The following is a 57,671-nucleotide window of genomic DNA, read 5'->3' on the forward strand; positions in this document are numbered from 1 at the left end:
AAATTCCGCACCGCAATCCACGCGATGCATTGGCGCGGGGTAGAGCAGCCCGGTAGCTCGTCAGGCTCATAACCTGAAGGCCGCAGGTTCAAATCCTGCCCCCGCAACCATCGTTACTTGCCGCAAACGCCCGCCATTTCGGCGGGCGTCGGCATGTGCAGTATCCGGGTTTGCGCAGAGCGACAGGATAGCACCCAACTCCCCATAAAGATCGATCTCCTGTGCCTCCGGTCCTGGGTGGATCACAACCTTCTCGATCAGCCCGCGCAGAATCATCGCTGCCTCGGCGCGGGTGTCCTGGGCGTTCAGCGCCGTGCTCAGCGCCGCCACCTTCTTCTCGTAGATCGCGGCATGGCCAGGATGGATTTCCACGGGAGATGGATCGAGAGTTCGCTCGAGTGCTGCCTCGATCTCGGCGCGCTCGGCTTCGAGCGCGTCCATCTTCTCCTTCATGGATGAACTATACAATCCCTCGGTGATTGCGGTGATTATATTGTCGATGCTTTTCTTTACGCGGGCGTGGCGCCGCTCGAGATCGGCCCGTTCCGCCAAGGTGTCAAGTCGCCCCTGCCGCACCTCGCGTTGAAACTCATCTATAAACCGGCGCAGCAGGTCCGGCCTCATCAGTCGAGTTCTCAGGCCTGAGAGCACCCGCTCCTCAACCTCCTCACGAAGGATAGTGCGACGGTTGGTGCAGGTGCCCTTGTTGCGCGCCGTCGAGCAGCCCAACCTGCTCTTGCTAATCATAGAATACCCGCCCCCGCAGCATCCGCAGCGGATCAGGTCGGAGAGCAGATATCGGGGCCGGAGGCCCCGCTGAGTGCCCGGCGCGTCAGGATTCGCGGCTCGGGTCTCGAAGATCTCTTCGCGGGTTGCCTGTTGACGGACCTTTACACGCTCCCACAGAGCCTGGTCGACGATGGCTAACTGCGGCATCTCCTCGATGATCCAGTCCTCCGGTGGGTTCAACCGTGAGACCCGCTTTCCGGTGGAGGGATCTTTGCGATAGTGCAGGCGGTTCCACACAAGCTTGCCAACATAGAGTTCGTTGTTCAGGATCCCAGTGCCGCGCTTCCAATTGCCACCGATAGTGGAAAAGCTCCAAGTTCCACTGCTGCGACCGGATGCGGGCGAGGTGATCGATTCGGCGTTCAGTGCCATTGCTATGCTGCGGGCACTCTTACCGGCCGCATATTCTTGGAAGATCCGCCGCACGATCGCAGCTTCGGGCTGATGGATCACCCGATCGCCTGCGGTCATGCTGCCATCGGCGAGTGCTTGGCGATCGACTCTGTAACCGTAACCGATGCCGCCGGCCGACTTGCCGCTCCGCACTCGGCCCTCAAGTCCGCGGTGGGTCTTCTGGGCAAGATGCTTGATGTAGAGGGCCGCCATCGTGCCGCCCAAGCCTATATGCATCTCGTTGATCTCGCCCTCGGTCTTGGTAACGATGCGGATGCCCTGAAAACTCATCTGCTTGTGAAAGCCGGCGATATGTTCCTGATCCCTTGAAAAGCGGTCAAGTGCTTCGGCAACAACGATGTCGAACTGCCCCTTCGATGCCGATTGCCGAAGCCTCTGAAAATCGGCGCGCAAGTCCGAAGAACCACTGACGGCTCGGTCCTGAAATGTCTCAGTCACCAGCCAGCCGTTATCGTCGCACATTTTATGACAAAGCCGTATCTGATCTTCAAGTGAGGCTTCACGCTGCAGATCTGACGAGTAGCGGGCATAGATTGCCGCCCGCAATGGCCGTGATGCGCTCATCATTATGGGGTAGCGTCCTCTCGCGTGTCTGCTTGTTGCCGATGCTCTCGTGCTGCTTGGCGAGCCAAAAGCCGAACAAGAGCATCCAAGCTTGGATGATGGGTAGTCATCGATAGAGAATCAATATCGGTGCCAGCGCATCTTGGCAGTTCGAGTTCCGGGCTTGAGAAAGAAGGAGAAGACGTTGACGCGTTTCTGGACATTGCGATTGACCCTGAAGAAAAGGTCCGTGCAATCTGCGGTAGAGCGTCCAATCGACTTGGGAATCAAATCGGTTGTTTGATGACAAAGGGCTCTTAATGAATGGTGATCGTGAGTTCTCGTCTATGGTCGCGCAGGCCATGCTTGCCTATCGCGAAGCGTTGGACCGCGCCGTTGACCTGTCTGAAGTGCCTGTCGCGGAATTTGCGACCACGGTTATGCTGGTTGATGCCGATGCGCTCAGTAGGGACCCGTCGTTAATCCCTGAGGCTGTCACGCATCGGTTCAACCGACGACGATTCAAGGCGCGGCGCGAAATCAACATTGGGGAACTGCAGTCACTGACTGACGTCGAGCCGTGGCTCAAAAAGCAAGTTCGCGAAAGCGGATACGGGATTATGGCGATCCCGCTCGTGCAATTCGAGGGTAATAAACGGGGACGACGCCACCTCAGTTATACAGAAAGGCAGATCCGTGACGCTCTCCGCTTCTGGACTCATGCACTTCTCCCTGAAATTTCAAAAAACTTGCACTTGCTGAGTCAGCAGGATCGACGCGACCTTGCAGGTTTAGCAGATGACCCTTTAACCATCTATGATCTCCTCGCCATTTCTGCTCCGGATTTGGTGACATTGTCGCGCAGTTCTGTCGCCGGCCGCAAAAACGATGGCATGACGGGCGATGTTGGTGATCGTGCGGCACATGTCGATCTCGAAACCTATATTTACGCACTAGCCGACGAAGGTAGGAAACTGCGTGTCAGATTTCCAGGCGAGGAAAGCAGCCGATATGGGGAGTCTTCACGCGAAAAGGCTGCCGAAATTACCGCGAGCTTTGAGAGGCATCTTAACAAAGATGACCTGCGAATGCTGATGTTCGGCCGCGTCGGAGTGCTCCAGCAACTTGCGAAAGCTAGTCGTATCGCGGCGGAAACCACGTCAAAACAGAGGGAATCGATGGCGGCCTATGAAAGAAGCATGGGCCGTATCGAGCGCCCCGGCGCGCATCATATCCTCAGGAATCCAGACGATTACCAAAAGCGTGATTTAGCGGCTGCCCGTGAGATTCAGAGGGCTCAGTTCCAACCTGCATATGTCCAGCCCCCTGGTCTCGCCGACCAAAGTCGGCTGAGTTCCGGTGACATAGGTCTCGTAGCCTTGCTATGTGATGCGGACCCATACACCATCTGCGTTCAACATATGTTTTTGAGCGAAGACATCGAGATGATGCGAGGATTGGGGAAACTGCTTCGCGGGCAGAGTGTCGTCGAGCCAGCGCGAATAGAGGCATTTATGCACGAAATGAGGAATCTGCGAAGAAGTCTCGCCGCCGATGGCTTCTCCGTCGAAGGCGACATCTATCAGATTGCAGAGATTGCTGTGATCGTGCCAGAAATTCTGATGCTGGGTCGATGATCACGGGAAAATATCTGGAGGCGTGCCCTGACCGCCAACAAGATGGTGGGGCTGGACAAGACCCTGCCGCAGATCTTCAGTCGCAAGAGCGCCTCGGGTGGCAGGCACTTCACGCCGAATATCGGCGGACGGTTTGCGCAGAACTCTGAGGCGGTGCAGGACGCGGCAGATATCGATGGCACCGGCGATCTGTCAAAGCAGCTTAACATCAGCGAAAGCGAGGCGCTCGAGATCAGGAAAGGTATCGAGAATGGATATATGCAAAATCCGAAACTGCCCTGATAAACCAATCTTGCGCGTATGAGCACTACGAATTCCTGGACCAGTATCTCGACAACTACGGCTAGTGCGACGCGCCGGATGATATGAGCGTCTTCGACTATCGCCCAGGGGCGGACTATGCTGTCGGGCTCGACTACGCGCCGGACCCGAAGCTTGCGTTTCTCGGGATTGGTTTCGCTGGCCGCAATCCTTTCTTCAAGCGCGGCGCTCTATGCGTACGTGTCGGCGATGGCGGTCTTCTGGTCTTCCAACGACAGTTCCAGCTGCGCCGGGTCCAGCTCTCCCGATTCACGCCCGAATTTCGTATGCCGGTAATCCTGAACCTAACATGCCGATGTATCTGGCAGCGACCTTTTCCGTCCTATGCTGCGATTGACAAGCGACGAGCAAAATCAGGTCCGACATGATCGCCGCGCAGGCGTTTCCAGCATCGCCTTAGACGCATGTGAATTCCACTAATGGAACTTTGCTTCGTTCAGCGTCCCGCTGACATATAGTTTGATCAAGCCGCGGTGTCGAATGTCTCCGCCCGCCACGGATCACGCTACTGTATCCACCGTCATGCATTCGTAGTGGTTCTTGAAGTGATTGCTGATGACGGTGTCGATAGAGGCGTCACAAAGGCAGCCGCCGCGCTCTGGCGTTGCTACCTTCACGACGAATGCAGGCAGAAGCTGCGCCCGCTCGACTGGTTCTGATAACAGATCCAGCCTTCGTGGCTGTAGTCGAATGTGGCAGGATGGTCATTCAGGTAAAGTGCATCAGCGGTTTCCAGCGTGATCGTTCGCTGCCCGTCGGGCCAGACAAACACCGTGGCCGCGGCACCGGGACCATGGCCGCCCATGTCCCCGGTCAGATAGAACCGGAACACACGGCAGGTCTGGGGCGCCCGCATTACGTGATCATTGCCGATGGTTGTGCAGGTTGCGGGCCGGGTCGGATAGGCGCCTTTGCTCCAGCGGTCAAGAAGCGCACGCGAATCCGAGCAGGATGCCTGATAGCCGCCCTGATAGCCCCCTTTGCAGCCGATCTGCAAAGCAAGCGAGGCATAGGTCAGCGTCTCCATTTCGTCCATATCGCCATGGTCGAGCGCGGGTTGGCGCGCCGGATCCTTTGTGAGCGCGTCGTATTCGGCGACAACCAACTGTCCAAGCAGCATGCAGGCCTGCTCGTCGCGCAGCACTTCGGTCGGGTAAAAGCAGGCGTATTGATAAAGCTCGCGCGCAGACGCGAGATTGATATCCATGCCCTCACCTTGAGCCCGCATCAGGCCAAGAAACTTGCAGGCAAAAGGTTCGTCGAAGCGATAGCAGGCGGCGGCGAAATAACGCTCGGCGTTGGGATAATCCTGCAAAACGTTGCGTGCGTTTTTCGCGGCATCGTAGCAGATGCCGGAGGGATCGTTCCCCGAAGCGATCGCCGCATCGCAGCCCGTGCCGAATGCATCGCCCGCCGCAGCGTAGTCTTTGGCCACTTCACGGCTGCGGCCAAGTGCCGAGCAGCTTTCAATCCCTTCAAAACTGCCGTCGCAACCGATCTGCCAAGCGACCTGCGCCTTGTCCGGCGCAGGAACGGATCGAAAATCGCTACCATCCGCCAGGGTATAGGTTTTGCCCTCGTGATACCGGCCAAGCGGCGCGCAGCCCGTTACCTTGCCCCCTAGGCTACACGTCTCCTCCAGAAGCGCCAACGGTTTGGCCAGATCCTGATATGAGATACTGGTCAGATAGAAGTGGAACGCGTCCGTGCAGGGATTGTCTGTCTCGGTTGCCCGTGTGTCGCGGCAGAGCACGGCGAGTCTTTGATATTCGGCGTGAAGCGGGCCGCTAGCGGCGGGCAGATCGCTGGCCAGAACGTGCACCAGATCGGCGCAGATTGCCGCAGGATCCTCTTGGGCTGCACAGAGCGCCTGAGCCTTTTGCGCGGCGGCATCGCGGGATGCCTGATCAAACTGGGCCGAAAGCGTGCTTTGATAGGCGCAACCCTCGGGGCTGTCATTCGCACAGGCTTCGGCGATCATCCCGGCGGCACTGTCAGCGGCCAAAGGGTCCGTGCCCTCGTCTAATGCAAAGGTTCTGAGATAACGCACAGATAGCGCACAGCCCCAAGGCGCGGCTTTTTCGGAGGTGCAGTAGGGGAAAAGAATGCGCCCGATGCCCAGCTGATCAGACACCCAGCTTTTTCCCATGACCGGATGGTATTCGACCACTGCAGCGGAGAAGGGTTGACAATCGCCGCCCGCAAGACAGGCCTTGGCCGTGCCCTCCAGCAGGGTCATATACTCTTCAGCACTAATGTCGTGCTTAGCCATATATGGCCGCGCAAGTGCGTGGCAGGCGGGCACGACATTCCGGTCGCAAGCGGTGGCGGCAAGATCGGGCAGAATCAGACCCGCGCCATCTGCTGGCCGTTCAACCGCAGGAAGCATGGCCAGAATCGGGTCCATCGCATCGTCTTGCGGCACGAAAAGAGCATTGGTGCAGCTGTGCTCCTCGCCCAGCATGCAGCCATAAAGATCAAAGCGAAGGCGCGTAGCGGCGGCTTCAGCCGAAGTCTCGCTTGCTGCCCGCAATTCCCAAGCATAGCGATTGCATGAAACCGAGCTGCCCAAAAGGCAGGCCTGCGCAAGCGACATTGTGTCTGCGGTGTTTTCCCAGGCGGCCAGCAGCGCTCCTGCATCTGTCGCCTGCGTCGCCGTGTCCTGATCGCGCCACTGCCCGGGACCAAACCGCCCCAGACCCTCGGGCTTCAGCGCCGCTACAAAACGCACGCCGTCCGAGCAATAGGCGTCTTCGGGCAGACCCTCGCCAGCTGCCAGCACGATTTCCGCCATATCACTGCGCACAAGGCCCAGCGATACCGCATACCATCCGTTATCCGAGCTATAGGCCGAAATTTGTGCCGCAAAGGCCGGATAATCCGCCGCGACCGTGTTCACCTCTCCAATCGTGCGGCGGGAGGCCACAATCAGGTGGCAGCTGTTCGGGGGAGCCTTGAACCTGGGGGCACCCGCTTCACGTAGGGCAAACTCGCATGAGCGGGGCAGTGCCGCCGCCTCAGCCACGCCCATAGCCGCCCCGTAGTCGAATCCGTAAAAAAGCGTGCCGTCACCATCGAACCGCAGCGATTGACGCGCTACACGGTCGCCCGGGTTCAGCTGGCCGATCTGAGTTCCGCCGGGTGCGTCATAAACGGCAGTCGCCACGCAGACCTGCCGTAGATCGGGGGGCTGAAAATTGGGGACATCCTGGGCAAGAGCAGAAGGCACCATAAGCGTCGTTACAAAGCTGAAAATAGCAACCCGCACTGCAAGGCACCGAAGGAAGCAATTTTCAAGCATCATCAATCACCTTTACGCTCCTTCGTCGCTTCGAACAACGGTCTGAGCTGACATGAAAAACGCCAATACTCATAGCACCGACCTCGCATCTGATCATCAAGATTACAGTGCGACCAGTATCATCTACATTGATATTGACGGCGTGAGATGATCCGTCGACCCATAGACGCGCCGCGATGGCTCACGACAGTGGGGGCAGTTACTGTCGTCAAGGCAGATTCTCGCGCTTCGGCAAAATAGCCATGCTAAAGCGCGGCTGCGGCGTTTCCGCCCGCTTTCTTCGCGAAGAGCCGCAGTGAGGGGGCTGGAGGCGGTCGGGGGGACGGTGAGGAGTCTTCTTCCTGTGGGAAATTGCTGCCATTCGCAATCGCGCAGCATGATCGGATGATGGGGACTGCTAGGGGTGGAAAGCTGCCTGACGTCAATGCGGCAATGCACCAGCTGCATCGTGCCGGAGCGAACATTGTTTGGCACACCGTATCTGCCGCCGACATTGAGCAGGCTTAGATAATCGGCTCGATTACAGCCTGCGCATGCAACATCAAGGGCGATAACATGGGCCTGCTCGTTGCGGGACATGAACATGCCTTCGCCCGCATGGCCATTCAGCGGAAGCCCATCGATTCCGTCGGTTTCCAGCACGACGGAGAAATGCGACTGCTGGGCATCCGCATCAATGTGTCCGTCCGGGTTCAGCGAGCAGATTGTGGCTGCTTAGCTCCCGCCATTCATCGGAATCACACCTTCTCAGTCAGTTCCGGGACGGCGGTGAAGTGATCGCCCACAAGGCCGTAATCCCCGGCGGTTTTCTCATCGAGCGGCTTTTTCTTCGCCTTCATGATGTTGGGAAGCGAGGCATAGCGCGGCTCGTTCAGACGCAGATCGGCGGTGGCGATTGCGGGCAGCGTGACCTCGATGGTTTGCAAGCCGCCATCGACTTCGCGCGTCACCTTGGCCGCATCGCCTTCGATGTCCAGCTTCGAGGCGAAGGCAGCCTGGCTCCAGCCCAGCAGTGCCGACAGCATCTGGCCGGTGGCGTTCATGTCGTTGTCGATCGCCTGTTTGCCGGCGATGACCAGCTTGGGCTGTTCTTCCTCGACCACTTTGGCAAGGATTTTGGCGACGGCCGGCGGCTCGATATCGGTATGGACGTCATCGGCTGCGACCACCAAGATCGCCCGGTCCGCGCCCATCGCCAGCGCAGTGCGCAGCGTTTCGGCGGCCTGTTTGACGCCGATAGAGACCACGACGACCTCTTCCGCGGCACCTTTTTCCTTCAACCTGATCGCCTCTTCGACGGCGATCTCGTCGAACGGGTTCATCGACATCTTCACATTGGCCAGATCAACTCCCGATCCGTCCGCCTTCACGCGGGCCTTCACGTTGTAGTCGATTACCCGCTTCAGTGGCGCGAGAACCTTCATGTGGTGCCTCAGTGGATAATTTGTGACAGAAATTGACGAGCGCGGTCGGTGTGCGGATTACTGAAGAACGCGTCCGGGCGGCCTTGTTCCATGATGCTGCCGCGATCCATGAACACGACGCGGTCGGCTACCTCCCGTGCAAAGCCCATCTCATGTGTGACGCAGATCATCGTCATGCCTTCACCCGCCAAGGCTTTCATCGTTTCGAGAACTTCCTTGACCATTTCGGGGTCAAGTGCCGAGGTCGGTTCATCAAACAGCATGATCTTGGGCTGCATGCACAGCGACCTCGCGATGGCGGCGCGTTGCTGCTGACCGCCAGAAAGCTGACCGGGATACTTTCTGGCCTGATCGCCGATTCGCACCTTGCTCAGCAGTTCCATCGCCTGCGCCTCGGCTTTCGCGCGAGACAGTTTCAGCGTGCTACGGGGGGCAAGAGTGCAGTTTTCTAGAACTGTCATGTGCGGGAACAAGTTGAAGTTTTGAAAGACCATCCCTGTCACCGAGCGCACCTTAGCGACGCTGGCTGCGCTGCGATCCAGCCGGATGCCATTCACGGAAATTTCGCCGCCGTCATGCTGCTCGATATGGTTAATGCAGCGGATGAGTGTCGATTTGCCCGAGCCCGAAGGGCCGCAGATAACCACCTTCTCCCCTGCTGCGATGTCAAGATTGACATCGCTCAGCGCTGCGAAGTTGCCGAAGCGTTTCATCACGCCAGCCAGTTTGACGGCGGGAACGGTAGAGTTGGTCATGGCTAAATTCCTTGTCCCGATGGCTCAGCGGCGCAGAAAGCTCAGGCTCGTGGTGCTGGCGGTGGTGGCATTGACCGAGCGTCCGAAGCGGCGCTCCAGCCGGGCCTGAACCAAATCCCAAAGACTGGTAAGGATCAGGTAATAGATTGTCGCGGCGGCATATACCTCAAGCACCTGAAACTGTTCCTGCATTAGCAGATCGCTGCGGCGCATGATTTCTTCTACTGAGATGACCGAGGCCAGCGAGGTCGCTTTCAGCAGTCCGTTGATCGAGTTGCCCAGCGGCGGAACCATCAAGCGGAACGCCTGCGGCAGCGTGACCCGCCAAAAGATTGTGCGGCGGCTGAGGTTAAGTGACCAGCCTGCTTCGGTCTGGCCCTTGGGCACGGCCAGAAAACCGGTCCGGACGATTTCGGCCATATAGGAAGCTTCGTTTAAAATCAGGCCCAGCAGTGCCGATTGAAGCACGCTGAGCTTGACGCCGAACAGCGGCAGGCCGGCATAGATGACCACAAGCTGGATCAGCAGCGGCGTGCCCCGAAAGAACCAGATGTAAAAACGGGCCGGAAAGGCCAGCAGCGGTTTGCCGGACATGCGCATCAGCGCGATGATCATGCCCAGGCAAAGGCCGCCGATGACGGCCGCCACGGTCAGGCCGATAGTGACTCCGACGCCCCCAAGCAGGAAGCTATTGAAGAGATAATTTACGAAGGCGTCGAAGTTGAAAATGGTCATCTGCAGGGCTTTCGTTCAGAGGTTCCGCGCATTCGGCGTCAATTCGCCGGACCAGGGCCAGCGATTTCCAGCGGTTCGTCCTGCGCCAGTGGGGTCAGGCTGAATTTCTCAAACAGAGCGTCATAGCTGCCATCCTCACGCATCTCGTTCAGTGCGGTGACGATCGCATCGGCTACCGCTTTGTCGCGAAACGCCAGCGTGGCGCGGGTTTTGCCCAGTCCCGACAGCACCTCTTTGACCTGACCGCGCCCGACCAGATCGCGGGCCACGCTGTCGACCAGCACGGCATTGTCCACTTGACGTGCGCGCAGGGCAGCAACGACATTGCTTGCGGTCGGGAAGGAGCGAACGTCGATGGCGCTTTTGCCCTCGGCCGCGGCTGTTTCGCTGAACTTGTTCAGCCATGCCATCTGATAGCTGTTCACCTCGACCGCCGAGGATTTGCCAAGCAGATCCTGATCGCCCGCCATCTGCACATCGCTGTCCGGCAGCACCGCGACCGAGATCGACTGCTGGCTGTAGGGCACGGTATACATCAGCTTAGAACGTTCTTCGTTCCAGAACATGCCGGTGTTCAGCCCGTCGATCCTGCCGGCGTTCATCGCCGGGATCATGGCGGGGAAATCCATGCGCACCAGTTCGATCTGGATGCATAGCCGCTCGGCGACCTCGGCGGCCAGTTCGACGTTCAGGCCCTGCAACTGGCCCTTGTCGTCAACATATTGCTGCGGCGGGTTCGTCGGGTTGATCGAAAGCATCAACTTGCCCGGCTCGACGAGATGGTCATCAGAAATGGCCGGGGTGCAGGTCTGCGCGGCGACAGGCCCCACGACGGCGAGAAAAGTTGCGGCCAGCAAAGCGGTGCCAAGGGTTTGTTTCATCTTCATATCTCCATGTCGGGTCATGCGGCCGTTGTCCGGTCCGTCATTAGCTTTGGAAAACCTTGACGGTGCATCCGCCAAGGGGCAGCTCAAACAACCTCGTCGAATCTTTCCGAGATCGGACGAAGCTGGATCCGGGTGAAGTTCCTGACGTGCGGGGTAAAGGGGCCAAAGCCCTTTACCCTGTTGAACTCGGGCGTGTCGAAGGCCCATTCGCCGTCGACTTCGTAAAGTGCGGCATAGCGCGGCCCGTCACCGAGCGAAAGAAAGCGGCGGGCGCTGCGCCAACCGGGGCAGGCCAGCAAGTCGGGAAAATGCTGTTCGACATACCAGCGGCTGAAGGCGTCTTCGTGTTCGGGATCGATATCGACCCGGACAATATGCCAGAAGCTTTCATCATCGGCACCCATTGCTTATGCCTCCTGCCGCAGCAGACCGATCTGTTCCAAACCGGCAAGGATACGGGCCTCGACCTCGGGCAGGATCGGCATCAGCGGTGCGCGGGGGTGGTCATGCGCAATGATACCCATAGCTTTCAGCCCGGTCTTCATGCGGGTGTGCATGTCCATGACGGGCGCTTCGTGATAGATTGCGCGGACCACCGGATAAAGCCGGTCGTTGGCCCGCCGCAGCGCTGCCAGGTCGCCCGCGCGATGGGCCGCCCACAGATCGGCGAATAGGCCCGGAACAAGACTGATCAGCCCTGACAGGATGCCCTGACATCCGATTGCCAGTTGCGGCAGGAACCAGTTGTAATTCGAAGCCAGGACCGCGACATCTGGCGCAGCCTTGGCCAGCGCACGGCAGTTTTCGTCATAGGCCAGAATTGTGTCGCTGCCTTCCTTTACTGCGATGACCTGCGGGATGGTTGCCAGTTCGGCCAGAACCTCGGTGCCATAGCCGAGCCCGGACGTAACCGGGTATTGGAACAGCGAAACCGGGATCGAGATTGCCTCGGCAATCGCCCGGATATAGGCACCCGGCGCGCGTGCCGTCAGCGAGGCACCACCGCCAAGCGGGATCGGGGGAAAGATCACGGCGCAATCCGCGCCCTCGGCCTCGGCCAGCTTGGCCTGCGCAATGGCATCGGTGGTGCTATGGGCGATGACGCCTGCCAGCAGGGGCTTGGCACGAATGCGGGCGCGGGTGCGGCGGATGACCTCGCGCCGTTCGTCGTCGCTCAGCGCGCCGCCTTCGCCCGCATGGCCGTTTACCAAAACTGCCGCGATGCTGCCGGGGATGGCGCAGTAATCCAGCACGGCATCATATCCCTCCCAGTCGATGGAAAGATCGGCGTGAAACGGCAGCACGGTCGCGACCGTCAGCCCGTGCAGATCCTTGCCCATCAATTTCGTCATTGGCTGTTCCTTTCAGGCTGCTGCAGGTTTGCGGCGGGGGAATTTCAGGGTGGCGCGCGCCTTCAGCACCTCGGTGCCCTGTTCGTTCGCCGCGCTGGCTTCCCAGATGATGGTGCGGTTTTCCTCGATCTTTTCGGCGATCCAGACCGAGAAGCTGATCGTGTCACCGTAAAAGACCGGGCCGGTGAACCAAAAGCGGTCCTCGATGGATACGCCGATGGTGCCCACCAATTCCGCCGTCAGGATCGAAGTGCAGATACCCGCAACCATGATCCCCGGCGCCAACCGCTGGCCGAAACGGGTGGCAGCGGCATAGGCCTCGTCGACATGGACCGGACCGAAATCGCCGGTGGCTGCGATATACAGCGCGCCGTCCGCCTCGGTCACGGTCTTGGCCAGCACTACCCGATCGCCGACCGACAGATCTTCGAATGAAATTGTGTCATACATCGGTATGGTTTCCGGCAAACGGCACCAGCACTGCCTCTCCGGTGGCGACGACTTGGGCGTCGGGATTACGGCGGATCTCAATGCTGCAAGTCGCGGTTCGGCCGACCAGCGCGGTGACGCGAGCCAGCGCCTCGACTGACTGGCCCACGCTAACGGGTGTCGCAAAGTCGAATGCAATGCGCCCGATGCGCCTCCCCGAGCCGCCAAGGCGGCTGAGCGCAGTGGTTGCCAGCGCCCCCAGGGCCAGTTCAAAGGCGACCGGACCATCGGCCCCTTCGGCACGGGCACGCAAGGCATCGACGTAAAGCCCGCCCATATTGCCGCTGATGCCGGTGAACATGGCCTGTTCAGCCACCGTCATGGTCTTGCGAAAGGAAAATTCCTGTCCGACGGTCAGTTGATTCATCATCATGCCTCCAGAAAGTCGAAACCGTGTTTTATCGTGGCGCGGGCGATCAGCATCCGGTGAATTTCCGATGTGCCGTCATAGATTCGCGTTACGCGGGCATCGCGATACATCCGCTCCAACGGCATTTCCTTGGTGAAGCCCATGCCGCCAAAGACCTGAATGGCGCGGTCCACGACACGGCCCTGCATCTCGGACGCGGCCACCTTGACGGCGGACACCTTGGTGCGCACATCGCGGCCCTGATCCAGTTCCCATGCGGTATTCAGCACCATCATCTTGACGCCGAAAATCTCGATGACACTGTCCGCGATCAGTTTCTGCACCATCTGGAAATCGCCGATGGGCTTGCCGAATTGCTGGCGGTCGCCCGCATAGTGGCGCATCAGGTCCAACGCACGGGTCGCCATGCCTACGGCACGCGCGCCGATATGGGCCAGCCGGATTTCTTCCACGCTATTCATGATCAGCTTAAAGCCGCCGCCAACCTCGCCCAAGACGGCATCTGCGGGGATGCGGCATTCCTCGAACGCCAGTTCAGCGTGGCCATAACCGCGATGCCCCATCATGGGCTGGGTCCGCACGACCTTGAAACCGGGCGTGCCCTTGTCGACCAGAAACAGGGTGATCCCACCGCGTGCGCGCTTTTCCTTGTCAGTCAGGGCCATGACGATGACGTAATCGGCAATGTCGCCATCGCTGATGAAATGCTTGGTGCCGTTGATGACCCATTCGTCACCATCCAGCCGCGCTGTGGTCGAGATCGACGCGGCGTCTGACCCGGCCCCCGGCTCGGTGATCGCCATAGCGCAGATCTTTTCGCCCCGCACGGTCGGCAACAGGTAGGTGTCGCGCTGGTCGCCCTTGCAGGCCATCAGCATCGGGTAGACCTGACCAAAGACCCGGCGGATCAGCGCGTCCGAGGTTTTGCCCAGCTCTTCCTCGACCAGACAGTGATCGACGCAGCTCAGGCCGCCGCCGCCGACCTCCTCGGGCATGTTCATGGCGAACAGTCCCAAGGATTGCGCCTTGGCCTTGACGGTTGCCAGCTTGTCGGAGGGAAGACGGGCGGTTTCCTCTACCTCGGTTTCCAGCGGCTGGACTTCGGTTTCGACAAAGCGGCGAACCGTGTCGATCAGCAGGCGGGATTCCTCGGGCAGCGAAAAGTCGATCATAGATGAATTCCTGTTTTCGGGGTGTCGTGGCGGTCAGGCGACCGCGCGGTCCGCGATCAGGCGGGCGATATCGTCGGGGCTGTAGCCGGCTTCGGCCAGAATTTCGGCGGTCTGCGCGCCCAAGGGCTGCGGTGGCAGCCGCACGTCGGGGGATGCGCCGTCATAACGCGCGGGGTGCATGACCATGGTGATCGGCTGGCCCGAGGCGCTGGCGCAGGTCTTGAACGCCCCAAGATGGCGCAGTTGCGCATCGGCTTGCAGCGCGTCGTAATCCTGCACCGGCGCGTGCCAGATGCCTGCCAGTTCCAGATCTGGCAGCCATTCCGCCGTGGCGCGGGTGGCAAGGCGGGCGGCGACCAGCCGGGTGATGTTTTCGCGCCGGGCAAAGCTGTCCTGCGGGCCAAAGCCTGCCAGTTCCGGGCAATCCAGCCCATTGGCCAGCGCGGCGGGGGTGGCCATAGAAATCGCGATATGCCCGTCCGCCGTGGCGTGAATGCCATAGGGGCCGGGGCTGAACCAAGAGGCGATGCCTGCCGTGCCGCGCGAGGTGGAACTCTCGGCCCCGTTCAGCCAGGCGGTCAGAGGTTCGACCTGCAGGTCGAGCGCGGCTTGATACAGGTTCACCTCGACCAGACGTCCCTGTCCGGTAGTGTTGCGCGCCACTACGGCGGCCATGATGCCAAGTGCATAGATGCTGGCGGCGTGCTGATCGACGATGACCGAGCCCACTGCGGTCGGCGCGCCGTCGGCCTGACCAGTCCGCGCCGCCAGTCCCGACAGCGCCTGCAACAGTAGATCCTGTCCGGCGCGATCCTTCCACGGACCATCGGCGCCAAAGCCCGAGGACACCGCATAGATCAGGCGAGGGTTGATCTTCTTAAGATCCTCATAGCCCAGACCCAGCCGTGCCATGGTGCCGGGGCGAAAATTCTCCATGACCACATCGGCATCTTGCACCAATTTGCGCACTGCGGCGATGCCATCGGGGTTCTTCAGATCAATCACGATCGAACGCTTGTTGCGGCCCGTGGCGATGTGGTTGACGCTGTCTTCGCCCACAAAGCGGTTGGCGACGGCCCAATTGCGCTGGAACGCGCCGCCCGGCGGTTCAATCGCGATCACATCGGCACCCAGATCACCAAGGATCTGTGCTGCAAGCGGGCCGGCCAGATAGTGATTGAAGCTAAGGACGCGCAGCGCGGACAGCAGTTCCATGTCGTTCTTCCCTGTGCTGCCCCTTGTAGGTGGGGCTTTCTTGGGACCGACTATCCGCCCGGTTTGTCATTCCAGCAATATGCGCATTGATTATGTTTAAGGTGACATCTATTGATATATTGAATATATTACACTGTTATCAATTCGCTTTTTTTTCCGGCACTTTGATAAGTTCCGTTGTCACGCAGTCAAAGGAATGGGCATGAACCTACGCCAGTTGGAGATTTTTCGGGCGGTCGTGCGCTATCGTTCGACAGTTGCTGCGGCAGAGGCGCTTGGGATGTCTCAGCCCGCTGTCAGCAATGCCTTAAAAAGTATCGAGACCTCGCTTGGCTTTCTGCTGTTCGAACGGGCGAACAAGCGGATGACGCCCACGCCAGAAGCGATGATCTTGCTGAACGAGGCTGAACCGCTGTTCAGGATGCAGGAGGTAATCAACCAAACCGCCGCACATCTGCGTTCTGGCAAGAAGGGTTTGCTACGTGTAGCGGCCACGTCCGAGCTGTCCGAATCGCTGCTGCCCCGCGTCATCTCGCGCTTTTGGTGCGGGCATGAGGGGATCGAGTTGTCTTTGGAAACTCAGCGGCTTGATACGATCATGGAGCAGGTCGAAAGTGGCATGGTCGATCTTGGGTTGGCAATGGAGCCGCATCCACGCGCCACGCTGGAGATCACACCTCTGGCCCGCCTTGGCATGGTCTGCGCCTGCCATGAGAACAGCCCGCTGGCCGCATTGGGTCAGGTCAGGCCCGCGGATATTGCGGGGCAGACGATGATCAATGCGCGCACGTCCAGTCGGATTCTGGGGTTGGTTCTTGAGGCTTTCCGCGCGGAAAGCGCGCCTTATCAGCCCGCGATGGACGTGCGTTTCATGAACGTCGCCGGGCATTTCGTCGAGGAGGGGTTGGGGGTGACCATCATGGATGAACTGACAGCCTCTTCGGCGAGATTCATGAAGCTGCGGGCAATCCCTTTTCTGCCGCGCGTTGAGATCGAGCTATCGGCAATCATCCAGCTGAATCGCAGCCATCACGTGCTGATCCAATCGTTCCTGTTCCATATCCGGGCCGAGATTGCATCGCGCGGCATCGCCGTGCCCGATCCCCGGACACGGCAGGGCTGATCTTCACGCCGAAGCCAGCGCCGCGTTTTCGGCCATTTGCAATGCCTTGCGGCGGATCTTTCCGAAACCGTCGCGCGGCAGCGCGGGCAGGACACGGATGCGCTTGGGCAGTTCGCTGCGCTCTAGCCGGTCGGACAGGAACGGCGTCAGATCGGCGGGGGCTTCGGTCCGGGCCGGATCGGCCAGCGCGATGAGTGCGGTAACCGCCTGTCCCCAGTCGCGATCCTCGGTCCCGAAAACGACGGCATCCACGATATCGGGATGCGCCAGGAGCGCGGCTTCGACCCGTTCGGGGTGTACCTTCAGCCCGCCGGTGTTGATGACGTCATCGCGGCGTCCGGCAAGGTAAAGGTAGCCTTCCGCATCCAGCCAGCCCATATCGCCCACGCATTGAAAGCCGTCCGCATCGCGGCGCGGTTCGGCAGCGTTCTTGCCGATATACCGGCTGCGCCCACGAATATCGTCGGGATACATGAACACCTCGCCCAGTTCGCCGGGTTCTAGCAGGCTACCATCCTCGGGGTCTCGGATGCGGATCTGCGTCTCAAATCCCCGCCCGACCGAGCCGCGATGCGCCAGCCATTCGGGACCGGTGATGACGGTCTGGCCGGTATTCTCGCCCGATCCATACATCTCGAACACCCGATCCGCACCCATGATGTCGATCCATTCTTGTTTCAGCCAGATCGGGCACGGGGCAGCGGTGTGATAAAGTGCGTGCAAAGAATTCAGGGGCGTGGCGTCGATCACGCCCGCAGCGTCGCGCGGCATGGCGTCCAGCAGCCGCACCAGTATTGTGGGCACGGTCAGAAGGAAGCCGACCTTGAAGCGTGCGACCGCCTCAATCACACGGGCGGCGTCGAAACGCTCCATCAGGATGGTGGTATTGCCTTCGAAAATGCCGTTTTGGGTCCATGTCAGCGGCGCGTTATGCGACATGGCCGCGCAGGTAAGCTGCACCTGATCGGTGCGGAAACCCAGTGACGGCGCAACATTGCCCCAACTGCGTCCCGGCGCGCGCAGATACGGCTGGTCGTCAGCCATCAGCTTGGGCAGCCCCGTCGATCCGCCCGAGGTATAGATCTTGCCCGGTCGTGAAATCAGGTCGGGCAGCGGGTCGGACGATGCTTGCGCGGCCCGCTCCTCTAGCTGGGCGCGATCAAGAATGCCGTCCTCGGCGGTTTCCTGAATGCAAAGTTTCGCGCCGATGCAATCAATCAGGCCGTCCCGCGTCGCGGCAGGCAGCGACGGGTCCAACCCCAATGTCGTGGCGCCAAGTCGCCAGATCGCCAGTGTGGTGAAGATATGCGCGGGCGTATTGCGCAGCCCAAACGCGACAACATCGCCCTGACCCACGCCCTCGGCCGCAAGAACGCGTGCATAGCGGGTCACATTGTCATCCATGTCGCGCCACGAAAAGGTCTGCTCATCGGCTCCAGCAGGCAGATATACCAAGGCAAGCTTTGTCTGCTGCGTGGCAGCGTGAAAGGCCAGTCTTTGGCTGTAGCTAAACAGGTTTTCCGCTGGCATCGGTCATCATCCTTACGTCGGCGGCCAATGACAAGTCAGCCGCTTATGCGAAGACCTGTCATTTTCTGTAACCAGAGGCAACCAATATGCCGTCGAACCGAGATCATTATGGCAAACGCCATGGAATTCGGCGAAATGACTGCAGCGCCGGAAACAGTTAGCGCAGGATCGCAACAGAATAGTTTTCCATTGAGTTGTGCCGGAACATCTTCGCCAATGCGGCGCAGTCATCCGCCGAAGGCACCTGGCGAAGCACTGAAACCCTATTGTTAATTTTGATGAAAACATCGTTACAAAGGCGGACGCGATGGCCGTGTTCACCTTGAGCTTTGTTCGCTCAGCTCCCAAGACGGCATAGTATTCGTTCCAATCGAACTGGAAAGCCTCACCCGGGCGAAACGTCAGTGGCATATATCCTGCAGAGGTTAAGTCTGGTCGAAAGTACCGGCTTTTTCACAGGTCATGTTCACGTTATCATGAAGCAACTGATGCATTTGCTCTTGATAAGATGAAAACCTCGAAACGCCCCCCAGAAACCGGCAAGCTCGTCGGTGTGCGCATCCAGTCCGATCTTCTCGACTGGTTAGATCGCCAGCGGTCAAAGCTGGACCCGAAACCGTCGCGACCTAAGATGATCCGCATCTATCTCGAGGAACGACGCTCAAAAAGCGAGACCTCAGGGTCTGAATAATAATTGATACCCAGACCCGGATATGGAGCCTATTCAGGCTCGCTCTGAAACCAGAGCGCGGTTGTTCTTATGATGCCGCTCGGCCAATTTTTTCGCATCTCGACCACCGCAGACAGGTCGGGCGTGAGTGAATACTGTGCCGAACTGCAGCTCTGGAAAAATGGCGAACAATTCCGCTCGCGCGTCGTCGCCGAGCGTCTTCATCGCTTCTGGCCCGGTGTAGAGAGACTCTGTTTCTGCGCCGTTCGAATAGACGATCTGGTGTTTATCGAAGAGGAAGTGCACGTAGATGACTTCATCTAGGTCACTTGCAATCTCTATGCCTTCGATCCCACACAGATGCTTTGCGGCTACCAAGACTTCGAAGGTGCCAAACATGCGCTGCGCGATCTTCGAACAAACGAGCACCCTGTGCTGCGGAGACACGACCAGATCACGATCGGGGGTGTTTCGGCCGAGCGCATGCTTTCTTATCCGTATCGGGCGCAGATTTGGCGCTTCTCGCAGGTCTTGCGCTGAGAGCTCTCGCTTGCCGATCCAACGGATAGATTGCGGGCCATCATCTCGGGTGAGTACCTCGATCCCGACCGAAAGATCACCCGCGGCAACTTGACCTTCGACAGTTTCAATAAGAACGTCATCCGCGAAACAAACAACGCCAGTCGAGTCGCGGGTCAGTTCCGAGGCGGCGACAGCGGATCCGCCATTCTGGATATTCAGCGTGAAATTCGACCCGAACCCATTCGCTGTGTTGATGCTGTTCAGGACACCGTCATCGGACTGATCCGCTCTCATCCAGCCAAGCGCAGTCGCATAAGGCTGAAGTCCCGCTTGGGTCCGCGCGGCATTGATGATCGCCAGATTCTGCTCGCTATAGAAAGACGTCAGATCGACAAAATCATTGTTGGTGTTATCACCGTCGTTAAGTCCACCAGTATTGCCAGCACCGAAATCGGTAATCAGATCACCGCTATCGACCACAAAAACATCGTTCCCGGCGCCGCCGGTCAGTACATCTGCGCCGCTGCCGCCGTTGAGCGTGTCTCTGCCTTCTCCGCCGAGCAGGGTATCATTCCCGGCCCCGCCTTCCAGCAGATCGTTCCCGGCGCCGCCCAGCACACTATCATTGCCGCCGCCGGCGCGAATAATGTCATTTCCTTCGCCGCCATCGATCGTCTCAGCACCCGAGCCGCCAAGAACACTGTCATCACCAGCGCCAGTAATGAAAACAGCCGCTGCATTGTTTCCGGTGGCGTTGATCGTATCCGCGCCAGACCCTGTCTCGACCGTCTCGATGCCGGTGAAAGTGGCGTTGCCGCCGGCGCTGGAAATGGAGCCCGTTCCGCCAGCGTAAGTGACCGTCGTATTTGCCGTTACTGCCGCCCCATTGAGTTTGTCAGATCCGGCTCCACCGTCGATAGTGTCGTTCCCGTATGCAGCACCCAGATTGATCTGGTCATTGCCCTCACCTGCTGAGATGTTCTCAGCCGCTGCGCCGCCGGTGATGGTGTCGTTGCCCGCACCTGTAATGAACGTCGCACCAGCGGCAGTGTTGCTGGCGGCATTAATGACGTCGTTGCCAGACCCGGTCACGATGGTCTCAATCGTGCTGAATGACACGTTTCCACCGGAGCTGTTAAAGGTCCCGGCGCCATTCGTGAAATTCACAGTCGTATTGGCGTTGAGAGTAGAGCCCGTCAGGGTGTCGCTGCCTGCGTCGCCCGCAACTGTGTCGTTACCGTAGGTGCCGCTAAGAATGATCGTGTCATTCCCGTCCCCGCCGGAAATGCTGTCAGCTCCAGCGTCGCCGGAAATCGTATCATTCCCACCGTTGCCGAGGATGGTGTCGTTTCCGTCGCCCCCAGAAATGCTGTCATTGCCGTCGACATGGCCACTGGTGAGTGGCGGAGCACCGATCAGCGAACTGGTCGCGAGATCGACCGCCGTGTTCCCGGTGCTCGGACCGGAGACAGTTGCACTCAACGCGTTGGCGCCAGCGTTCTCCCAGAACAAGACCTCGATCCGATATTCTCGGCCAGCAACCAAAGACACCGTGCCGCCACGCGTCGTTGGCCCTTGATGAAAGTCATTGTTCATGTAGGGAAGAGATCCGCCGGTATCGTTGGACCAATTCAGAACGGTGTTATTGGTCAGATCTCGGATAACGATCCGTGATCCGTCGTCTGAGGTTGTGGTGAACCTGTAGGTCCCGCCAGTCGCGACGGTGATTGAACTTGTTAGCAAGACGCCGAAATCGTCAGGGTCCGCAGTCAGAGCGTTACCACGGGAAATGTTCGCTAAGTTGCCGACACCGAAGTCGTCCACATAGCCTTGGCCGGCCAAAGTGCCAGACGTGATGGTCCCGGCTTGGCCGTTCGTGGACCCGAAATCACGGTTGAACACCGAATACATCCACTGTCCGGTCATCGGCCTATCGCCGGTCAGATAATCTGCCCCGGCTCCACCCGAAAGAACGTCGTTTCCACCGCCGCCGGTGAAACTGTCCGCGCCGGAAGTTCCGGTAATTGTATCGTTAAGGTTCGTACCCGGCGTGGTGCTGCTGTTCTCGGCCACTCGTAAACTCCCAACGAATCACTTTTCGCGAAAAAAAGCAGCATTATTAAGTGATAATACCTGCCCAGCCTCGCCAGTCTCCGAATGGTTAACACATCTCGCCATTCGTTAATTTTCATTTTTACGTCATGGGGAACATCTTAACGTTCGGTTGATTCTCTGCCACACGCTTTCTGTTCAGCGCTTCGCTACCAGCCGCGCCATCCTGACGTGGGTAGAGCTGAGCTACGTTGCCTAGCACTACATCGACCCTGACAAGCCACAGCAGAACGCCTTCATCGAAAGCTTCAACGGCAGTCTGCGCGACGAGCTGCTTAACGAGGAGAACTTCGACACCCTCGAAGACGCCCGCCGCAAGGTCGTCCTCTGGCGCTACGACTACAACGCAGTCAGGCCGCACTCCTCGCCCGACAACCTGACAGCCTATACCACACGCGGAGAAGCTCTCGATCTCTGTGTCAGACCCCGTGCTGCGACCTCAGCACGGGGTTAATCTTTGTTTTCCGACGCAGTGAGCCACAAGGGCAGAGCTTTCGTCTGCTTTTCCAATCGCTAACCCAACGTGCCGAGTTGACTCCTATCCTCTGCCTGACAATCTCGCGATTGGAGGATCAGGGGAGAGTCACATGGGGGACAGTGCCGCTTTGGAAGCACGGATTGCCGCACTTGAGGCTGAAATAGTTTCTCACCGGCGCGCGGCGATGCTGATATTTCTCGAATACGTCGCAAGGCGACCGCAAGAGCGAAAACATTTGATCGAACTGCTGGGTGATCTTGTCGTGCTGATGGGGCCAGAGGCTGCTGCCATCAGCAACGCTCTGATTGAGGAACTGGAGAAAGGCGCGCCATCAATGCGCTGACCCTGACTGCGACCGGCACAAAATACCTGCCCCAACGGCGTGTGACTTCCCTGTCGCAACGTCATCGAAATGTTAAGTGGCGCGATCTACTGACCAGCGATAGAAGCGCAATCACAAATTAACGATTCGGGACCGAGCGCCAAGCGCCCCCCCTTTTTTCCTAGGACGCTGAAGATGAAGGCACTCGCTGTCATTCTTGCTCTTTTCGCCACTCCTCTCTCTGCCGCGACGTATGGACAGGGTGACACGTGGAGCGGACAATTGTCGGGTGGGAAATACGAGTTCAGCTTCTCCGCGCCTTATGCGACGCCTTGCGGCAATGGCGATTGGTCGGGCTGTTCGTATCAGGGCGGCGGCTCTATTCTCGCGGTCGATAATCCTGCTGAATGCGGAGGATGGTGCGGCAAAACGCTCGGCACGTTCGATATCACCGCCTACAAACCTTTCACGACGCTAACATTCGATCTTTCGGAATGGGCCTCCAAATGGATCGTCATTCATTTTACGGGCCAGAACCAGGTCGCCTTTAACGCCCCGATTGATCAAGAAATCACTCAGCCAGCGCCGGTGCCGGTGCCGGCGGCGCTGCCTTTGCTTCTCGGCGGTATCGGCGCGCTCGCAGCGCTGCGTAAACGCCGCCAAAGGGCGGTCTAAGCCCGAATAGCTCTATGAAATTACGCCCCCGGTCTATTGCCGAGGGCGGGTCTATTATGTCGGCGGAGTTTAGACGACCCCTGCCGGCTTCAGCCCCCCGGCCAGCCCAGCCACTGCAGTGTTTCTTACAGCGCGCAACTCAACGACAGACCCCCTGAGCCTTCAAAACGTCATACCACGCATCCGCCTGACGCCGGGACAGTCATCAGCTGTAAGGCCTTCCGTGCTCACGCAAAATGTCCCCATACATCGCTTCCAAGCGCGCATATTCGCGCCGCGGAACATGATCCTCTGTGCATCTCGGCAAGGATGGAGACTGTCGAGTTTGGTTTCTCTCCCTGTTTAAAGGCTGCATAGGTATATTCATAAAGAAATACGCCAGGCTGGCGGGTGTGAGTCGTTGGTTTGGTGCTAGACGTGCAGCAGGCCGCCATGAAGGCGCCTGAATGACAACAAGACATTCGCCATGACGCTGCGTTAAGGGTCTGGAACTATTCCGCTGTGACGGTGTCAAACTGGACCAGATGCACCGATTGGTTCATGTTTTCTCCGCACCGCCGACACTGCCAGCGCCCAGGCGTCGCGCGGGGGCGGAAACTCGCCACCTCACCATGATTGCAGTGTCGCAGCCCGGCCCCAAAAATCAATGGAACCCCTGCGAGATAGGCGCGTTCATGCACCTGATGGTCCGGGCTTTCTTGACTTCAAGATCCCCGGCTCGCCACGATCTAACAGCCTTTCTAACAGCCTTTTTAATTGTTGCATGGCGGTGGGCCTGAACCCACTTCTCCCTTGCCCTCATCCGTTTCCGACGGCAATCTGCCACACTTCCCGTCAGGGGACGGTCGCAGCATATTGGGGAACAGAAGGTGCCGCGACCAAAATACGCTGATCTGCCCGCTGTTGGGCTGGACATGCCCGGCACCTAGGTCCATCACTTTCGCGCGCCGATAGCCCGCCTTTCATCGTGGGAGCCGGGCCGGTTCCCCTATCACAAAAGACAAGGTGACGCGCATGTCAGAGACGACTACATCACCGTCAACGACCGGGCGGCTTGTGTGATTGGTTGCGATTTCGCCACACGGTCGTTAAAGTTTCACCAGCATTTCAGTGTCGCGGCAAGAGCCTACAGCTACCTCCCCCGGCCAGACTGCTGCGTGCGGTCATCCCAGTGCTGGATATGGCAGCGGCTTGGCAGGATCTTGATATCGCGGTTTTTGCTCGCGCACGGCCTCGAGGTTGTTCTTCCTGCTTTCGTCATGTCTTTCTCCATCGCACTGGGAGGGACATGCCGCGCCGCCATCAAGAAACCGATGACCCCTCATTGGCGGGCCGATTGTAAATACATTTCTGGTGAATCTGGCTACCGATGCGCTCACCGTCGATATCCTCAACCTTCAGGCCGAACGCTTTTGACGCGCGCAACTCGGTGGGATCGGGCCGCTTCACCGGCAAGTATGAGGCCGCGCTCCGGTGGCACGCACACCATGGCCCTTGCGCGGACTGCGTGCGCCCTGACCTCGGCCCTTAGCGGGATACACCCACATACTGATCGCCCTCGCCATCATCGCTCATGCGACGACGCCGATATCATCGGCGCCTGTGCCCTGACTGCGCAGGCGCGCAGCATCGCGGAACGGGGGAGTGCCAAACATGCGGGAATATTCGCGGCTGAACTGCGAGGCGCTTTCATAGCCGACCGAATGGGCAGTGCGTGCGGTATTGCCCGTCATGATCATCAAGCGCCGCGCTTCCTGCAGCCGCAGCGTTTTTTGGTACTGCAACGGGCTCATCGCGGTTGCCGTCCTGAAATGGCGGTGAAACGAGGCGGGGCTCATCCCGGCGATCTCGGCAAGGGTCTCGATTCGGATCGTTTCGTTAAAATGCGCCCGAATCCACCCGATCGCCTGCCTGACCTGCGACAGCTGGCTGTCGTCGCGGGCAATCTGGCGCAACACGCCGCCTTGCGGACCCTGCATCACCCGATAGAGGATCTCGCGTTCCATCATCGGTGCCAACACCGGGATGTCCCTCGGCGTGTCGAGCAGCGCCAGCATCCGAAACCACGGATCGACCAGTTGCGGCGTCACCGGGCTGATCCCGAAACCGAACGTCTGCCCATCGGCGGACATTGTGCCATCGCTCAGCAGCGAGGCGATGACATCGCGGTTCAGGCGCAGGCTGACGCAGATATAGGGCTTCGCATCGCTGGCCTCGACGATCTGGCCAGAAACCGGCAGGTCGAGCGAGGTGACGAAATAGGATAGCGGATCATAGCGCAGCACCCGGTCGCCGACCATCACCTGCTTGGCCCCTTGCAGGACAAGGCACAGCATCGGCTCATACATGGTCGATGTCGGACATGTCACCGAAGGCGCGACGAACAGTGAAACGCCGGGGATCGCACCGGCATAGCCGGACATGGCAACGTGACGCTCGGCCAGACTACGCATCATGATCAATTGCTGCTGCATGGCTGTCAGACTGACCCAATCCCTACTCCACGGCAATGCAGCTCGGGCAATCATCCCCCAAATTTGAGAGGAATGGGCAAAAGTTCGACATGATCCGGCGCGGCCTGCTCGGGCAGGATCACCAGATGATCGTCACCGGGCGCCCATCGGGCATCGCGATCCTTGCCGTTTCCCGCGTCCGGCATTTCAACCCATCAAGGAGGAAAACCAATGTCCCCATCATTTGGAGCGGAGGCGACCGCGGATGACGTGCTGGCGGGCGTAGATCTGTCCGGCAAGCGGATTCTCCTCACCGGCGTGTCGGCCGGTCTGGGTGCCGAGACGGCACGGGCGCTGGTGGCGCATGGCGCCGATGTGGTCGGCGCGGCGCGGAACTCGGACAAGGCCCGTGCCGCAACCGAGGCGTTGCAGACCGCGGCAAGGCAAGGCGTTGGCAGCCTGGAGCCGATCACGCTGGATCTGGCTTCGCTGACCAGTGTGCGGACGGCGGCCGATGCTCTGCTGGGCGACGGCCGTCCCTTCGATGTCGTCATCGCCAATGCTGGTGTCATGGCCACGCCGCAGGGTCGCACCGCCGATGGTTTCGAGACGCAGTTCGGCACCAACCACCTGGGGCATTTCGTCCTGATCAACCGGATCGCGCCACTGCTAAAGCCGGGCGGGCGGGTGGTGAACCTGTCTTCGGCGGGCCACCACGCTGCCGATGTTGATCTGGACGATCCGAATTTCGACAGACTGCCCTATGATCCCTTCCTGGCCTATGGCCGGTCCAAGACCGCCAACATTCTGTTCGCCGTCGAATTCGACCGCCGTCACAGGGAGGGGGGCGTGCGCGCCACCGCCGTGCATCCGGGCGTCATCCGGACGGAACTGGTCCGGCACATGAGCGACGAGGCGACGGAAGCACTGATGGCCTCGCTTGCGGCCCGTCAGGCAGAGGGAGAGGCGGCCTTCGCCCTGAAGACCATCCCGCAGGGCGCAGCCACATCGGTCTGGGCCGCCACCGTGGCCGATGCCGATGCGATCGGCGGGCGCTATTGCCTCGACTGCCATGTCGCCGAGATCGAAAACCAGACGTCCGAGGGCGTCCGCAGCTATGCACTCGACGCCGACAACGCCAGGGCGCTGTGGGCGAAAAGCGAAGAGCTGACCGGCGAACGGTTCTGACCGCCCACGCCACAAACCCAAAAAGGAGTTCCCATGAAAACCATCGGATATGCTGCGACCAATCCTAACCTGCCGCTTGCCCCGCACGACATCGAGCGCCGCAAGTTGCGTGACAACGATGTCGGGATCGAGATCCTGTATTGCGGCGTCTGCCATTCGGACCTGCACCAGGCTCGGAACGATTGGGGCGCATTGATCTACCCGCTTGTGCCCGGCCATGAGATCGTGGGTCGGATCACCGGGGTCGGCAGCGCCGTCACCCGCTACAAAGTGGGCGACATGGTCGCGGTCGGCTGCATCGTCGACAGCTGCGGCAGGTGCGACCAGTGCTTGAATCATGAAGAGCAGATGTGCCGCGAAGGCGTGACCCAGACCTATAACGACCGTGACCGGATCACCGGCGAGGTCACCCATGGCGGCTATTCCAGGCATATCGTCGTGCGCGAGGAATTCGTGCTTGCGGTCCCGAAGGGGCTGGACATCTCCCGCGCTGCGCCGCTGCTTTGCGCGGGGATCACGACCTGGTCGCCGCTGCGCACCTGGAATGTCGGGCCGGGCAGCCGGGTCGGTGTCGTCGGCTTGGGCGGACTCGGCCACATGGCGGTCAAGCTGGCCGTCGGGTTGGGCGCCGAGGTGACGGTGATCAGCCGCACCGATGCCAAGACGGCCGACGCGCTGGCCCTTGGTGCCGATCGCGTGCTGGCCTCGGGCGACGCGACGGCGATGGCAGGGTCGGCCAGTTCCTTCGACCTGATCATCGACACCATTCCCATGCGCCACGACCTGTCGCCCTATCTTCCGCTTCTCGACGTGGATGCGACGTTGGTGATCGTCGGCCAGCTGGGCATGGTCGACGAACACAGCACGCTGCCGCTGCTGATGGGCAGGCGCCGCATCTCGGGCTCGCCCATCGGCGGGATCGCCGAGACGCAGGAGATGCTGAATTTCTGTGCGAGGATGAACATCCTGCCGGATTGCGAGATGATCGCCATTCAGGACATCAACACCGCGTTCGAGCGGATCGAGCGCGCGGATGTGCGCTATCGCTTCGTCATCGACATGGCATCGCTGGAAGCAGCCTGACATGTCACGCGGGGCGCGCGCGCACCTTGCAGGCCCTGCGGCATATTGGATCGGCAGCGTCGGGGAAGCAGCTGCGCTATCGCGTCAAGTTGCGGAGCTTCGAAGTGACTTGTCGGATGGCAGACATGGCCACGGGCATCGGCATCGTGCCCTAGACCACCGCCCGGCGCATGAGGCGGTCCTCAAGCATCGCTCATACAGCTGGCCAACGGTCGAGCGCTAAGGCACCTGTCGGTCTGCATCAGGTCCAGCACCGAACTTTCCGCTCGGCGCAGAGCCTGTTGCGCCATCTGACCAAGGACCCGACCGCAGCGCTACGCGCTGCGGCCACGGGTTTTGCCCGTCCCGCAACCAGTTCAACGTCTCGCGCCAGAAACCTTGTGCATGGCTGTCGTGAAACAAGCTGAAGTGGCCGATCGCCTGCAGCCCGCAATCGGCGGGCTGCAGCAGCACCATAATGCGGTCGGCGCCGGTATAATAGCCAAGTGTGCGGCGGATCGCAGGCATGGTCCCTAATTCGTCATCCGCAACCGCGACCGCAAGGATATCCGCGCCGACCGCGACCATGCGTCGGGTCACATCACCCCTTTCCGCGGCCGGATGGGACAATTCGAAACGGGCACGGCGGAAGGCCCATTCATAGGCAACACCAGCCGGCAGATCCTCCAGCCAGCCCAACCGACGCCCCGGAAAGTAACCGCACAGCGCCGTCAGCCCCGGCATGGCCAGATGCCATTTCAGTAGCAGGGGCAGGCGACGCCGGGGCGCGTAATCGCCCCACCACGCGTATTGCGCGCCGACGGTCAGCATCCGGTCGATCCGGTCCGCACCGCGCGCGAGGCCGGGAAGAAAGCCGCCGATACTGTGGCCCACGACGATCAGGGGCCCGCCATTCCGCGTGGTCATGAACGCCAGCACTGCCGTAAAGTCCCGCTCGCCCCAGTCGCGCCAGCGATAGCCGCAGCCCCGCAAATCCGCCGGGCGCGACAGGCCGATGCCGCGATAATCCCAAGTCAGGACCTCGAAGCCGTGACCGGCCAGAAATGCCGCATAGCGGTGATAATACCGCGCCAGCACCCCCGTGGCCGGGTTGATGATGACGCGGCCTATCGGCTTGCCCCGGCCGGGCCAGAGGTGACCCTGCAGGCTGACGCCATCCTCGCAATGCAGCAGGACGGGGCGGCTCAGTTGGGTTTCATGATCGATGATGCGATGGCCCATGCCCGCCAGACTAGCAGTCGAGCGGATTGAGTATATTCACTGGTCGGTATACTATTGAGCATGGACAAGCCATCGCCCCCCACACGCGACCGTATCCTCGAGGCAGCGGGAAAGCTGTTCTATGCCGAGGGCCTCCGCACCGTCAGCATGGATGGTATCGCCGAGACGGCGGGCGTGACCAAGCGCACGCTCTATTATCATTTCCGCAGCAAGGACGATCTGATCGCCGCCTGGCTGGAGATGCGCGACCAGCCCAATCTGGCGGCTTTCCAGCATTGGTTTGCGTGGGCGGAGGGAGATGTGGCTGACAAGATCCGCGCGATCTTCGACAATCTGGCCCGCTCGGCGCACCGCCGCTCGTGGAAGGGTTGCGGTTTCCTGCGGGCATCGGTGGAGCTGATCAACATGCCGGGCCATCCGGCCATCGTTGCGGCACGTGCCCACAAGATGCGAGTCGAGAACTGGCTGTGTTCGGTGCTGCTGGACGCCGGGCTTGAGGCAGGCGCAGGAACGCTTGCCCGCCAGATTATCCTGCTGCTGGACGGAGCCTTCGCCGTCGTTCTGCTGCATCGCGACCCGGAATATTTCGAGATTGCCGGTGAGGCGGCCGCAACACTGATCCGCAAAGGCCGGGATCACGTCTCGGATGAAGTATCTAGAAGGGAATATGAGAGGTGAGACAAGACAAACATACTGTGTCCAATGCCTTCGGCCTAACTCACTCATGCTGCGTGGCCGCATCTCTAAAACTGCCGCTAGACTGGCCAGCGGCGAAATCCTGCCAAGAATCGCCACCCCATGGAAAGGAACGGGCCTTCAATGGCTGATCTTGGCAACCCCCTATCGGCGCCCGGCACAGAACCGGCGTGGAGAGCCCTCCAACTCGGGCACGCCGACGCCTTATCGAAGCAACGGCGGCGCACACCCTACAAATTGGGCGACCGCCTGACCTCTTCGTTCCGGATAAGGGTGCAATTGGGTCAATACGCTATCTTAGTTCCGCAAAAGCACGAAGGGGCCAAGCCTGGTGCTTCGAATGCCCAGTGCTTCATGCAGGAAAGACAGCGATCCTTCGGTATCGGTGACCTTCAGCGTTCCGCTGACACGCCGGTCGGCCAGCGCTGAATTGGCGATCCTGATTGTTCCGGGGAAATGCCGGTTCATTTCATCGATCACCAGCGACAATGGCGCATTGTCGACGATCAGCTTGCCGCGCCGCCATGCCAGTTCCGCCTGCCCATCGGTCGCGGCGCTGTCAATCTGATCGGTGGCGGCGTCATAGGTCGCCCGTTGCCCCTGATTCACCCTTGCGGCCAGTTCGGGCTTGTCCTGCACCTCTAGGCTGACGGCATGTTCGGTCACCGTCACCTGAACACCGGCCTGATCCAGTCGCACATCGAAGGCGGTGCCAAGCGCGGTTACCCGTGTATCGCCCGCCTCGACCGTGAACGGGCGGGTCGGATCCGGGGCCACCTGAAACCACGCCTGCCCCCGCAAAAGGCGGATGGTCCGGTGGTCGCCCGCCATGTCGATATCCACCGCGGAAGAGGCATTCATCTGCATCACCGAGCCATCGTCCAGTGTCGTCACTGGTATCTGATCGGCGCTGGCAACAATATCCGCGCGCAGGTGCATCACGCCATCAGACCACAGGAAATAGCCCAGCCCCACAGCCAGCGCAGCGAGAGCCCCGATGACCGGCCCGGTCCTGCGGGGCTGATACTGAAAACTGCGCAGTTCCGGATCGGCAGAGATCGCACGTCCCGCCTCGCCCAACAGGCGGCGGGCGGCATCATGGGCGCGACCGTTCTGTGGATCCGCCGCCAGCCATGCCCGAAACGCGGCATCGTCGCTGCCCGACATGCGCCCTTCATGCTGGCGCAGCACCCAATCGGCGGCCTGATGATTGCGTTTGCGTGCGGCACGATCTGGCATCAGATGACTCGTCTGCTGGGTGGGGACTTCATAGACCAATTGCTTCGGCGCGGCGACCGCTCAACCGGCCTCTTCGCTCAGCCGGTCAAGACAATGGGCAAGCGCCATTCGCAAATGTCGGTCCACCATATTGCGGGTGATGCCAAGCCGCGCCGCGATCTGGTCAGAGCTCAGACCGTGCAGCCGATGCAGAATGAACACCGCGCGCCTGCGTTCGGAAAGCTCACCGATGGCCTGCCGCAGCAATCGCAGCCGGGCTTCGACTTGCAGCCAGTGATCCGGCGGCAGGGTGTCGGCGGCGACGTTTTCCGCCTCGACCTCGGTGCCGGAAAACAGCCTTGCTTCAAAATTCTGCCGCCGCAGCCGGTCGATGCCCAGATTGATCGCGGCACGGCACAGGAAGGCACCGATCGACGACTTGTTCCGCAGGATGCCGGGGCGAACGGCCAGTTTCAGGTAAAGATCGTGGACGATATCCGCCTCGGACCCGCGCACATGACCCCGACGCGCAACGGCAGCGGTGATGTCATGGTAATGAAGGGCAATGGCCTGATTTAACAGGTCATTGTCATCCAAATCCGCTATCTGCAAAGGGACTGCATGCATGTCGTCGATCCGGGCCAGAAGGTGGGCCGGTGGCGGGAACCGGAACCGGACCCTGATCCGGCGGTTCGACTTGCTTCCATTCCATCCCGACCCTAGGCGAAGATGCGGCGGCGAAACAATCTGTATATCGGGACAGGCTGCCATTTTTTACCCCCTGCTCCGTCGATGGGCAACACTCGCTCAGGGCAGCATAAACGTCTCGATATCGTCCAGAACCGCGTGGGCGGATGCGATACCGTGAAAGCCCATCCACGTCCCGCGATCGATACGGTGCGAACGGCCGTTCGCAACGGCGGGCAGCATCTGCCACAGCGGATTGGCAAGGGTTTCTTCGGTCAAGGCATCGTCGGGCGCGGTCTCTAACCCGCTGGCAACGACGTAGAGAAGGACGTCCCCGGTCAACTGGCCAATATCTTCCCAATCCGGGCGTTTGACGATTTCCTGATCCGTCGTCGTCTCATATGCGGTGCGTTTCACCCCGGCCTCGGCCAGAACCGCATAGGGGGCATAGGCCGCCGGGCCGTCTAGAAATACCCGAAAACCTTCCTGCGCGACCCTGACGACCGAAACTGTCAAATCAGACGGAACCTTCGCCCGAACCTCGGCCAATCTGGTCTCGTATCCGGCCAGCAGCTCTTCCGCTTGGGCCTCACGGCCCGAGATTTCGCCCATCATCCGCATGTGATCTTTCCACGGCATGTGGTCGATCAGCAGCGTCGGGCCAAGCTGGGACAGCATCGGATACAGCGCCTCGTGCAGATAGCTGGCCCCGATGATCAGATCGGGCTGCATCGCCAATATCCGCTCGAAACTAGGTTCGATGGGATGACCGATATCGGCGATGCTCGCGCCCTCGGCCCGCGCCCTGACGGGCTCATCCTGAATGCCGATGAAGGATGTCGCAGCGATCTGCGCATCCAGTTCCATCAGCATTCCCAGCGTGATCAGCGGGTCCAGAACGACGATCCGTTGCGGTTCCGCTGGCACGCAGACAGGATCGCCCATGATCCGTTCGGAAATCAGACGGCCATCGCAATTGGCGAAAACCGCAGAGGCCGAAAAGAACCACAGACAACAAGAGACGATCAGGCGCATCGGACCCCCTACTCAGAACTTGGCGTTCAGCGTCACGCCGACGGTGCGGCGTGGGCCGATCTGGCCATAGACGGGCGCGGCATCACGATCGATGAAGGTGAAATAGCGTTCGTCCAACAGGTTATCGGCGAAGACGACCACTTCCCAATTATCGCGGGCATAGCCTGCCTGAAGGTTGACGATGGTGCGCGCCTTGATCGAATCCTGCGGCGGGATGCCGAAGCTACCGTTATAAGACGACGTATATTTCGCATCACCGCCCAGCCAGAAGCCGTTGTCGAAATCATACCGTCCACCAAGCGCCACCGTCCATTCCGGCGCTTCCGGGAACGGCTCGCCCGCCATGTCGCCATAGGCTGCATGATTGAATTCGGAGAACGTGGTGTTCAGATAGCCCAGCGAGGCGAAGCCGGTCAGGTTGTCGTTGACCCGCAAGGTCGGCTCTATCTCGAAGCCGATGGTGCGGGACGAGGCTGCGTTGGTGGTTTCGCGATAGGATTGGTTGTTGGGATCCGGGCGGATCTCGACCTGCTGATCTTCGTATTTGGTGTAGAATGCATTGCCGTTCAGCGTCAGCCGGTCATCCAGCAGGATACCCTTATACGACAGCTCCAGACTGCGGGCGCGTTCGGGGTCGTAATATTCAGGCGCGCCGGTGCGATAATTTACGTAAAAGCCGCCGGTCCGGAACCCTTCGGAATAGGTCAGCCCGACCGTTTGCAGATCGCCGAAATGCCGGGTCACGCCGATCTTCGGAACGAAGTTGGTTTCCTTGAAATCGGCGCTGTTCGAATAGGCGAACGGCTCACCGCCAAACGGATAGGTGTCCACGTTGCGCTGATCGGTGCGTTCGCGCAGCCAGTCGATCCGACCGCCAAGGGTGACATCCCATGACGGCGCAAATTCCCACGTCGCCTCACCAAAGGCGGCAAGGTTCGTGGTCTTGCGGTTGAAGCGTTCGGACAGTTGCAGATAGGGCACCGCGATGGCGTCAAATCTGGAATCGAATTCCTGAAAACTGCCAAAGACCCCGGCAACCCATTTCAGCCTGCCATCGTCGTAATTCAGGCGAATTTCCTGTGACATCAAGGTATCGTCGATATCGCCATCGATCCCGTCCAGCAGTCCTTCGGTTCCGGTATCGACCGACCGCCGCCGGGTTTGCCCGAAATTCACCCCGGTCATTGAAGTCAGCCGCAGCGTGTCGTTCAGATCATGCGTGACCTCTAGCCCAAGGTTATGCGCCTTGGTCTGGCGAAACTCGGCATAGGTCGGGATGAAATACCAATCGCCGCGTTCGTCATCGAGGTCAAAGTCTGACCCGATGCCGATTAGGCGTTCATTGGGGCGGTCGCTGGAATAGGAATAACTGAGCACCGCCCGCGTATCGGGCATGTCCGACGGCTGCCACAGCAGCTTCAGGCGCAGGTTATCGGCCACCTCGGTCCGGAAATCGTCGTAGCCTGCGAAATCGCGGTAGGTCGGATATTCAACCGTAGTTTTGCTGCGCCGGAACGATCCGGAAAAGCGCAAGGCAAGCTGATCATCGATCAGCGGCGTGTTCAGCATGAAGGACGCCCCGGCAAGGTCGTTGTTGCCCGCCGTCACCTCGAATTCCGCCTCGCGATCAAAGGTCGGATCCTTGGTCTTGATATAGATCGCGCCCGACATTGCGGCGCGACCGCTTAGTGTCGATTGCGGGCCGCGATAGACCTCGACCTGTTCGGTATCCCACAGCGACCCACCGGCGCGGCGGGCGTTATATCGGGTTTGCAGCACACCATCGAGATAAAGCGAGCCGACCGGCGCGCCTGCAGGAACGAAGCCTTCAGAGCTTAAGCCACGGATAACGAAGCCAGAATTTGCAAAGGCGCTGTCATCGACATTGGCCAGCCTGCGGAACGTGTCCTGCACGTCGCTGAGATGGCCTTCCTGAATGGCCCGCGCGTCCACCACGCCGACGCTGGCGAAGGTGGAATCGAGGCTGTTGCCAGCGCGGTTGCCGTAAAGCGTGATCGTTTCCAACAGGACGGCGTTGTCTTCAGTGGTCAGCGAGGTTGGCGTGCCCCCGATCAACAAGACCTGATTTGACCCGGCGAACCGCGCGCTGATCGCGCTGCCCGCAAGCAACCTGTCCAGCGCCTGCGACGGCGTCATCGTGCCGCTTGCGCCGGCCGTGCTGCGGCCTTCGGTCAGCGAAGCGTCGAACATCAGTTGCAAATCTGCCTGCGCTGCCAAGGCATTAAGGGCCGGGGTCAGTGGACCAGAGGGGATCGAAATCGGCCTTGCCTGCGAAACCGGCGCGCTTTCTTGTGCAGCGGCGGGCATCGCCACCGCCGATCCCAAAATCGTGCCCGCCATCAGCACCGCGCGCGCACCTCGCGCAAAGGTAGACGCCCCTTGTTCCGCTTTTCCCGTCATATCGTCCCTCGATCCCGATGGCATTCGATGCCGCTGTTGCCGTACGGCTTCCATTGCCGCTTGATTGATTGACGAATGGGAACGGGAGGTTCGGACATGCCCCGGCAAAAAAAGAACTTTTGGATAGAACTATTAAAATGCCGCGCGCAATTTTCTGCTGTTTCTGAGGAAGTTTTGTCATATCGGCCCAGGCTCAGGACCCATTGAACTTCGGTGGGACTGCGTGATTCACGGTTCGAAAATCGAGGGTGAACATGTCTGATCTTTGCTGGTTGAGCGACGCGCAGCTCGCGCGCCTTGAGCCCTATTTTCCGAAGTCCCACGGCAAGCCCCTCGTCGATGATCGGTGTGTCTAGAGCGGTATTATCTTTTTTAACTGCAATGGGTTACGCTGGAGGGATGCGCCGAAAGAGTAAGGTCCGCACAAGACACTTTATAACCGTTGGAAGCGGTGGAGCTACAAAGGTATCTTCGCTCAGATGATGGTTGAATCGGCCGCTGATCACGGCGAGAAGAAAACCGTGATGATCGACGCCACCTACTTGAAGGCTCACCGAACGGCGTCCAGTCTGGGCGTCAAAAAAGGGGGCGCGGTCGCCTGATTGGACGAACCAAAGGTGGCATGAACACGAAACTGCATGCCGTCTGCGACAGCAAAGGCCGCCGGATCACTTTCTTCGTCTCCGCAGGACAGGTCAGCGATTACATCGGTGCGCGTGCGCTGCTCAGCAACCTGCCGAACGTCGATTGACTGCTCGGCGACCAGGGCGACGACACTGATTAGTTCCGAGAAGCCTTACAAGACAAAGGGATACGCGGCTGCGTCTGTGGACGGAAACAACGCATCGCACCGGTCGAATACGACAAGCGCCGCTACAGACGGCGAAACCGGATCGAGATCATGTTCGGCAGGCTCAAGGACTGGAGGCGCGTGGCAACCAGATACGACCGATGCCCCAAGGCATTTTTCTCTGCCATCGCTCTCGCCGCTGTCGTCATCTACTAGTTGTGAAACTCAATGTGTCCCGACCCTAGATCAGAACGAACAACTCAGGTCTTTCTTGGTGACATAGCGCGGATGTTATCGCGCTATGCAGTCTTCTTGGGAGACGTTTTCAGCCCGATACTGTCGGCCTGTTCCGCCTAAGATACGAGATGATCGGCAGGGCGATCGCCGCAAGTGCGATCAGTATCAGCGTCAGCGAGATCGGTCGTTGCAAGAAAATCAGTGGATCACCCCGCGACATCGACATGGACTGGCGCATAGTCGTCTCGAAGATCGGGCCGAGAACAAGGCCCAGAACCAGTGGGGCTTGGGGCCATTCATACCGCTTCATCATCCAGCCCAGCACACCAAAGGCGACCAGCAGCCAGCAATCTTGCAAACTGTTTGAGTTTGCGAATGCGCCTAGCAAACAGATGCCCAAGATCGGTGGATATATCCAGCTATAGCGGATTGTGAGCAGCCGCGCGAACATGCCCGCTAGGGGAATGTTCAGGATCAGCAGCAGCACATTTGCAACGAACATGCTGGCGATCACACCCCAGATCAGATCGCCATTGGTGGTGAACATATCAGGGCCGGGACGCAACCCGAACATAATCAACGCCCCCAGCATCAGCGCGGTCGTTCCTGAGCCGGGGATGCCTAGCGCGAACATCGGCACAAGCGCGCCCGATACTGCAGAGTTGTTCGCGGCCTCGGGGCCGGCCACCCCCTCGATAGCGCCATGACCGAAACGTTCGGGTTGCTTCGCCACTTTCTTTTCCAGAATGTAGGCCATAAAAGATGCCAGCGTGGCCCCTGCCGCGGGAAGAACCCCGATCAGGAAGCCCAGTCCCGTGCCGCGAGCGATCGGGGCTGCCGATTGGCGAAGATCGTCGCGGGTCGGATAGGCGTTCTTGACCTCGATCGCCGTATGTTCCTTGGTCTGATAGCAAGTCGCCAGAACCTCGCCCACGCCGAATACCGCAACGGCGATCACGGTGAATTCGATCCCGTCCAGCAACCAGAGCTGTCCAAACGTGAACCGGGTAACACCGCTTTGTCCGTCGATACCGATCAGCGCAATGATCAATCCCAGCAAGCCGGCGGCGATTCCCTTGCTCAGCGATCCACCGACAGCGGCCAGTGTGGTGAGACCGACCAGGATCAGTCCGAAATATTCCGGGGGCCCGAAATTCAACGCAATGCTGGCCAGCGGTGGCGCGAGGAACATCAATCCGACGGTTCCTACCGTCCCGGCAATGAACGACGCGATTGCTGCCGTTCCAAGAGCCGGACCTGCGCGGCCCTGAAGCGCCAATTGGTGACCGTCCACTGCAGTCATCACAGAAGATGCCTCGCCCGGCACATTCAGCAGGACCGCGGTCAACGTGCCGCCGTATTGCGAGCCAGCATAGAGGCCGGCGAACATGATCAGCGCGCCCGTGGGATCGGCGCCTAAAGTCAGAGGCAACAATAATGCGATGGCGGCTGACGGGCCAATACCGGGTAGCGCGCCGATAACTTGCCCCATCAACACGCCAGCCAGGCACATCATTAGGTAATAGCCGGTAAAGATCGTCGAGAAGCCGCCAAAAAGATGAATGATCTGATCCATATCAGAACCCCCAAGGCCCGTTAGGTAGCGCCACCGAAAGCGCGCGAACGAAGATGAAGTAGAAAAGTGCCGCGCCTGCCGCCGAGATCAGCAGAGAGCGTAACGGCGGCAAACGCTCGAGCAGAACAAACAGCCCGAACATCATCAAAAACAGTGAGCCGATGCCGCCAATGATGCCGAATCCGATGATCGTCATCACCAATACTCCGGCCAGAAGCAAGGGCTTGGCATAACCTTCGTCTGCTGGTCCAACGCGAAGCTCGGAAAGGGTCACGGGCACGGCACACAGAACCATCAGAATGCCATAGATAACCGGCATGAAACCCGGTCCCGGCAGATGGTTCTGGGTGAAGCCCAACTCTATCCCGCTCCAGATGCAGACAATTCCGATCACCAGCAGGACAGCCGGGAGTATTGCAGCGCCGAAATTCAGGCCTTCTCTACCCGCGGCCTTGCTGCTCGAAATCATTTCAGAAGCTCCTCAAAGACCTGTTCCTGCTGGGTGATGTAGTCAACATAATCTTGCCCGGTGAGCACCAGCGGGCTGGCAGAGTTTTGGACAAGAAATTCGCCCATCACCGCCGATTCCGTCGCTTTGGCAAGCACGTCCTGCCAATAGGCAACAGCCTCGGGCGCCATATCCTTCGGTCCGGCAATGCCGCGCCAGTTCTGGATCACAGGATGCTCGATGCCTGTTTCCGCCAGCGTAGGGACATCGGCCAAAACGGCATCGGCATAGCGCTTGTCCCGGGTCGTAGCCAGTGCCCGGATCGCACCGCTTTCTAGCTGGCCTAGAAACTCGGCCGGATTAGAGATGGTCGCATCGACATTGCCGCCGAGCAACGCGTTGATCGTCTCGCCGCCTCCGGAAAAGGAGACGAGGTTGAACTCGGCACCGATAGCCTTGCCGACGACCCGTGATGCAAGCTGATCGCCGACCCCGCCCACGGCAAAGCTTAGCGCCTGCGGTGCCTTGGTCGCAGCGCTGGTCAGATCCTCGATGTTCTGCAGCGGGCTGTCGGCCTTGACGAAGATTACGTAATCTTCGGCCATCAGATTCGCGATTGGCGTCAGCTCTTTCCAACCAGGCGCGCCTGCAACCGTCAAAGGTGTGATGACCCCTGCGGTGTTCAACACAACAAGCGTGTCATTCGTGCCTGTGGCATTTGCCGCAACGTAGCCGATACCCACGGCGCTGGAACCGCCGGGGCGGTTATCGGGATTCAGGTTCACATTGGTCAGGCCGTCTGTCCTGACAGCTTCGATGACCTTGCGCCCGAAGACATCGGCGCCACCACCCGGTGCCCACGGAATAACGAACTGAATGTCCCGTGCGGGCTGATAGTCCTGCGCTGTCCCGATCGAGGGTAGAGTGAATGACAGCGCCAATGCCGAGGCGCAAACGATTGAGATCCTGTGAAGCATCGATTCCTCCTGATTGTTGACCGCCGTCCCGAGAGCCCTGCGGCAAGACCATCTCCCTTGGTCATGAAAACGCTAATGCAGCTTGGATCGCTTGATAAACGAATTAATCTGTCCGATTATTCTGTTTTTTTGAAGGAGAGGACGATGCACGTGCAGGCGCTTGCGACGAACCGCATCAATCTTAAGCTATTGCAAACCTTCATGATTGTTGCGGAGAATCAGAGTTTCCGCGAGGCCGCAGATCACGTCAACCGATCGCAATCCGCTATCAGCACGCAGATTCGGCAATTGGAGGATCAGCTTGGTTTACCGTTGTTCAATCGCACGACACGCTCTGTCAAACTGACGCCTGAAGGAGCCGAACTTCTGGCCTATGCTCGCCGCGCCGTGGGCGAGGTCGAAGAAGGCCTACGCAATATTCTTGAAGCGGCTGACCTGCGGCGAGGTCGTGTGACTCTGGCCTGCGCGCCGACCATCGCCTGCACACGACTGCCCGCAATATTGGCCGCATTCGAGAAGGATTATCCGGGCATCCGGATCATTGTCCACGAACTGAAATCGGTCGATCTTTTCCAGCGCATCCGCGATGGTGATGTCGATTTCGGACTCGGTCCGGTGATCGGGGACGGCGATCTGGATTTCCGCACGGTCTTGCGAGAGTCGCTATATCTGTTCGCCACGCCGCGTTTTCTGCCTGAGAAGCGTGACACGATCAATTTCGACGAACTTGCGGACATTCCGTTGGTTCAGTTTCCGACGACGACGGTTATGGGCAAGATCATCGCCGCCACCGCCAAGCAGCGCGGCATAACGCTAAATACCCGATATGAATGCGTGCAGGGTCAGACGTTGGTTGCGCTGGCACAGGCGGGATTGGGCGCATCGATCATGACCGGCACAACGATCCGTTCGGCCCCCGGCTCTGGAATGCGACGGGCGCGGATCGTGACGCCATCGCTGTCTCAGGATTTCGCCATCATCACGCTTAAGGGCAAAACGTTGCCTCCTGCCGCTTTCGGCCTTGCAGAACTGATCGCCGAAAAGATGCCGCCACTTGAGTGATCTGATAAACTGAATAATCCAGAAGATATTTCAATTTCTCACGCTGGTTTACTGTCGCTAATGTCCTTCGAAACCCCCAAGGGAAGAGGACAGACATGCTCAACCAGACATTCATGTTCGAGAATGAGGTCGCGGGTTCGGGGCAAAGCATCGCGAAGATCGAAGCCTATACGCTCAAGAACATTCCGATCACGCCGCCGCCGTTTCGAGAATTGCCCAAGACCGAAGGCGCACTGCTGTTGCGCGTGGAAACAAATGACGGCGTGGTCGGATGGTCAACCAGCGGCTACACACACCCCGTCGCCATTGACCTGATCAACAAATATCTGGCCCCGCGCCTGATCGGTGAAGATCCGTTCCGGACCGAACGCTTACCGACGCTGTTCGATCGGCATACGAATGAACGCCCCTTGGGCCGCGCGCTGCAGTCGGCAATGGCCATGATCGACATCGCCTGTTGGGACATCAAGGGCAAAACCTTGGGCAAGCCCGTCCATGTCCTGCTGGGCGGTGCGCGTGATCGGGTGCCGGTGTATGTGACCCATGGCGCAGCCTATGACGGCGCGCCCGTCTATTCGGCGGAAGAGTTGGCTGCCGAGGCCGCGCATCTGGTGATGCTGGGCAACACCCATGTCAAGAATACCGTGGGCCGCCAGCGCATTCCCGATCCGAAGGACGACTATGTGCGTATGGCAGCCATGCGCGACGCCATCGGCCCGGATATCGAGCTGTCGATGGATGGCAATTTGCGCATGAACCTCGCACAGGCGGCTGAACTTTGCGATCGATGTCACGAATTGAACATCAGCTTCATCGAAGAGCCGATCCACTATAACGACCCCGCCAACCTGCGCGATCTGCGCCAGCGGGCGCGTATTCCGGTCGCCGCAGCCGAGAACGAGAAATTCACAGCCTTGCAGCTTCTGCAGGCTGGATCGGTGGATTTCATCCAGCCAAACATCAACAATGATGGTGGTTTGTCCGCGGGTGTCCGGATCGCTACTTTGGCGCGGGTGTTCAACGTGCCGCTTAGCCATGGCAACGGCAATGGACCGCATAACATCGCCTTGCATGCGGGTGTGCAGAATGGTGGGTTGGTCGAATATCACTACCACAAATGGATGACCTACAACGCATTGTTCGAGGAGGTGCCTCAGCCCGAAGCAGGCTGGCTGACGGTCAGCCAGAAGCCCGGTTTCGGTCTTGAACCGAAGGACGGCATCATCAGTGAATACAGGGTGAAGTAATGGATCTGGGACTTTCGGGAAAGACCGCGCTTGTGTTCGGTGCGGGCGGTGGTCTGGGCGGCGCAGTCGCGCGTCAATTGGCCGCCGAAGGTGCATCGGTCGTGGCGGCAGATATCGTTGCCGAAGCCGCACAGGAGACGGTCGACGCGATCACCGCGAAAGCCGGAACGGCCGTCGCATTACAATGGGATCTGGCAGATCTGGATGTGATCGAGGGAAATCTGAAGCAGATCACGGAAACCTTCGGTCTTGTCGATATTCTGGTCAACAACACTGGTGGCCCGCCGCCCACGCCCGCAGCCGGACGCGCGAGCGGCGAATGGGCGCAATTTTTCCATTCGATGGTGGTGTCGGTCATCGCTGTGACGGACGCCGTGCTGCCCGGCATGCGGGCGCGGGGTTGGGGACGGATCATTACGTCGACGTCTTCCGGTGTGGTCGCACCTATCCCGAATCTCGGCATTTCCAATGCGCTGCGTCTAAGCTTGGTGGGCTGGTCAAAGACATTGGCGGCCGAGGTCGGGCGCGACGGAATCACCGCAAATATCGTCCTGCCGGGTCGGATCGCCACACAGCGCATTACCTTTCTGGATGAACAGAAGGCAAAGCGTGAGGGGCGATCAATCGATGACGTGTCGGCAAGCTCTACCGCATCGATTCCCGTCGGTCGCTATGGCCGTCCAGAGGAATATGGCGATGTGGTCGCCTTCCTTGCATCGAACCGTGCATCATTCGTGACCGGATCAGTGATTCGGGTGGATGGCGGCATGATCCCCAGTATTTGAGGACCGAATGACAATAGACTGGACAAAAATTCCGGAATGCGCCGGCATGCGACCGGGATCGGCCCGCAAGGGTATCTGCGGAGATCTTATCTCTGCCGTGCGGATCGAAACCGCGCCCGGCACCCAATTCGACGGCAGGACCCATTGGCACGAGAACGAGCAAATCCTGGTCATGGTGTCGGGAACTTGCCGCGTGGTGATTGATGGACAGGAATCCGACGTTTGGCCCGGTGATCTGGTGTTCTTTCCCGCCCGATCACGACATGCTGCCATCGGCTGCGGACCCGAGGGTTGCGTCTATTACGAAATCTTCGCGCCCGCACGGCCCGACATGTTGCCCGGCTGGGTCGGCCAACCCGTGACCCGCTTCGACTGAAAGAGAACATGATGAACGACACTTCGCTGCCGATTGGCTTTAACACGCAGACGAAAGGCGTCTATCCAATCGCCGCCACGCCCTTCACGGCCGATGGCGCGGTCGACTGGGACTCGCTTGACCGGCTTACCGATTTTTATCAGGAAGCGGGCGCAACCGGGATGACCATCTTAGGCATTCTGGGCGAAGCGCAGAAGCTGGAGCCAGAGGAAAGCCGTGAGATTGCCCGCCGTGTCATCGCAAGGTCGCGCGTGCCGGTCATTGTCGGTGCCTCTAGCCCCAGTTTTGCGGCCATGCGCAGCCTTGCCAGAGGTGCAATGGACATGGGCGCGGCAGGGGTGATGCTGGCTCCGGCAAGCAACTTGCGGACCGATGAACAGATCACCAGCTATTTCGACACGGCTATCGAGACGCTCGGCGACGACGTGCCTTGGTGTCTTCAGGATTACCCCCTGACCCTAACAGTGGTCATGTCGGTTCCGGTGATCGCAAAGATTATGCAGGCACACCCTTCATGTATGATGCTGAAAGCCGAAGACTGGCCCGGACTGGAAAAGATCAGCACGATCCGGCGGCTACAGGCTGAGGGTCGCTTGCGCCCTTTCTCCATTCTGACTGCGAATGGTGGGCTGTTTCTGGATTTCGAACCTGAACGCGGCTCTGACGGCGCGATGACGGGTTACGCCTTCCCGGACATGCTGGTGCGGCTTGATCAATTGCACCGCGCAGGAGAACGAGACGCGGCGCATGATCTTTTCGACACGCATCTGCCGCTGATCCGTTATGAGCAGCAGCCGGGCGTTGGTCTTGCCGTGCGCAAATATGTCCTGATGCGGCGCGGCGCTATCGCCTGCGATTTTCAGCGCAAACCCGGAAGCAAGCTAAGTGCAACGGGACGCGAAGAGGTTGACTATCTGCTGTCCCGTCTTGGCCGGAAGAACCCTTCCGCGCGGATCGCCTGAGTTTTACTATCATATCGGCTCTGTTGCACAAATCCGGTGAGGGATTCATCTCGGGAATCCAGCGTGGTAGCTGGAAGGCAAGAGCAGACCGACACCGCCGACCTTCAGGACCAAGAACTGGCCAGCCTGTAACGAAGCACTGAAGCGCCGTGGCTCGCTGACGATCTGGTTCGATCCGACCATGACCTGGGAAGCCGTCCCCACCGGCAAGCGTGGCCGCCAGCCCGACTACAGCGATGCGGCGATCCAGTCCTGCCTGACGATGAAAGTGCTGTTCGGGATGGCGCTGTGGCAAACCACAGGGTTCGTCGAGAACCTGCTGCGAGTGATCAGCCTGGACTGGGCGCTGCCCGACTTCAGCACGCTGTCGCGGCGCCAGAAGACCCTGAAGGTCAACATTCCCTATCGTGGTTCGGACGGCCCCTTGCACCTGCTGGTCGACAGCACCGGGATCAAGGTCGAGGGTGAAGGCGCAAGCACGGCGGCTCGAAACGCAGGGTTTGGCGCAAGATCCACATCGGGATCGACGAGAAAACCCTAGAAATCCGCGCAGCCGAGTTCACCACCAGCAACGTGGGCGATGTCGAGCCGGTGAAGCGCCACCGGTTCGAGCGAACCGGCGAGGGATGCTGCCAGAGATGCTCGACCAGATCCCACCCGAGCAGGAGATCGCAACCGTCACCGCCGATGGCGCCTTCGACACCCGCAAATGCCATGAGGCCATCGCGGCCCGAGGGGCCGCCGCGATCATCCCGCCCCGCAAGAACGCCAAGCCTTGGAAGCCCGACGCCGCAGGGGCCATCGCCCGCAACGAGATCTTGCGCACTTCGAAGCAGGTCGGGCGCACCATCTGGTGACGATGGCGCTGCTATCACCGCCGAAGCCACGCCGAGACCCAGATGAATTGTGTCAAGCTGATGGGCCAGCGCCTGTCCGCCCGGGACTTCGACCGGCAGGGCGCAGAGTCCCAGGTCCGCATTGCTATCCTGAACGGCTGCACCGCGCTCGGCATCCCGGTCAAGGAAGCCGTGGGATAAGTCTGTCCGGGGAAAGGGCTACTCCAACCCTCACACGATTGGTGCGACAGAGCTCGGTTGACACAAGTGCAAGTAAAGCGTATATACGAATGTGATTTAGGAGGCCCGCCATGATGCACAGCAAGGTTCGGAAAGTCGGCAATTCCGCCGTAATGACGCTGACGACCGAGATGTTGGCGTTGCTGGACGTGAAGGAAGGCGACAGCCTGTTCGTGCTTCGCGGAGATGACGGCTCGCTGCGCATCACTGCGCACGATCCCGAGGTCGTGGCCGCGCTCGAGGTTGCCGAGATCGTCATGGACGAGAACCGCGACCTGCTGGCAGCCCTAGCGTGATAGGCGCGATCTGGGTCCCGCTTGCCGCCGTCATCGCCATCCATGATCGCCAGATCGCTCGCCACGGTGGCGCACCCGGGATGCGCGACCGCGGCCTTCTCGAGGCAGCCTGCGCACGCCCGCTGAATCAAGCGGCCTACGGCACGCCCTCTCTGTCTGAGCTTTCCGCAGCCTATGCCTACGGCGTCGTCAAGGCGCATGCCTTTGTCGACGGAAACAAGCGCACGGCCTTTGTGACCGCACTGACTTTTTTGCGCCTCAACGGCCTGGGCTTCCGCCCTGATCCGGTCGAGGGTGTCCGCATGATGGAGAGTCTTGCTACGGACGATCTGACCGAGGCTGCCTTTTCCGCGTGGCTGGAGGCGGGAATGGAGAGGCTTTGAAGGTTTGTCAGGCCAATCTGAACAGCAGCGGCTGACACGCCGCTGTTCAGAATCGGACAACAAAGCCAAACCAGCCTTCACTTCGACCCTGAGGCAACATCCGCTGACCGCGCATCGTAGCGCCTTTACTCGACATAACGCCGGCACGGACCGTCAGGTGATCGCTCACCGTAACGGATAGCTCGCTGCGCCCAGGGTCGGGCAACGAGGTGGTCCAGAGTGGCCTTGCCCAGCCGCCCGGCCAGAGGCTATCGTCGCTGACTCCAGTCCTGACAGGGGCGGCAGAGGGGGCGGTTGCTGGGTGGCAGGCCCTCAAGGGCCAGTCGGATTTCGACGAGCTTTTGCTCGCCACGATCCGTGATGGTCATGTCACCCGCCAACCACTGATCTGCCTGCATCCGCTCATACAGTCTTACCCCCAACCTCGCCAGCCAGATGGTCGTAACAGTGAGCTGCTGCCGGTTTCATGGACAGCAGGTTAAGCTAGCATAGCGCGAGCCTCGAACTCCATGGGGCTAGATCATGTTGACAAATAGCGAAGCCGTAGCCTGATGCAGGCGATGTCGACATGACCTATAGTTTGTTTATTAGGCGAGTCGCCAGCTTGACGAACACAACAAGAACATCGACATTGCGCAGATGGCCGGGCGCACCCTTCAGGACAAGCTTGCGATCCTTTCGGACGCGGCAAAATACGACGCCTCCTGCGCTTCCAGCGGGAGTGAACGGCGGGATTCGCGCAAGGGCGGCATCGGATCGTCAGGGGGCAGCGGGATCTGTCACGCCTACACGCCCGACGGTCGCTGCATCTCGCTGCTGAAGATTCTGATGACGAATTTCTGCATTTTCGACTGTGCTTATTGCATCAACCGCGTCTCATCTAATGTCGAACGCGCACGATTTTCTGTGGAAGAGGTGGTGTCGCTGACGCTGGAATTCTATCGTCGCAACTATATTGAAGGGTTGTTCCTGTCGTCCGGCATCATTAAATCGCCGGATCAGACCATGTCGGATATGGTCCGCATCGCCCGCAGCCTACGCGAAGATCATCTGTTCCGTGGCTATATCCATCTGAAAACCATCCCCGACGCCGCCCCCGAACTGATCCGCGAGGCGGGTTTGTGGGCCGACAGGCTGTCTATCAATGTCGAACTGCCACAGGATGCAAGCGTTCGCAGTCTTGCGCCGGAAAAGCGACCAGAGACCATCAGGGGCGCGATGGCGCAGGTTCGCGTTGAACAGCAAGCGGCGACAGAAAAGACCTATCGCGGGCGCAAGGCGCGTCGTTTCGCGCCCGCCGGGCAAAGCACACAGATGATTGTGGGGGCCGATGGTGCGGATGATCTGACCATCCTGAACAGCGCAACCCGGCTTTATTCCGGTTACAAACTGCGACGGGTTTATTATTCGGCCTTCAGCCCGATCCCCGATGCCTCGGCTGCCCTGCCGCTGGTAAAGCCGCCGCTGCTGCGCGAGCATCGCCTGTATCAGGCTGATTGGTTGCTGCGTTTCTACGGCTTTTCGACTGAAGAAATCTGCACGGGTGCGATCGGCGGCCATCTGGATCTGGACGTGGATCCAAAGCTGGCATGGGCGCTTCGAAACCGCGCGCTTTTCCCGGTGGATGTGAACCATGCCGCGCGGGAGCTGCTGCTGCGAGTGCCGGGCTTTGGTACGCGGATCGTCGACCGCATTCTGGTCGCGCGCCGCCACGCCCGCCTGCGGGTCGAAGATTTGGCACGCATGGGTGCGTTGGTAAAAAAGGCGCGCCCGTTCATTCAGGCCCCCGGTTGGTCGCCCGGCAGTCTGACCGACAGCGCCGATCTGCGCACCCGCTTCTTGCCGCCGCCGCAACAATTGGCGCTGCTGTGACCTACGCCGTCACCTTGCCCGAAACCGGAACCTGCGAAGCTTGGCGCAACGCCGCCCGGCGCGCGATTAGCCATGCGATCTCGCCTGAGAAGCTCGACTGGACGGGCAACCATGGTCTGTTCGATGCGGCACCCCTGCCAACCGTCCCCGGCCCGCATGAGGTTCGCACCCGTAAGGATTTCCTACCGCTTACACGCACGGTCGTCTGGCACAAATCGCCCGCTCGCTTCGGCCTGCTGTATCAAGCGCTCTGGCGGATGAGCCGACGTGACGGTGATCCGCTGTCGCAGGCAGACCCTTTGGGGCGGCAACTGCACCTGATGAGCCGCGCCGTGCGCCGTGATATTCACAAAATGCACGCTTTCGTCAGGTTTCGCGAACTGCCCGGCACCGCCCCCCGCCGCAGTTTCGCCGCTTGGTTCGAACCCGAGCACAACACGCTTGAACCCGGCAGCACTTTCTTCGCCCGCCGCTTCGCCGACATGGATTGGCTAATTGCGACTCCCAGCCTGTCGGCTCGTTTCCGCGCTGGCACATTAACCTTCCATCCCGGCGGTCCCCGACCCGATCTGCCCGACGATGCTGCCGAGACGTTGTGGGCAACCTATTTTACCAACATTTTCAACCCTGCTCGGATCAAGCTGAATGCGATGCGGTCCGAAATGCCGAAGAAATACTGGAAGAACCTGCCCGAGACCGAATTGATCCCCGAAATGCTGGCCGATGCCGAAGAGCGGGTGGAACGGATGCGGGAGGCTGGCGCATCCGACCCGCGTCAAGGCGCGGCGCCCGTCTCGACTCGCTATCGCAGTTCCATGCCGCAGGCTGCCGAACTGCCCGATACACTTGATCAAGCGCGGCAGGCAGCGATGCAATGCCGCCGTTGCAATCTGTGCGAGGCCGCGACGCAAACGGTTTGGGGTGAAGGATCAACGGATGCCCGCGCGATGATAGTGGGCGAACAGCCGGGCGATCACGAGGATTTGCAGGGCCGCCCCTTCTTGGGTCCCGCCGGTCAGTTGCTACGCCAAACGATGCAACAGGCCGGGTTGGAAGTCGCGCAGGTCTGGCTTACCAATGCCGTCAAACATTTCAAATTCGTAGCGCAGGGTAAACGCCGCCTTCACCGCAACCCTGATCGCGGCGAGATCCGGCATTGTCGATGGTGGTTAAGGCTGGAGCACCGCTTTATTCAGCCGAAGATAGCTCTGGCCCTTGGCGCATCCGCAGCTTTTGCGTTGACCGACAACGATGGCCCGATGAACGAACGGCGCGGAAAAATCGAAACCGGGCTGCATGGTGGCCCGGTTCTGGTGTCTTGGCATCCCGCCTATATCTTGCGTATTTCCGACGCTCAGAAGCGTACAATAGCACTGCAACAGCTTAGCGATGATCTAACCTCGGTCTCGCGGCTGTCAGTCAAATAGTCGCGATTTTTCTTAGAAATCCTTCAAATAGGCGCGGGTCTTTTTGCTGTTGCGACGACTACGCTGGGCGCGGCCTATGTGGCGCCGCTGGTTGGCCTCCGCTAGAAATTGGTTCACCTAAAATGTTGTCTTATGAGAGCGGAAACGCGCCTCGCCCACATGTTGGGCGATTGCCCAAATAGACAGGGTGACGTTCCATCATAGGTAGCATATGTATCGCTCAACGACCGGGTGGCTTGTGTAATTGTTTATGAGTTCGCTGCCCGGTCGTTTGAGCAAAATCCCAAAACGATTGGCTTTTCGGTATCCGCCGGCGGTTGATTTTTTTGACGCCAAGCTGAAGATATTTTCTGCAACATACGCAAGAAATGTCCTTTCGGATAGGCTGCTCGATTTTTCTTTGACCGACTCATCAATCAGGAATACGCCAAAGGCAATTCGCGAAGAGACGGGTAGAGTGATCAGCCGCAGGTTTGTGTTGGCTGCCGCGTAATGTGTGTGTGAAGCGGCTGATCATCTTCTCTTCCTTCCCCTTGATTACGTCCTGCTTGACGAATCCGGGATGGTAAGAACCCCCTACACCTGTAGCGGCCCTTGACTGGATAAGCCGGAATGGTTGGTTCATGACTACTCTGCGCCGCCGACACCGCCAGTGCTCGGGCGGCGCAAGGGGTCGGGATCCCCTGAACTAGGTTGCAGTGTTTACGCCCGACCCCACTTCTAGCTTGCCCTCGGTCGTTTCAGACGGCAGTCAGCCGCACTTCCCGTCAGGGGATGGTCGCGGGTGTTGGGAAACGGAAGGCGCCGCGACCAAAGTCCCCTGATACTTCTAACACCGAACTGGACAAGCTGAACCCATAGGCGCATCAGTGATGGGCGCTGGCATCCCGCCTTTTGTGGTCGGCGCCGAGCCGGGTTCCCGCGTTCCACCGAGACCCGGCTCGTTATCTGCTCCGACCAGGCGGTTGCGTGCGGTCATCCCAGTGCTGCACGTGTCCGGGCCCGAACAGGAGCTTGATGTCGCGTTTTTGCTCGCGCATCATGTCGGTCAGATCGTCCAGCTTTTCACGGGTATCGAGGCGTTCGCGCTCGATCTGCTTTTCGAGACGCGCGATGTCTTTAGAGTTGGTCCCCCTTGGCCTCCATTCTGCCGAGTCAGACGCCAAGCTCGAAGAAGGCCACAATGATGGCCCAGAAATCCCGCAGCGCTTCCAGCATTCCGCCCCCTGTGAACACGACATAGATCACTGACTGACTAAGGTGAAACACCCCTGGACCAACTGACAGGTTGAACGAATGAACCGCACGATCAAGGAGGCCACCGTGAAGCGCTTCGATTAAGACAGCCATGATCAGCTTCGCACGCGCCTCACCGACTTCATAGCTGCCTACAACTTCGCGCGAAGGCTCAAGACCCTCGGCGGCCTCACGCCATACGAATACATCTGCAAGATCTGGACATCAGAGCCGGACAGATTCACCCTCAACCCGATCCACCAGATGTCGGGACTGAACACCTATGTTCGCTGTGATTAAAGCGGTGCGAGCGCAGCGAGCGCGCTACGCCGTCTTGGGCTTCTGGCTCCGCCCGTTCACACCGCCTTCCGTGTTCACTTTTCCCGATGATCATGATGTGACGGCACCGGCTGCCCACATAGCTTGCACAGACGTTTTCCCGCGCGCAGCTTGGCATTGCGGTCTCCAACCTGCTGCTCTGAACGAAAGATCTCTTCGTCGGTAGGGTAGCGGATTCTCAGCCGGTTCCAGAATCCGTATGCCAGTGCAACACCCAAGGCGCATGCGCTGGTTAACGTAAGCCAGTTCGCCAGACTGCTCAGGCAAAGTAAACACAGCAAGGCACCGTACGAGGTGCCAGATAGGAAGGCGAGCATCAAAAGTTCTCGCAATGTAAGGATTTCAGTTGGGCAAGGCGCGCTAAGAGCGCTCACACCAAGGCATATTCAACCGGGAAGCTCAATGCCGGCCTGTTTAACTTTTGTAGGTTGCATGGTCGGAGCAGGCGTTGGCAATCGGCGAGAAGACAGGATAGCTTGAGTTGATTGCACTGAACGGGAAGAAGTTACGCAACGCGTTATTTCAGTTGATTTCCCCTCAGGTCATACAAAATTTCACGCCCTATAACTGCCGCAGCTTCATCCATGTCTGGAAGCAACTCTTCCAAAAAAGCGATGATCTTCGGACGTTCAGCCGGATTGCGCGAAACATATTCCGCAACGAGGAAAAGCACTGTGCGTTGCCTGATCTGGAGCTCCTGCTCCAAGCGGGAAACTGTATCTTGCATCGCAATCCCCATCTTGGCCACGTGACACCCGTTTTAGCCTGTCGCCCGGCTCATCGGCGCTGATTTTCAGCGTCAGGCCACCTTGGCCGGACACGAAGACGCCCACCCCTGCCGAGATTCGACCAGACATTCAGACCGCAAATGGGCAATCGCCTCGCGAACCACGGTCCGACTGACATTGTAGATGTCGCAAAGCTGGGCTTCGATAGGTATGCGCTCACCAATCGGATATTCGCCATTCTAGATCCTCTCGGCGATATCGCGCGCCATGATCGAAGCCAGACTGTCACGCCTGCGTTTCATCCCATACTCCAGCCATCAGACATCATATAATTAGCTACGCGATTTTTCCTGCGGGCTGCAACAGGTTGGAAACAGGTCCGTCAGCCTCCGAGCAGATCTCTCGGTAGCAAGCCTTCGGGAAAATTCTGATAGCTCACCGGCCGAAGAAAGCGGCGGATAGAGAGCGTGCCGATAGAAGTGGCGCCGAAATTGGTGCTGGCGGGATAGGGACCGCCGTGGACCATGGCGTCGGCGACCTCGACCCCGGTGGGGAAGCCGTTGACCAGGACGCGGCCTGCCTTACGCTCCAAAATCGGCAATAGTGCTTGGGCTGAGGGTAGATCGGGATCGTCCATGTGGATCGTCGTGGTCAGTTGTCCATCAAAGCCGCGTGCAAGCCGCGTCATCTCGTCCAGATTGCTGACGCGGATGATCAGGCCCAGGGGCCCGAAGACTTCTTCGCCAAGGGCGTGGTCTTGCAGATAGGCATTTGCCGTTGTCTCGTAGAGGTTTGGGCTAACTTGGCGATCGTTGCTCTCGGTGGTCAGGACCGGCTTTACCGCATTGCGGCTATCAAAGCGAGCTTTGCCGTCGCGATAGGCCTGCGCGATTCCGGGGGTCAGCATTGCTTGCGGGGCGACATCGGCAAGGGCTGCCTTAGCGGCATCAGTGAAGCGGTCGGCGTCGGGGCCGTCCAGAACAACGGCAATGCCGGGATTGGTGCAGAACTGACCCGCGCCCATCGTCAGCGACGCTGCCCAGCCACTGCCGATGGTTTCCGCGCGTGCGCCCATCGCGGCGGGTAGCAGGAACATCGGGTTGACCGAGCCCAACTCGCCGAAGAACGGGATCGGCTCGGGCCGTGCGGCACACAGATCGAACAGCGCCCGGCCACCGGCAAGGCTGCCGGTAAAGCCGGCGGCCTTAATCAGCGGGTGTTGCACCAACGCAGTGCCGACGTCGCGCCTGCCGCCTTGGACCAGACTGAACACACCGGGATGCAGATTGCGGGTCCGGATTGCGGCGTGGATCGCTTCGGCCACGATTTCGCCAGTGCCGGGATGGGCAGAGTGGCCCTTGACTACGACCGGGCATCCGGCAGCCAGTGCTGCGGCGGTGTCGCCGCCTGCGGTGGAAAAGGCCAGCGGGAAATTGGATGCGCCGAAGACTGCGACCGGGCCGATTGGGCGTTCGATCAAACGCAAATCGGGACGCGGCAGCGGCTGACGATCCGGCAAGGCGGGATCGTGGCGGCGGTCAAGGTAGTCACCCTTGCGGATATGGTCCGCGAACAGGCGAAGCTGGCCAGTCGTGCGGCCGCGTTCGCCATTCAGACGGGCTTCGGGCAGACCAGTTTCCTGACTGCCGATTCGGGTGATCGCTTCCGCCCGCGCCTCGATCTCATCCGCGATGGCGTCAAGGAAACGGGCGCGGTCGTCGCGGGTGGAATAGCCGAAAGACCAGAATGCCTCTTCCGCAGCCTCACAGGCGCGGTTGACCAGATCGACCGAACCGACCGAGAATTCATGCACCGGCCCATGCGCCGGTTCGCTGGAAAAACGCTGATCCGTGGCGATCCAGTCGCCCGCGATCAGATGCTTGCCGTGGGGGGTGAAGGGCATCAGGAAGGTCCGTTCTGCATAAGAAATGAAATGGGGGCGGCACATCGTCCGCCCCCCGGTCGACGCTGATCGCGTCAGATCAGGTCCTTCAGGGCCTCATCCATCTTCTGCTTCTGCGCGTCGCTCACCACTTCCATCGGCGCGCGCGGTGCGAACATCGGTTGGCCCTGACGGTGCTGGATGTATTTCACGCAGGCAGGCAGGTTGTCATGGCTTAGCGCGTTCCACAGGCGGTTCAGTTTGTTGTGGATCGCCAGTGCTTCTTCGTGCTTGCCAGCCTCGGTCAGCGTGAACAGTTTCGATGTCACGCCCGGCAAAGCCGCGGTCAGCGCCGAAATCGCGCCATCGGCACCAAGCGCAAATGCCGAATACAGCAGCGCATCAACGCCGGTCAGCACGATATTGTCCGGCTTGGTCTGCTGCACCAGATCAGAGACCGATTTCAGGTCGCCCGAGCTTTGCTTCATGCCGATCACGCCCGGCACTTCATCCATGATCCGCAGCATCAGATCGACCGACAGGTAGTTCCACGGGATCACGTTATAGATGATGATCGGAATCCCAGTTTCTTCCCAGATCTGGCGGAAATGCGCGACCGTCGCATCGGGGCCGGGCTTGAACAGGTAATGCACAGGCGTCACCTGCAGCGCGTCCACCTTGATGTCGTGCAGCGCGTTGGTACGGTCGATCGCTTCCTTGGTCGAGTTGACGATCAGGCCGGCGACGAAAGGCACGCGGCCCGCCACACCGGCGGCAGTCGCCTTCATCGCTTCGACGAATTCTTCGGTCGCCAGCGTATGGCCTTCGCCGGTCGAGCCGCCTGCGACCACGCCATTGGCGCCAGCCTTGATGGTCCAGTCCATCTGGTCGGCGATGGTCTGCGATTGCAGCTTGCCATCTTCACCGAACGGCATGGTCACCGGGGGCAAAATCCCGCGCAGCGCCTTTTTCAGGGCGGGCTTGTCGATCTGGGGCATTCCTCGTTCTCCTTCCTCAGCCTTTCGGCTCTCATTGATTCCCATATTGTGGGATTTAATCTCACTAAAAGAGATTATTTGCAGGATGTGATCCCGTCAAGCATTCAGAAGCGGAATCGACGCACTTTCCGCAGGCGGCAAATGACCCGGAATACCGCATCGATCTGGACAGCGGGCAGCAGGGCGGGGTAAGACTGGAGGTGATAGATTGTCCGTATTCCGGACTGCAATTTCATTCCGGAGCTTACATTGCCACGATCTGAAACCCCCGCCCTTCCCGACAGCCCGGCTACGCCCGCCGTCAGCAAGCCCCCGCGTGGGGCCAAGGGATCGGATGACCACCTGAAATCTTTGGTCAAGCTGGTCAAGGTTCTGGAATGTTTCTCGACGACCGACCGTTCGCTGACGCTGGCCGATATCTGTCAGCGCACGTCCTTTCCCCGTTCGACCACGCATCGTTTGCTGGCATCGCTGCGCGAGGTGGGCTTTCTGGATCAGGACCGTGAACGCGACCGCTATAGGCTTGGCCTGAAGCTGTTCGAGCTTGGCAACACCGCGCTTGCGAACTTTGACCTGAACCGCGAGGCCGGGCCGCATGTGTCGGCGCTGCGCCGGATCAGCGGGCACAGCGTGCATCTGGCGATTTTCGACGGCTACCGGGCTGTGGTCATCAACCGCGCCGATCCGTCGCCCGAACTGGGTGGACCGATGTCGTCCACCTTCATTGAGAACGCCCCGGCCCATTGCACCAGCGTTGGCAAGGCGATCCTTGCCTGGCAGCCCGAAGAGGTGGTCGAAAAGTTGATTGAACGGGGCCTTCAACGCTTCACCGACAACACCATCCATACCGGCCCGCAGCTTCGTGAAGAGCTGGAAAAGATCCGCAGCCGTGGCTATTCGATCGACGAGGCCGAGCATCAGCCCGGCCTGCGCTGCATCGGCGCGCCGATCCGCAATCAGAACGGCAATGTCTTTGCCGGGCTGTCGGTATCGGGATCGGCATGGCAACTGCCCGTCGAAAACGTGCCAGAGCTGTCGAAGGTGGTGATTTTCCACGCCGATCAAATCTCGCGCAGTCTGGGATATTCTGCGGCCTGACAGGGTTCAGGCCGCCAGCGCCGCGACCAGCTTTGCAAAAGCCAGCATCCCCGGATCGTCGATGCCGATGCTTTTATCGGCGAACATCCGGGCACGGCCGACCTTGCAGGGAAGGTCGCGGAAGGTCGCAAGCGCCTGATCGGCCGCAGCCCTTGCCTGCGCACCTGCCGCAGCCGGGGTTTCGACCCCGTTCAGCGCCGTGGCGACCGCATCCAGCCCGTCCAGAACCGTCTTGTCGCCAAGGCTGGCCCCGCCGCGTTTCAGCATCGCATCGCGCGCATCGGCAAGCATCGGGGACAGATCCGACCATTCGGCACTTGGCGTGCCCTTGGTCGCCTTCGCCATGCTCGTCAGCGCGGTCGCCATCAGCGTGCCAAGGCTTGACCCAGTATTCGCCAACGCCGCCCGTGCCAGCGCCGCGAAGGCGGCGCCCAGATCGTCTTCCTGCGACAGATCCAGCGCCGCCATCCCGCCGATCACGCGGGCCAGCATACCGCCGGTATCGCCATCGCCCAGCACGGCATCGGCCTGATTAAGCTCTTGTTCCAACACAGCCATCGCGTCATGGGCGCGGGCGGTCGCGTCCTGAAGGGTTTGCGGGGTGATCATCGACGGACACTCCAAAACGGGCAATCCGCTGGATCGCGCAGCAGATCCTCTAACTGCTCATCCAGATGGAACAGGCTGATCGATGCGCCTGCCATTTCCATCGAGGTGACATAGGGGCCGATCATTGGCTGAACAATCTGCAAGCCTTCCTGATCCAGCCGTTCCCGAACACGGCGATACAGGATGAACAGTTCCTCAACCGGCGTCGCGCCAAGGCTGTTCACCAGGACCGAGACCTTGCCGCCCGCATCCGCAGGCAGATCCGCCAGAAGCCGGTTCAGCATTTCATCGGCCAGTTGGTCGGCAGGCATCATCTGCGTGCGCCAGATGCCCGGTTCGCCGTGAATGCCCATACCCAATTCAATCTCGCCTTCCGGCAGGGTGAATGTCGGACGTTCAGCGCCCGGCACCTGACATGGGGCCAGCGCGACACCGATGGTGCGGACCCGGGCATTGGCGCGGGCCGTCACCTCGGTCACCTCGGCCAAGGCCGCGCCGCGTTCCGCAATCGCACCGGCAATCTTGTAGGCATACAGAATCCCCGCGACGCCGCGGCGCTTTTGCGCCTCTTCTGGGGCGGCGCTGGCGATATCGTCAGTGCCCAGAACCGTGGTCGTCTCGATCCCTTCGAAATCCAGCATCTCCGACGCCATCTCGAAGTTCATCCGGTCGCCGCCGTAATTGCCGAACAGCTTCAGCACCCCGGCACCACCATCCGCCGCCTTGATCGCGTCGATGCAGCTTTGCACGTTCGGGCCTTCGAAGACATTGCCGACGGAACAGGCGTCCAGCAACCCTTGCCCGACATAGCCGCAAAACAACGGCAGATGGCCGAAGCCGCCGCCGGACACGACGCCGACCTTGCCTTTGCGCGCACCTTCGGCGCGGGCGATGACGCGGCCTGCAGTGCCGGTGCGGATCATCGCCGGATGGGCGGCGACCAGCCCGTCCAACGCCTGATCGACATAATCGCCGGGTCGGTTGATCAGTTTTTTCATATCATGTTCCCCAGATTGGCAGAATTTGGACGTGCTCAGGCGGCAGCCTTGGGCCGCAAAAGCCGCAATAGGCGCAGCACAAGCGGCAGACCCCACAGCAGGATCACCACGGCGCCCAGACCGGCCGCGATCGGGCGGCTGAAAAACGCGGTCAGATCGCCGCGCGCGATAATCATCGATGTCAGGAAGTTCTGTTCCAGCAGCGGTCCCATCACGATGCCCAGAATGACCGGCGCAATCGGGAAATTCGCGCGGTGGAACACATAGGCCATCAGGCCAAACCCACCCATCACCAGCACGCCGAACATCGAATTGTTCACCGCATAAGCGCCGACAAGGCAGAAGATCACGATGGCCCCGTTCAGATAGGCGCGAGACACCCGAAAGATCGAATTGGCAGTGCGAACAGCCAGCCAGCCGAATGGGATCAGCAGCAGGTTGGCGATCAGAAAGATCAGCATCACCGCATAGAAATTCTCGGGGTTCTGGGTAAACAGTTGGGGACCGGGGTTCAGCCCCTTCATGAACAGGATACCCACCGCAATCGCCGTCACCGCATCGCCGGGGATGCCGAAGACCATCGCGGGAATCCACGCCGATGACAGGGCGGAATTGTTGCTGGCCCCTGCCTCGACCAGACCTTCGGGATGGCCTGTGCCGAATTTCTGCGGCGTGCGGGAAAACCGCTTTGCCATCGCATAAGAAATCCACGCGCCCAGATCGCCGCCCGCACCCGGCAATGCGCCAACGGCGGTGCCGAACAGCGAACCGCGCCACAGATTGACTCGATATTGCCGCAGGATCTTGCCGACGCCCGAGAAGGGATTTCGGATCTTGGCGTTGCTGACCAGATTTTCCTGACCCGGCTGATAGCGCAGCAATTCCCCAATCGCGAACAGCCCGATCATCGCCGGAACGAAGGACAGCCCGCCCATCAGCTCGACACTGCCGAAGGAAAAGCGCGGCGCGCCGGTCAGCGGGTCCATTCCGATGGTGGAAATCGCAAGCCCCAGAAACAGCGCCAGCAGCCCCTTGATCGGCCCGCCAGAGCTGATCAGCGCCGCGCAGGACAGCCCAAGAATCGCCAGCCAGAAATATTCAAAGCTGGAAAAGCGCAGCGCCACCTTGGCCAGCATCGGCGCGATGAAAGCCAGAACCAGAAAGCCCACGATTCCGCCGATACAGGACGCGACGATGGAAATTCCCAAAGCCTGCGCGCCCTGACCCTTCTTGGTCATCGCATAGGCTTCGTCGGTATAGGCCGCAGATGACGGCGTGCCGGGGATGCGCAACAGCGCGCTTGGGATATCGCCCGCCGTGATCGCCATTGCCGTGCAGGCGATGACCGTGGCGATGGCCGGGATTGGATCCATGTAGAAGGTGAACGGCACCAGCAGCGCCGTTGCCATTGTCGCGGTCAGACCGGGAATC

The 57,671-nt window shown here is 59.9% G+C and carries 47 protein-coding genes, 1 tRNA gene and 6 pseudogenes (1 of these 54 running past the window's edge); 23 read left to right on the forward strand and 31 right to left on the reverse strand.

What is annotated here, in order from left to right; all coding sequences use genetic code 11:
• Positions 1–33 precede the first annotated feature (33 nt).
• Positions 34–110: transfer RNA gene (locus JJJ17_RS18275), tRNA-Met, on the forward strand.
• On the opposite strand, the gene JJJ17_RS18280 is transcribed toward JJJ17_RS18275, so the two are convergent.
• Positions 67–1,770 (reverse strand): recombinase family protein, encoded by a 1,704-nt coding sequence (locus JJJ17_RS18280; RefSeq protein WP_325168839.1) that lies wholly within the window; start codon positions 1,768–1,770, stop codon positions 67–69. The two genes, JJJ17_RS18275 and JJJ17_RS18280, sit on opposite strands and share 44 nt — an antisense overlap.
• 296 nt (positions 1,771–2,066) lie before the next feature.
• Here JJJ17_RS18280 and JJJ17_RS18285 point away from each other — a divergent pair, with 296 nt between their 5' ends.
• Both JJJ17_RS18285 and JJJ17_RS18290 read left to right on the forward strand, forming a co-directional pair.
• Positions 2,067–3,383, forward strand: a complete 1,317-nt coding sequence (locus JJJ17_RS18285; RefSeq protein WP_200689070.1) for a hypothetical protein — start codon at positions 2,067–2,069, stop codon at positions 3,381–3,383.
• 42 nt (positions 3,384–3,425) lie between these two features.
• Positions 3,426–3,665 carry a hypothetical protein gene (locus tag JJJ17_RS18290; protein ID WP_200689073.1) on the forward strand — a complete coding sequence of 80 codons (240 nt, stop codon included), beginning with the start codon at positions 3,426–3,428 and terminating at the stop codon, positions 3,663–3,665.
• 107 nt (positions 3,666–3,772) lie between these two features.
• Here the strand turns inward: JJJ17_RS18290 and JJJ17_RS18295 are convergent.
• From JJJ17_RS18295 to JJJ17_RS18350, 12 genes and pseudogenes are all read right to left on the reverse strand, one after another.
• Positions 3,773–3,988, reverse strand: a pseudogene (locus JJJ17_RS18295) (IS66 family transposase); the annotation flags it as partial.
• A gap of 329 nt (positions 3,989–4,317) precedes the next feature.
• Complete coding sequence (locus JJJ17_RS18300; protein WP_200689075.1) at positions 4,318–7,008, reverse strand: sel1 repeat family protein; 2,691 nt, start codon at positions 7,006–7,008, stop codon at positions 4,318–4,320.
• A 782-nt stretch (positions 7,009–7,790) separates the two neighbouring features.
• Positions 7,791–8,429 (reverse strand): annotated as a pseudogene (locus JJJ17_RS18305) (electron transfer flavoprotein subunit beta/FixA family protein); the annotation flags it as partial.
• Between the two features lie 8 nt (positions 8,430–8,437).
• A complete protein-coding gene (locus JJJ17_RS18310) occupies positions 8,438–9,184 on the reverse strand; it encodes an amino acid ABC transporter ATP-binding protein (protein ID WP_200689079.1) in 747 nt (248 codons plus the stop codon).
• 24 nt (positions 9,185–9,208) lie between these two features.
• Positions 9,209–9,919, reverse strand: a complete 711-nt coding sequence (locus tag JJJ17_RS18315; RefSeq protein WP_200689080.1) for an amino acid ABC transporter permease — start codon at positions 9,917–9,919, stop codon at positions 9,209–9,211.
• A 38-nt stretch (positions 9,920–9,957) separates the two neighbouring features.
• Positions 9,958–10,800: an ABC transporter substrate-binding protein gene (locus tag JJJ17_RS18320; protein WP_200689081.1), complete on the reverse strand. Its 843-nt coding sequence runs from the start codon at positions 10,798–10,800 to the stop codon at positions 9,958–9,960.
• Between the two features lie 89 nt (positions 10,801–10,889).
• Positions 10,890–11,210 carry a DUF4286 family protein gene (locus tag JJJ17_RS18325; RefSeq protein WP_200689082.1) on the reverse strand — a complete coding sequence of 107 codons (321 nt, stop codon included), beginning with the start codon at positions 11,208–11,210 and terminating at the stop codon, positions 10,890–10,892.
• A gap of 3 nt (positions 11,211–11,213) precedes the next feature.
• Positions 11,214–12,158 (reverse strand): dihydrodipicolinate synthase family protein, encoded by a 945-nt coding sequence (locus JJJ17_RS18330; protein ID WP_200689083.1) that lies wholly within the window; start codon positions 12,156–12,158, stop codon positions 11,214–11,216.
• A 12-nt stretch (positions 12,159–12,170) separates the two neighbouring features.
• The gene (locus JJJ17_RS18335; RefSeq protein WP_200689084.1) at positions 12,171–12,608 is read right to left on the reverse strand and encodes a MaoC family dehydratase; all 438 of its coding nucleotides are present in this window, start codon (positions 12,606–12,608) and stop codon (positions 12,171–12,173) included.
• Positions 12,601–13,017 (reverse strand): MaoC/PaaZ C-terminal domain-containing protein, encoded by a 417-nt coding sequence (locus JJJ17_RS18340; RefSeq protein ID WP_200689085.1) that lies wholly within the window; start codon positions 13,015–13,017, stop codon positions 12,601–12,603. The genes JJJ17_RS18335 and JJJ17_RS18340 overlap by 8 nt, the downstream gene beginning before the upstream one ends.
• Positions 13,017–14,189, reverse strand: coding sequence for an acyl-CoA dehydrogenase family protein (locus JJJ17_RS18345; RefSeq protein ID WP_234464194.1), 1,173 nt, complete (start codon positions 14,187–14,189; stop codon positions 13,017–13,019). Before JJJ17_RS18345 ends, JJJ17_RS18340 begins: the two co-directional genes overlap by 1 nt.
• Before the next feature lie 33 nt (positions 14,190–14,222).
• Positions 14,223–15,404, reverse strand: a complete 1,182-nt coding sequence (locus tag JJJ17_RS18350) for a CaiB/BaiF CoA transferase family protein (protein WP_200689086.1) — start codon at positions 15,402–15,404, stop codon at positions 14,223–14,225.
• Between the two features lie 202 nt (positions 15,405–15,606).
• On the opposite strand from JJJ17_RS18350, the gene JJJ17_RS18355 reads away from it, so the two are divergent.
• Positions 15,607–16,527 (forward strand): LysR family transcriptional regulator, encoded by a 921-nt coding sequence (locus JJJ17_RS18355; protein WP_200689088.1) that lies wholly within the window; start codon positions 15,607–15,609, stop codon positions 16,525–16,527.
• Between the two features lie 3 nt (positions 16,528–16,530).
• Here JJJ17_RS18355 and JJJ17_RS18360 read toward each other — a convergent pair whose 3' ends face one another.
• Both JJJ17_RS18360 and JJJ17_RS18365 read right to left on the reverse strand, forming a co-directional pair.
• The gene (locus JJJ17_RS18360; RefSeq protein WP_200689089.1) at positions 16,531–18,057 is read right to left on the reverse strand and encodes an AMP-binding protein; all 1,527 of its coding nucleotides are present in this window, start codon (positions 18,055–18,057) and stop codon (positions 16,531–16,533) included.
• 724 nt (positions 18,058–18,781) lie between these two features.
• On the reverse strand, positions 18,782–21,322 hold the full coding sequence (locus JJJ17_RS18365; RefSeq protein WP_200689090.1) for a Hint domain-containing protein: 2,541 nt from the start codon (positions 21,320–21,322) through the stop codon (positions 18,782–18,784).
• Positions 21,323–21,512: 190 nt separating this feature from the next.
• Here JJJ17_RS18365 and JJJ17_RS18370 point away from each other — a divergent pair.
• From JJJ17_RS18370 to JJJ17_RS18380, 3 genes and pseudogenes are all read left to right on the forward strand, one after another.
• Positions 21,513–21,815: pseudogene (locus JJJ17_RS18370) on the forward strand (integrase core domain-containing protein); the annotation flags it as partial.
• A gap of 133 nt (positions 21,816–21,948) precedes the next feature.
• Positions 21,949–22,182, forward strand: coding sequence for a hypothetical protein (locus JJJ17_RS18375; protein WP_200689092.1), 234 nt, complete (start codon positions 21,949–21,951; stop codon positions 22,180–22,182).
• A 174-nt stretch (positions 22,183–22,356) separates the two neighbouring features.
• Positions 22,357–22,836: a VPLPA-CTERM sorting domain-containing protein gene (locus JJJ17_RS18380; RefSeq protein ID WP_200689093.1), complete on the forward strand. Its 480-nt coding sequence runs from the start codon at positions 22,357–22,359 to the stop codon at positions 22,834–22,836.
• Positions 22,837–24,407: 1,571 nt separating this feature from the next.
• Here the strand turns inward: JJJ17_RS18380 and JJJ17_RS18385 are convergent.
• Entirely contained in the window at positions 24,408–25,292 is an 885-nt protein-coding gene (locus tag JJJ17_RS18385; protein WP_200689095.1) for an AraC family transcriptional regulator, read from the reverse strand.
• Between the two features lie 228 nt (positions 25,293–25,520).
• On the opposite strand from JJJ17_RS18385, the gene JJJ17_RS18390 reads away from it, so the two are divergent.
• Both JJJ17_RS18390 and JJJ17_RS18395 read left to right on the forward strand, forming a co-directional pair.
• Positions 25,521–26,477, forward strand: a complete 957-nt coding sequence (locus JJJ17_RS18390) for an SDR family NAD(P)-dependent oxidoreductase (RefSeq protein ID WP_200689098.1) — start codon at positions 25,521–25,523, stop codon at positions 26,475–26,477.
• 33 nt (positions 26,478–26,510) lie between these two features.
• Positions 26,511–27,560: an NAD(P)-dependent alcohol dehydrogenase gene (locus tag JJJ17_RS18395; protein ID WP_200689099.1), complete on the forward strand. Its 1,050-nt coding sequence runs from the start codon at positions 26,511–26,513 to the stop codon at positions 27,558–27,560.
• A 219-nt stretch (positions 27,561–27,779) separates the two neighbouring features.
• Here the strand turns inward: JJJ17_RS18395 and JJJ17_RS18400 are convergent, their stop codons facing one another.
• Positions 27,780–28,781, reverse strand: a complete 1,002-nt coding sequence (locus tag JJJ17_RS18400; RefSeq protein WP_200689100.1) for an alpha/beta hydrolase family protein — start codon at positions 28,779–28,781, stop codon at positions 27,780–27,782.
• 60 nt (positions 28,782–28,841) lie between these two features.
• On the opposite strand from JJJ17_RS18400, the gene JJJ17_RS18405 reads away from it, so the two are divergent.
• The gene (locus JJJ17_RS18405) at positions 28,842–29,459 is read left to right on the forward strand and encodes a TetR/AcrR family transcriptional regulator (RefSeq protein ID WP_200689101.1); all 618 of its coding nucleotides are present in this window, start codon (positions 28,842–28,844) and stop codon (positions 29,457–29,459) included.
• A gap of 315 nt (positions 29,460–29,774) precedes the next feature.
• Here JJJ17_RS18405 and JJJ17_RS18410 read toward each other — a convergent pair whose 3' ends face one another.
• The 4 genes from JJJ17_RS18410 to JJJ17_RS18425 all read right to left on the reverse strand — a co-directional run bounded on the left by JJJ17_RS18410 (position 29,775) and on the right by JJJ17_RS18425 (position 34,778).
• Positions 29,775–30,716 carry a FecR family protein gene (locus tag JJJ17_RS18410; protein ID WP_200689102.1) on the reverse strand — a complete coding sequence of 314 codons (942 nt, stop codon included), beginning with the start codon at positions 30,714–30,716 and terminating at the stop codon, positions 29,775–29,777.
• Between the two features lie 60 nt (positions 30,717–30,776).
• Complete coding sequence (locus tag JJJ17_RS18415) at positions 30,777–31,322, reverse strand: RNA polymerase sigma factor (protein ID WP_200689103.1); 546 nt, start codon at positions 31,320–31,322, stop codon at positions 30,777–30,779.
• 180 nt (positions 31,323–31,502) lie between these two features.
• Positions 31,503–32,417 carry an iron-siderophore ABC transporter substrate-binding protein gene (locus JJJ17_RS18420; RefSeq protein WP_200689104.1) on the reverse strand — a complete coding sequence of 305 codons (915 nt, stop codon included), beginning with the start codon at positions 32,415–32,417 and terminating at the stop codon, positions 31,503–31,505.
• 12 nt (positions 32,418–32,429) lie between these two features.
• Entirely contained in the window at positions 32,430–34,778 is a 2,349-nt protein-coding gene (locus JJJ17_RS18425; RefSeq protein ID WP_200689105.1) for a TonB-dependent receptor domain-containing protein, read from the reverse strand.
• A 314-nt stretch (positions 34,779–35,092) separates the two neighbouring features.
• On the opposite strand from JJJ17_RS18425, the pseudogene JJJ17_RS18430 reads away from it, so the two are divergent.
• A pseudogene (locus tag JJJ17_RS18430) lies at positions 35,093–35,844 on the forward strand (IS5 family transposase).
• Between the two features lie 109 nt (positions 35,845–35,953).
• On the opposite strand, the gene JJJ17_RS18435 reads toward JJJ17_RS18430, so the two are convergent.
• Genes JJJ17_RS18435 through JJJ17_RS18445 form a run of 3 tightly spaced genes read right to left on the reverse strand, consistent with a single transcriptional unit; the run spans position 35,954 to position 38,866 of the window.
• The gene (locus tag JJJ17_RS18435; RefSeq protein WP_200689111.1) at positions 35,954–37,441 is read right to left on the reverse strand and encodes a tripartite tricarboxylate transporter permease; all 1,488 of its coding nucleotides are present in this window, start codon (positions 37,439–37,441) and stop codon (positions 35,954–35,956) included.
• 1 nt (position 37,442) lies between these two features.
• Positions 37,443–37,910: a tripartite tricarboxylate transporter TctB family protein gene (locus tag JJJ17_RS18440; protein ID WP_200689113.1), complete on the reverse strand. Its 468-nt coding sequence runs from the start codon at positions 37,908–37,910 to the stop codon at positions 37,443–37,445.
• Positions 37,907–38,866: a Bug family tripartite tricarboxylate transporter substrate binding protein gene (locus JJJ17_RS18445; protein WP_200689115.1), complete on the reverse strand. Its 960-nt coding sequence runs from the start codon at positions 38,864–38,866 to the stop codon at positions 37,907–37,909. The genes JJJ17_RS18440 and JJJ17_RS18445 overlap by 4 nt, the downstream gene beginning before the upstream one ends.
• A gap of 75 nt (positions 38,867–38,941) precedes the next feature.
• On the opposite strand from JJJ17_RS18445, the gene JJJ17_RS18450 reads away from it, so the two are divergent.
• The 11 genes and pseudogenes from JJJ17_RS18450 to JJJ17_RS18500 form a co-directional block, all read left to right on the forward strand.
• Positions 38,942–39,928, forward strand: a complete 987-nt coding sequence (locus tag JJJ17_RS18450; RefSeq protein ID WP_200689116.1) for a LysR family transcriptional regulator — start codon at positions 38,942–38,944, stop codon at positions 39,926–39,928.
• Between the two features lie 95 nt (positions 39,929–40,023).
• Positions 40,024–41,175 carry a mandelate racemase/muconate lactonizing enzyme family protein gene (locus JJJ17_RS18455; protein ID WP_200689118.1) on the forward strand — a complete coding sequence of 384 codons (1,152 nt, stop codon included), beginning with the start codon at positions 40,024–40,026 and terminating at the stop codon, positions 41,173–41,175.
• Complete coding sequence (locus tag JJJ17_RS18460; protein ID WP_200689120.1) at positions 41,175–41,960, forward strand: SDR family oxidoreductase; 786 nt, start codon at positions 41,175–41,177, stop codon at positions 41,958–41,960. Before JJJ17_RS18455 ends, JJJ17_RS18460 begins: the two co-directional genes overlap by 1 nt.
• 46 nt (positions 41,961–42,006) lie before the next feature.
• A complete protein-coding gene (locus JJJ17_RS18465) occupies positions 42,007–42,336 on the forward strand; it encodes a cupin domain-containing protein (protein ID WP_200689122.1) in 330 nt (109 codons plus the stop codon).
• Between the two features lie 11 nt (positions 42,337–42,347).
• Complete coding sequence (locus tag JJJ17_RS18470; RefSeq protein WP_200689123.1) at positions 42,348–43,298, forward strand: dihydrodipicolinate synthase family protein; 951 nt, start codon at positions 42,348–42,350, stop codon at positions 43,296–43,298.
• A 70-nt stretch (positions 43,299–43,368) separates the two neighbouring features.
• A pseudogene (locus JJJ17_RS18475) lies at positions 43,369–44,335 on the forward strand (IS5 family transposase).
• 110 nt (positions 44,336–44,445) lie between these two features.
• Positions 44,446–44,670, forward strand: coding sequence for an AbrB/MazE/SpoVT family DNA-binding domain-containing protein (locus JJJ17_RS18480; RefSeq protein ID WP_200689124.1), 225 nt, complete (start codon positions 44,446–44,448; stop codon positions 44,668–44,670).
• Complete coding sequence (locus JJJ17_RS18485) at positions 44,667–45,053, forward strand: type II toxin-antitoxin system death-on-curing family toxin (protein WP_200689125.1); 387 nt, start codon at positions 44,667–44,669, stop codon at positions 45,051–45,053. Before JJJ17_RS18480 ends, JJJ17_RS18485 begins: the two co-directional genes overlap by 4 nt.
• A gap of 639 nt (positions 45,054–45,692) precedes the next feature.
• Positions 45,693–46,925 (forward strand): putative DNA modification/repair radical SAM protein, encoded by a 1,233-nt coding sequence (locus JJJ17_RS18490; protein WP_200689126.1) that lies wholly within the window; start codon positions 45,693–45,695, stop codon positions 46,923–46,925.
• On the forward strand, positions 46,922–48,352 hold the full coding sequence (locus JJJ17_RS18495) for a UdgX family uracil-DNA binding protein (protein WP_200689127.1): 1,431 nt from the start codon (positions 46,922–46,924) through the stop codon (positions 48,350–48,352). The genes JJJ17_RS18490 and JJJ17_RS18495 overlap by 4 nt, the downstream gene beginning before the upstream one ends.
• A gap of 1,251 nt (positions 48,353–49,603) precedes the next feature.
• A pseudogene (locus tag JJJ17_RS18500) lies at positions 49,604–49,888 on the forward strand (integrase core domain-containing protein); the annotation flags it as partial.
• Between the two features lie 556 nt (positions 49,889–50,444).
• Here the strand turns inward: JJJ17_RS18500 and JJJ17_RS20425 are convergent.
• The 4 genes from JJJ17_RS20425 to JJJ17_RS18515 form a co-directional block, all read right to left on the reverse strand.
• Complete coding sequence (locus JJJ17_RS20425; RefSeq protein ID WP_234464195.1) at positions 50,445–50,675, reverse strand: hypothetical protein; 231 nt, start codon at positions 50,673–50,675, stop codon at positions 50,445–50,447.
• Between the two features lie 51 nt (positions 50,676–50,726).
• Positions 50,727–50,879, reverse strand: a complete 153-nt coding sequence (locus JJJ17_RS20430) for a GntR family transcriptional regulator (RefSeq protein ID WP_325168840.1) — start codon at positions 50,877–50,879, stop codon at positions 50,727–50,729.
• 158 nt (positions 50,880–51,037) lie between these two features.
• Positions 51,038–52,558 carry an aldehyde dehydrogenase (NADP(+)) gene (locus JJJ17_RS18510; protein ID WP_200689128.1) on the reverse strand — a complete coding sequence of 507 codons (1,521 nt, stop codon included), beginning with the start codon at positions 52,556–52,558 and terminating at the stop codon, positions 51,038–51,040.
• A gap of 74 nt (positions 52,559–52,632) precedes the next feature.
• Positions 52,633–53,535, reverse strand: coding sequence for a dihydrodipicolinate synthase family protein (locus tag JJJ17_RS18515; protein WP_200689129.1), 903 nt, complete (start codon positions 53,533–53,535; stop codon positions 52,633–52,635).
• A gap of 249 nt (positions 53,536–53,784) precedes the next feature.
• On the opposite strand from JJJ17_RS18515, the gene JJJ17_RS18520 reads away from it, so the two are divergent.
• On the forward strand, positions 53,785–54,633 hold the full coding sequence (locus JJJ17_RS18520) for an IclR family transcriptional regulator (RefSeq protein ID WP_200689133.1): 849 nt from the start codon (positions 53,785–53,787) through the stop codon (positions 54,631–54,633).
• A gap of 6 nt (positions 54,634–54,639) precedes the next feature.
• Here JJJ17_RS18520 and JJJ17_RS18525 read toward each other — a convergent pair whose 3' ends face one another.
• The 3 genes in view from JJJ17_RS18525 to JJJ17_RS18535 are tightly spaced (at most 35 nt apart) and all read right to left on the reverse strand, a layout consistent with a single transcriptional unit that may run on beyond the window.
• A complete protein-coding gene (locus tag JJJ17_RS18525) occupies positions 54,640–55,242 on the reverse strand; it encodes a DAK2 domain-containing protein (protein ID WP_200689134.1) in 603 nt (200 codons plus the stop codon).
• Positions 55,239–56,240 (reverse strand): dihydroxyacetone kinase subunit DhaK, encoded by a 1,002-nt coding sequence (locus JJJ17_RS18530; protein ID WP_200689136.1) that lies wholly within the window; start codon positions 56,238–56,240, stop codon positions 55,239–55,241. Before JJJ17_RS18530 ends, JJJ17_RS18525 begins: the two co-directional genes overlap by 4 nt.
• A gap of 35 nt (positions 56,241–56,275) precedes the next feature.
• Positions 56,276–57,671, reverse strand: the 3' portion of a protein-coding gene (locus JJJ17_RS18535; RefSeq protein WP_200689137.1) for a tripartite tricarboxylate transporter permease. Its footprint extends 95 nt past the window's final position; the window shows 1,396 of its 1,491 coding nt (coding positions 96–1,491); the start codon falls outside the window, past its right edge — the gene reads right to left on this strand; its stop codon occupies positions 56,276–56,278.

Origin of the sequence: Paracoccus caeni (assembly GCF_016629665.1) — a bacterium.
Lineage (GTDB): Bacteria > Pseudomonadota > Alphaproteobacteria > Rhodobacterales > Rhodobacteraceae > Paracoccus > Paracoccus caeni.

Excerpts from the sequence above, each read along its gene's own strand:
- JJJ17_RS18280 (WP_325168839.1), bottom strand. The coding sequence starts at position 1,770 with ATGATGAGCGCATCACGGCCATTGCGGGCGGCAATCTATGCCCGCTAC.
- JJJ17_RS18285 (WP_200689070.1), top strand. The coding sequence starts at position 2,067 with ATGAATGGTGATCGTGAGTTCTCGTCTATGGTCGCGCAGGCCATGCTT.
- JJJ17_RS18290 (WP_200689073.1), top strand. The coding sequence starts at position 3,426 with ATGGTGGGGCTGGACAAGACCCTGCCGCAGATCTTCAGTCGCAAGAGC.
- JJJ17_RS18300 (WP_200689075.1), bottom strand. The coding sequence starts at position 7,008 with ATGATGCTTGAAAATTGCTTCCTTCGGTGCCTTGCAGTGCGGGTTGCT.
- JJJ17_RS18310 (WP_200689079.1), bottom strand. The coding sequence starts at position 9,184 with ATGACCAACTCTACCGTTCCCGCCGTCAAACTGGCTGGCGTGATGAAA.
- JJJ17_RS18315 (WP_200689080.1), bottom strand. The coding sequence starts at position 9,919 with ATGACCATTTTCAACTTCGACGCCTTCGTAAATTATCTCTTCAATAGC.
- JJJ17_RS18320 (WP_200689081.1), bottom strand. The coding sequence starts at position 10,800 with ATGAAACAAACCCTTGGCACCGCTTTGCTGGCCGCAACTTTTCTCGCC.
- JJJ17_RS18325 (WP_200689082.1), bottom strand. The coding sequence starts at position 11,210 with ATGGGTGCCGATGATGAAAGCTTCTGGCATATTGTCCGGGTCGATATC.
- JJJ17_RS18330 (WP_200689083.1), bottom strand. The coding sequence starts at position 12,158 with ATGACGAAATTGATGGGCAAGGATCTGCACGGGCTGACGGTCGCGACC.
- JJJ17_RS18335 (WP_200689084.1), bottom strand. The coding sequence starts at position 12,608 with ATGTATGACACAATTTCATTCGAAGATCTGTCGGTCGGCGATCGGGTA.
- JJJ17_RS18340 (WP_200689085.1), bottom strand. The coding sequence starts at position 13,017 with ATGATGAATCAACTGACCGTCGGACAGGAATTTTCCTTTCGCAAGACC.
- JJJ17_RS18345 (WP_234464194.1), bottom strand. The coding sequence starts at position 14,189 with ATGATCGACTTTTCGCTGCCCGAGGAATCCCGCCTGCTGATCGACACG.
- JJJ17_RS18350 (WP_200689086.1), bottom strand. The coding sequence starts at position 15,404 with ATGGAACTGCTGTCCGCGCTGCGCGTCCTTAGCTTCAATCACTATCTG.
- JJJ17_RS18355 (WP_200689088.1), top strand. The coding sequence starts at position 15,607 with ATGAACCTACGCCAGTTGGAGATTTTTCGGGCGGTCGTGCGCTATCGT.
- JJJ17_RS18360 (WP_200689089.1), bottom strand. The coding sequence starts at position 18,057 with ATGCCAGCGGAAAACCTGTTTAGCTACAGCCAAAGACTGGCCTTTCAC.
- JJJ17_RS18375 (WP_200689092.1), top strand. The coding sequence starts at position 21,949 with ATGGGGGACAGTGCCGCTTTGGAAGCACGGATTGCCGCACTTGAGGCT.
- JJJ17_RS18380 (WP_200689093.1), top strand. The coding sequence starts at position 22,357 with ATGAAGGCACTCGCTGTCATTCTTGCTCTTTTCGCCACTCCTCTCTCT.
- JJJ17_RS18385 (WP_200689095.1), bottom strand. The coding sequence starts at position 25,292 with ATGATGCGTAGTCTGGCCGAGCGTCACGTTGCCATGTCCGGCTATGCC.
- JJJ17_RS18390 (WP_200689098.1), top strand. The coding sequence starts at position 25,521 with ATGTCCCCATCATTTGGAGCGGAGGCGACCGCGGATGACGTGCTGGCG.
- JJJ17_RS18395 (WP_200689099.1), top strand. The coding sequence starts at position 26,511 with ATGAAAACCATCGGATATGCTGCGACCAATCCTAACCTGCCGCTTGCC.
- JJJ17_RS18400 (WP_200689100.1), bottom strand. The coding sequence starts at position 28,781 with ATGGGCCATCGCATCATCGATCATGAAACCCAACTGAGCCGCCCCGTC.
- JJJ17_RS18405 (WP_200689101.1), top strand. The coding sequence starts at position 28,842 with ATGGACAAGCCATCGCCCCCCACACGCGACCGTATCCTCGAGGCAGCG.
- JJJ17_RS18410 (WP_200689102.1), bottom strand. The coding sequence starts at position 30,716 with ATGCCAGATCGTGCCGCACGCAAACGCAATCATCAGGCCGCCGATTGG.
- JJJ17_RS18415 (WP_200689103.1), bottom strand. The coding sequence starts at position 31,322 with ATGCATGCAGTCCCTTTGCAGATAGCGGATTTGGATGACAATGACCTG.
- JJJ17_RS18420 (WP_200689104.1), bottom strand. The coding sequence starts at position 32,417 with ATGCGCCTGATCGTCTCTTGTTGTCTGTGGTTCTTTTCGGCCTCTGCG.
- JJJ17_RS18425 (WP_200689105.1), bottom strand. The coding sequence starts at position 34,778 with ATGGCGGGCACGATTTTGGGATCGGCGGTGGCGATGCCCGCCGCTGCA.
- JJJ17_RS18435 (WP_200689111.1), bottom strand. The coding sequence starts at position 37,441 with ATGGATCAGATCATTCATCTTTTTGGCGGCTTCTCGACGATCTTTACC.
- JJJ17_RS18440 (WP_200689113.1), bottom strand. The coding sequence starts at position 37,910 with ATGATTTCGAGCAGCAAGGCCGCGGGTAGAGAAGGCCTGAATTTCGGC.
- JJJ17_RS18445 (WP_200689115.1), bottom strand. The coding sequence starts at position 38,866 with ATGCTTCACAGGATCTCAATCGTTTGCGCCTCGGCATTGGCGCTGTCA.
- JJJ17_RS18450 (WP_200689116.1), top strand. The coding sequence starts at position 38,942 with ATGCAGCTTGGATCGCTTGATAAACGAATTAATCTGTCCGATTATTCT.
- JJJ17_RS18455 (WP_200689118.1), top strand. The coding sequence starts at position 40,024 with ATGCTCAACCAGACATTCATGTTCGAGAATGAGGTCGCGGGTTCGGGG.
- JJJ17_RS18460 (WP_200689120.1), top strand. The coding sequence starts at position 41,175 with ATGGATCTGGGACTTTCGGGAAAGACCGCGCTTGTGTTCGGTGCGGGC.
- JJJ17_RS18465 (WP_200689122.1), top strand. The coding sequence starts at position 42,007 with ATGCGACCGGGATCGGCCCGCAAGGGTATCTGCGGAGATCTTATCTCT.
- JJJ17_RS18470 (WP_200689123.1), top strand. The coding sequence starts at position 42,348 with ATGAACGACACTTCGCTGCCGATTGGCTTTAACACGCAGACGAAAGGC.
- JJJ17_RS18480 (WP_200689124.1), top strand. The coding sequence starts at position 44,446 with ATGATGCACAGCAAGGTTCGGAAAGTCGGCAATTCCGCCGTAATGACG.
- JJJ17_RS18490 (WP_200689126.1), top strand. The coding sequence starts at position 45,693 with ATGGCCGGGCGCACCCTTCAGGACAAGCTTGCGATCCTTTCGGACGCG.
- JJJ17_RS18510 (WP_200689128.1), bottom strand. The coding sequence starts at position 52,558 with ATGCCCTTCACCCCCCACGGCAAGCATCTGATCGCGGGCGACTGGATC.
- JJJ17_RS18515 (WP_200689129.1), bottom strand. The coding sequence starts at position 53,535 with ATGCCCCAGATCGACAAGCCCGCCCTGAAAAAGGCGCTGCGCGGGATT.
- JJJ17_RS18525 (WP_200689134.1), bottom strand. The coding sequence starts at position 55,242 with ATGATCACCCCGCAAACCCTTCAGGACGCGACCGCCCGCGCCCATGAC.
- JJJ17_RS18530 (WP_200689136.1), bottom strand. The coding sequence starts at position 56,240 with ATGAAAAAACTGATCAACCGACCCGGCGATTATGTCGATCAGGCGTTG.